The following is a 54953-nucleotide window of genomic DNA, read 5'->3' on the forward strand; positions in this document are numbered from 1 at the left end:
TTTCCCTGATGCTAATAGCTCAAGCTGGCGCTTTTGGTTTCTTAACCCTTCCGAAATGCCAAAATCTACAGGTGAGAGTTTCAATGCTTTTCTCATCACATCAACAAGATCCTTATGCACGCCTTTAAGATTTTTTTCAGTGGTTTTACTGAATTCATGATTTATCATTACTTTCTCCAGAGATTTTTTTCCAATAATAATTAAGGGCAACAACGCCCATTGCGCCGGATATACCGCTAATTGCAAGTGAAGTATGAAATACAGTTCCAAGGCTTTGCGACATCAATCCAGCAAGTACACCGGTAAATCCTGATACTATGATTTGTGCTACAGCCGAAAATATATTTCTTCCCGACTTGCCAGACTTAACGTCAAGAAGATATCTAACGACACCTCCCCACGCGCCGAATAATAGTATGTAAATCCAGCTAAAAAATGCATTTGATGATGGGTCTTTCCATGGCAAAACAATTACCTCCGAAGCTCGTTTAGGTGGATATATTTAATTGCACAATGAGATTAATTTTACGTATTAATATTAAATAGTTCGCTATGGAGTGAATAATAAACGTTGAGCGACCCAATTTTGTGACGAATGTCACACGAAAGGTATTTAATAGCTTTTATCGATCGATTTTTTATGAATGATAGTTTTGTGTTATTGATTTCGATTATTATATTTAGCAGTAGAATGCATAAGAGGGACAAGCAGGAGAAAGGGGAACCAGTGACGCGGCGGCTACTGGGAAAGGCAATAGGTGACACACCAGACGCGTAAACTGCCCGGATTGATAGAAGGAGACTGAATAGGGACGTCGGTCAATTTAAGAGTGAGTGGTTTGAGGCTGAGTCGTACGGATTTTGCTGGCAGTATTGACTGGAATGACCTTAATGAGGTCGTCAATATATCCCGATGCGGGGAAATAAACCAAACGCTTGTTGCGAGGGATTTCTATGCTGGCTCTTTGTATCAATACAGCTGAAACGCATAGAAACAAGAAGTTGGCTCCTCTGACTGGACTCGAACCAGTGACATACGGATTAACAGTCCGCCGTTCTACCGACTGAACTACAGAGGAATCGTGTGAACGAGGCGCATGTTAATGGCCCCGTTAATGTGTGTCAACACTAAAATTAAGCTGCTGATTCAAATGATTAATTTTGCCGCAAACTGCCGTTTTAGTGTACTTGAGCGGATGAATTAACGTCAGGGCCGCCATGTTGACGTAAACGATGAAGCGGGTCCTGCTGGTAAAAGTGGCAGAAACGCTGCCACAGCGCCGGGAAGCGCGGCGCAAACAGCTCGGGCGCGCTAAAGAAATATTCTGACAGCACGGCAAAACATTCGGCCGGATCGGTGGCGGCGTAGGCGTCAATGCTTGCGGCGCTTTCGCCAACCAGGTCGATCTCATCCTGAATATTGTCCATCGCCGCGTGCAGGTCGTGCTCCCAGCCCGCCACGTCGCGAAGCGGGATGAAGGGAACGCCGCTGGCGCGATCGCCGTTGCGGGTGTCCAGCTTGTGCGCCACTTCATGAATAATCAGGTTAAAGCCGGAGGCATCGAACGAATCCTGAATATCGAGCCAGTTCAGGACGATCGGTCCCTGCTGCCAGCTCTGCCCCGATTGCACCACGCGCTGGCTGTGGACCAGGCCAATATCATCTTCCCACTCGTCGTCAACCACGAACGGCGCAGGATAAATTAGCACCTCGTGGAATCCGTCCAGCCACTCAATGCCAAGCTCCAGAACGGGCAAACAGAAGAGGAGGGCGATGCGCGCGCTTTTCAGCGGGTCTGGCTCAAAACCCTGCAGCGGAACCAGACGTTTTTGCTGCAAAAAGCGGTCGGCCAGCTGAATCAGCTTAAGCCGTTCATGCGGCTCAAGGTTCGCCAGTACGGGAATAGCCAGCGCCTCATCCCATGGCAACGCCATATCCGGGCGGGTTTCATTCGATTTCCAGGGCCACTTAATCATCGCTTTGCTCGCAAACTCGCTACCAGAACAAAAATGAAAGATCGGGATTGGTTAACATGCCAAACAACCCGCCCTGATGGCAACCATCAAAACGGCTAGATGCCGGAGGAGGACCAGCACCGCTGCAACGTTATCACTTAGGTCGAAGGGTGAATAGTGCTTTGCAAGCCGGTCCTTCATTTTGTGAGCTTAGTCGTTAATTTTCGCGTAATCAGCTTCTTACGTGCAAATCAACGCGACGGCCATTGCGTTCTCCCAGGGCCGGAGTCGCTCGCGCCATCACGGTGCGTGCACAACGCGTCGTTGCTGATAAGAAAAATCCGTATCAAAGGATTAATGATTAACCCATTTAACCCTAAATAAGTACGCAATATCTTCTCTTTATTACGTCTTTATATTTATTTGTCGTAAAAATCCTGGTTTGACGAATAAACCGTGTCCTAATTCATTTCGTTAACGTACACTCAGGTTGAGGATAAGTTATTATTAAGGAGTGTTATTAAGATGAAAAAATTGACAATGCTTTGTGCGCTTTCCCTGATGGCTACATCATTTGCTACCATCGCCAGCGATTCACTCACCGGGTGCGCCGCCAAAAAACAGAGCGTTCAGCAGCAAATAGACCAGGCGAAAAAGTACGGTAATACGCACCGCGTTGCCGGGCTGGAAAAAGCCTATTCAGAAATAGCGGAAAACTGCACTGACGCGTCGTTAGAAAAAGCGCGAGTAGCGAAGGTCAGCGAGAAAGAGCAAAAAGTGGCTGAAAGAGAGCAGGAGCTGCGCGAAGCGAAAGCCTTAGGCCGCAGCGACAAGATTGCCAAAAAAGAGAAAAAGCTGAATGAAGCGCGTGAAGAACTACGCGAGGCGCAGGCCGAGCTGGCAAAATAAACGCATCTGATTAACGATTTATAAAGGGGCTTGCAAATACGCAGCCCCTTTTTTATTAATTGCCGACAAATCTGCGCGCTTATTTCCTTATTGAAGGGGTGGGGCGATGGCTATTTTACTGTTATTGTTTACGGGTCGGCAAAGATTGTGTTGATAACCGTTTTTTCTACCTGTTTATTCAAGGCGCTAATGCGCTACGTATCGTTATTGGAGACGTTATGCCATTCAGAAAAATCGCTTTCGCTGCTGTTCCTTTATTGCTTTCTACCTATACCTGGGCAGACGCCGGTTCGCTTTGCTGTCCCTTCAGCGATGAGCGTCTCAAAGAAAACATTAAGCCCTTAGATCGCTCGCTGGAAAATATTCTAAAACTGAAAGGGGTCTCCTACACCTGGAAAGAGAATAAAACGGCCGACGTGGGGCTGATCGCCCAGGATGTCGAAAAAGTTTATCCTGAGCTGGTCAAAACGAAAGACGACGTTAAGCAGGTTGATTATCAAAAGCTGGTTGCGCCACTTATTGAAGCCGTACGCGAGCAGCAGGAGCAGATAAACGCGCTCAAAGCGGATGTCGCTAAATGTGCATTAAAAAAATAAGCTCGCCGACTATTTTCTAAGCGTAAGCCTGCGGCACAATGCCCGCAGGCTCGTTAGCTTATTGAAAATCACCGTTATTGTGTCATGCTGGCACCCTTTTCGCTTTGCAATTTTACATTGGGGGAGCCTTGATGAATAAAGAAACAAATGATGGAATTAAAGTGTATACGCCCCTGGCGCTAAAGCTGTATGACTGGTGGGTGCTGCGTATTTCGAATCGCTATGCCTGGCAGTGCCAAACCCATCGCCACCTTGTCCCTCACTTCAGAAATAATATGAAAAGCAATCATCTGGACGTGGGCGTAGGAACCGGCTTTTACCTGACGTACGCGCCGGATATCTGCAGCGTGTCGCTGATGGATTTGAATGCGTCAAGCCTGGATGCGGCGACCGCGCGCGTGGGCAAAGGCCGGATCAAGGCGTCCGTTCTGCACGACGTTTTCAACCCCTATCCCGCGCACCTGCACAATCAGTTTGACTCTATTTCAATGTTCTACCTGCTCCACTGTCTGCCCGGCACGATGAAAGAGAAGGCCCCCGTCATCCACCGTGCTGCCGAGGCGTTAACCCGCGATGGCGTGCTGTTTGGCGCGACCATTTTGGGCGATGAGGCCAACCATAATGCCTTTGGGCGCAAGCTGATGGCGGTTTATAACAAAAAGGGCATCTTCTCAAACCGGGCGGACGGCGTTGAGGATCTGCGGACTATTCTCTCAGCCGCCTTTGACCGCGTGGACATTAAGGTAGAAGGGAAGGTCGCGCTATTTAAGGCCGAAAGAAAGAAGGGCTAAATAACGCCCCGCACAACGTTCATCCCTTATAAAGGCGTTACCCGTAAACGGTAACGCCTTTTTTCATCATGGGGAGGTATACGTGACCGTCAGCACATTGCTTAGCACGGTGACGGGCGAGCTGAATATCCCGCCCCTGGCGGTGGCGTATTCAAACCGAAACGGCCCGCCGGGGGACATATCTGTCGGGAGGGCGATCTCACCCGCCATGCCGGGCAGCATCAGGCAGCGGGCGGCGCTGCACAGCCGGATGCGCATCCCGACCGGCGTGGGGCCGCTGGTGGTAATTTTCCAGTACGCGCGGGAGGCCATCGCGCCGGAGGCGAGCGGAGAGGGGCTTTGCACCGGTCTGCTTTTCACCACCTGACCTCCCCGCGTCATCGTGCCGCCAAAGCTCTGGCTGCTCCAGGAGCCGTCGGCGGCCAGCGCCAGGGGCGAGGCCAGCATCAGCCCCGCCAGCGCGCGCGTCATCATGCTTTGCCTCCGATCAGATAGGTCATGCGCACGTTGCGCTGGGTATTGAGCTCCTGGCTGGACAGTACCGCCAGCTGCGGGAAGATGCGGCGCAAATAGCGCGACAGCATCAGTCGCAGGGCAGGGTTTACCAGCAGCACCGGCGGCGCGCCCAGCCCTTCCTGGTGCAGCAGCGCTTTTTCCGTCTCCTTCATCAGGTTCTCCGCAATGCCCGGCTCAATGGCGCTGCCGCTCTGGGTGGCTTGCACCAGCAGCTGCTCAAGAGACAGATCGAGGCCAATCAGCTGAATGTCGTCCTCGCCCGGGAACCACTGCTGGGTAATGGCGCGGGACAGGCGGGCGCGCACGCGTGCGGTCAGCTCGTCGGCGTCGCTCTGGGCGGTGGCAAATTCGGCCAGCGTATCGATGATAGTGCGCATATCGCGGATCGGCACGCGCTCGGAAAGCAGGTTTTGCAGCACCTTGTGCAGCGTGGTCAGGCTGATAACCGCCGGGATCAGGTCCTCAATCAGCTTCGGCGACTGTTTGGCAATCTGGTCGAGCAACTGCTGCGCTTCCTGACGGCCGAACAGCTCGTCCGTGTGGGTGCTAATCAGATGATTAAGGTGGGTTGCCACCACGGAGCTTGGATCAACCACCGTATAGCCCAGCGTCTGCGCCAGCTCGCGGTGAACTTCATCAATCCACAGCGCCGGAAGGCCAAAGGTCGGCTCCGTACACGGCGTGCCGGGCACTTCACCCTCCGCGCAGCCGGGGTTGATCGCCATCCAGCGATCGGGCTGAACCTCGCCCTGGCCCACCGTTACCCCTTTGAGCAAGATGCGGTAGTGCGTCGGCGCCAGGTCGAGGTTATCGCGAATGTGCACGGCAGGGGGCAGGAAGCCCATCTGCTGGGCAAATTTCTTGCGGATGCCGCGCACGCGCGTCAGGAGCTGGCCCTGCTGCTCATGGTCCACCATGGGGATCAGGCGGTAGCCCACTTCCAGGCCCAGCGTATCCTCCATCTGCACGTCGGACCACGTGGCTTCGTGAACCTGCGCCACCTCGGCGTCGGCTGCGTCGGCATCGGCGTGAACCGCACCCGGCTTCTTCGTTTCCCCTTCGCGCCCGCGCAGCCACCAGGCGGTGCCCAGCAGCGCGGCGGTGAACAGCAGAAACACAAAGTTTGGCATTCCGGGGATCAGGCCCAGCAGGCCGATCACGCCCGCGGCCAGCACCACCACGCGCGGGGAGGTGAACAGCTGGCCCACCATCTGCTCGCCCACGTCCTGGTCGTTCGCCACGCGGGTGACCACCACGCCCGCCGCGGTCGAAATCACCAGCCCCGGGATCTGCGCCACCAGGCCATCGCCGATGGTCAGCAGGGTATAGGTCTCACCGGCCATGCTGGCGGTCATGTCGTGCTGCATCACGCCGATGACCAGGCCGCCGATAATATTGATGGCCATGATCAGCAGCCCGGCAATGGCATCGCCGCGCACGAACTTGCTGGCACCGTCCATCGAGCCGTAGAAATCGGCCTCCTGGGTCACCTCTTTACGACGACGCTTCGCCTCTTCTTCACCGATTAAGCCGGCGTTCAGGTCGGCGTCGATCGCCATCTGCTTGCCCGGCATCCCGTCGAGCGAGAAGCGCGCGCCCACCTCTGCGATACGCCCCGCGCCCTTGGTGATCACCATAAAGTTAATGATGATCAGAATCACGAACACGATGATGCCGATGGCAAAGTTGCCGCCTACCAGGAAGTGGCCAAAGGCCTCAACCACCCGGCCCGCCGCTTCCGGGCCGGTATGGCCGTTCAACAGGATCACGCGCGTGGAAGCAACGTTAAGCGCCAGGCGCAGCAGCGTCGAGAACAGCAGCACCGTCGGAAACGCCGAAAACTCCAGCGTGTTCTGGGTGAACATGGCGACCAGCAAAATCATGATCGACAGGACGATATTGAAGGTAAACAGCAAATCCAGCACAAACGCAGGCAGCGGCAGGATCATCATCGCAAGGATGGTCATGATCAGCACCGGGCCGGCCAGCACCTGCCACTGGGTTTCCTTCATGTTGGGTAAACGTAATCGGGTGGCGATATTGGCCATCACTCTCTACTCTCTTGTGCAAAATCCATCCCCGCCGGAACGGGGAGATCTTTAGGTGTCAGCGGACGCGAGCCGTAGCCTTTGCGCCAGCGCTTCAGGCCATAAACCCAGGCCAGCACTTCCGCGACCGCGCTATACAGCTCGGCGGGAACCGGTGCGCCGGGTTCACAATGGCGATACAGGGCGCGCGCCAGCGGCGGCGCCTCAAGCATAGGGACCCGGTGCTCTTCGGCCAGCTCGCGGATGCGCAGCGCGATCGGACCGCTGCCGCGTGCCACCACGAGCGGCGCGCCCATCGCGCCTTCCTGGTACTTCAGGGCCACCGAAAAGTGGGTCGGGTTATTCACCACCACGTCGGCGGTGGGGACGTCGGTCATCATTCTCTGCTGCGCCATCTGGCGCTGCAGCTGGCGGATACGCCCTTTGATCTGCGGGTCGCCTTCCTGGTTTTTAAATTCGTCTTTGATTTCCTTCATGCTCATGCGCATCTTCTTGACGTTGCTCCAGAGCTGGTAAACCACGTCGAAGGCCACCATCGGGATCAGCGATAAAATAATGACCAGCATGCAGCCGAGGAGCAGGGCGCTAATGTCGACCAGCGCCATCCCCAGCGGCTCAAACATCAGGCTGATAAAACGGCTCTTGTTGAGCCACAAAAACAGCCCGCCGCCCGTGACCGCCAGCAACACCTTCAAAATGCTTTTCACCATCTCGGAAACCATTTGCGCGGAAAGCAGGCGCTTGATGCCCTTCAGGGGGTTTAGCTTTTTAAGGTCAAACTTGATGGCCCTGGCGGTCATGTTCAGGCCGCCAATGATTGACGGCGTTACCACGGCGGTCAGAAACAGCCCGCCCACGAACGGCAGGATCGCCAGAAAGGCCATGCCCAGCAGCGAGCCCGCGTGGTGCAGCATCTGCTGCGGGTCGCTGACCAGCAGCCTGTCGAACGTCAAACCGTTGTGCAGCAGCTGCTGCAGCTTGTTCGCCAGATAGCTCCCGCCGATCAGGAGCAGCCCCCAGCCCGCCAGCAGCATGGAAAGGCTGGTCAGCTCGCGCGAACGGGGAACCTGTCCCTCTTCTCGCGCCTTTTGCTTTCGGTGGGGCGTGGGGTCTTCCGTTTTTTCGCTGTCGTTTTCTTCTGACATGGCATTAGCCCGGCATGATTAAAAGCCGAGAGACTCCAGCAGGTCGTCCACCTGCTCCTGAGAGGCGACGATCCCCTTCACGCTGGCGTCAATTTGTGGCCCGTTTTTGAGGTGCGCGTCATCGTTCTGCGCGTCCACCGCGCGTTCGCCCATGTTCTCCACCAGCACGCTGATCAGCTCTTCTTCCACCGTGGCGATCACCTGCATCAGGCTTTGCAGCACCTGGCCGGTCAAATCCTGAAAATCCTGCGCCATCATGATTTCGGTCAGCTGGCGGTTGGTTTGCTGGGTCATTTCAGGCACTTCGTGCAGAAAGCTGCGGGTGTCCTTAACCAGCGCTTTTGCATCCTCCAGAGGCTGCGGGTTTTCGAACCAGGCGTCCCAGCGCTCGGTCAGCTGCGTGGCGTTCTCGCTCAGGCTCTCCTGCAGCGGGCGTGCCGCTTCTACGCTGGTCAAGGCGCGATCGGCGGCCTGCGACGTTTTGCCAACCACGTAGTTCAGGCGGTCGCGGGTGTTGGGAAACGCATCGGCCACTTCCTTCAGCGCCTGCTCCAGCCCAAGGTTGGCCATGCTGTCGCGCAGCAGGCGGGTAAGGTGACCGATGCGGGAGAAGATCTCTTTGGCGTTATCCGCCTGCAGGTTTAACGGCGTGCTCATGATTATTGCCCGAGTTTTTCAAAGATTTTGCCGAGCTTTTCTTCCAGCGTCGCGGCGGTGAAAGGCTTGACGATGTAGCCGTTAGCGCCCGCCTGCGCGGCGGCGATGATGTTCTCTTTCTTCGCTTCGGCGGTAACCATCAGCACCGGCAATTTTGCCATTGCCGCATCGGTGCGGATGGTTTTGAGCAGCTCCAGGCCGTCGACGTTCGGCATATTCCAGTCGCTGACCACGAAGTCAAAATCGCTGCCGCGCAGCTTGTTCAGCGCGTCCTGGCCGTCTTCCGCTTCGTCAACGTTCTTGTAGCCCAGATCGTTCAGCAGGTTTCGTACGATGCGCCGCATGGTGGCGAAATCATCCACCACCAGAAAACGCATATTTTTATCCGACATGGGTAAATCTCCTTAACGTCGTGAGTCGGTTTTAGGGGAACTTTTATAAGCAAAACTGTCCAGCAGGCACTGGCTGATATCGCCAAGATCGACGACCTTTTTCGCCGCGCCGAGCGCAATCGCCTCGCGGGGCATGCCGAAGACCACGCAGGTGGCCTCGCTCTGCGCGAGCGTGAACGCCCCGGTCTGACGAAGATGCAGCAGGCCGCGCGCGCCGTCGCCGCCCATTCCGGTCAGGATCGCCGCGCTGGCGTGCCGGCTGGCCTGGCGGGCCACCGAGTCGAACAGCACATCGACGGAGGGGCGGTGGCGGTTAACCGCAGGCGCATCGCTGAGCCTGATCCGGTAGCCGCTGTCCTGGCCGATGATCTCCATATGGCGATCGCCGGGCGCGATCAGGGCAGTCCCCGGCAGCACCGGCTCGCCGTCCTGCGCTTCGCGCACGGCAATCTGGCACAGCGAGTCAAGCCGCTGGGCGAAGGAGTAGGTAAACCCGGCGGGCATGTGCTGGGCGATCACGATCCCCGGCGTGCTGACCGGAAGCGGCATCAGGACCTGGCGCAGCGCCTCCGTTCCGCCCGTGGACGAACCAATGGCGATAATGCTTTGCTGACGCACCCTAATCCCGGCGAGCAGCGGCCTGGCGGTTGGCGCAGGCGGCGTTAGCCTGGCGCGCGCGGCGATGCGGATTTTCTCAATCACCAGCTGGCTCCAGCGCGCGATATTGTCCTCCTCGCGGTGCTCCGGCTTCGGCACAAAGTCCACCGCGCCGTGCTCCAGCGCCCGCAGGGTCGCCGCGGAGCCGCGGGTGGTCAGGGAGGAGATCATCACTACCGGCATCGGGCGCAGGCGCATCAGCCGGGAAAGAAACTCCAGCCCGTCCATGCGCGGCATGTCGATATCCAGCGTCAGGACGTCCGGGTTAAGCTGTTTGATCAGCTCGCGTGCGATAAACGCGTCCGGCGCGGTTCCCACCATTTCCATATCGGGCTGCTGATTCACCACCGCGCTCAGCATGTTGCGCATCAGGGCTGAATCATCTACCGCCAGCACGCGAATCGGGCTCACCGTGTTGTCTCCGTCAGTTCATAAACCGACTGGCCGCGCAGGCGCAGCGGAATATGTGAATGGTTAAAATGTTCCGAATGGCCGACAAACAGCAAGCCTCCGGGCTTAAGCAGGCGGGCAAAACGCTGCAGCAGGCGCTGCTGCGTAGGCGCATCGAAATAAATCATCACGTTGCGGCAGAAAATGGCGTCGAACGGGCCGGGAACGGACCACTTCTCATCCAGCAGATTGAGCTGCTGATAGTGAATGGCGGAGAGCAGCTCGCGCTTCGCCTTGACCATCTCGCTGTTATCCCCCGCGCCGCGCAGAAACCAGGCCCGCTTTTGCGCCAGCGTCAGCGCGTCCAGATCGCTCAGGCGGTAGACGCCCGCTTCCGCTTTGGTCAGCACCTCGGTGTCGATATCCGAGGCCCAGACGCGCGGCCCCGAAAGGGACGGGCCCAGCGCCTCGTCCAGCGTCATGGCAATCGAGCACGGCTCTTCACCCGTCGACGCGGCGGTACACCAGACGCGATAGCCGCTGCCGCGCGGGCGGGCGTGCTGGGCGAGGATCGGAAAGTGGTACGACTCGCGGAAAAACGAGGTCAGGTTCGTCGTCAGCGCGTTGATGAAGTTTTGCCATTCCGGGTGCTCTGAGTGCGATTCAAGCAGGGCGATATAGTCGCTGAAGCTGGTATGTGCCAGGGCGCGCACGCGGCGCGAGAGGCGATTAAAAATCATCTCCCGCTTCTGGGCGTTGACGACAATTCCCGCGCGCTTATATATTAATTTCCCGATGCGCTGTAATTCGCCGTCAGACAAAGAAAGCGTATTAAGGGATAAACGTGCAGGAATGCTGTTAATTTCACTCATAGAAGCGAATTGGCCTTAAACCGGAGTATTCATTATTTCCTGATAGGCGCCGATCATTTTATTACGCGCCTGCATGCCAAAGCTGAATGAAATAGACGATTTCTGCATCGCCAGCATCACGTCATTAAGCCCAATATCGCTGCTGCCGGACATCCATTCCTGCGTTTTTGTTTTCGCTTCTAGCTGCGTTTTATTTATTTCGTTAATGCTGTTAAATAAAGCATCAGAAAACGAGGGCATGTCGCCGCGCGCTGCCTGCAGGCGGTGAGACGGGCCGCTGACCTGCTGTGCCTGGGTCTGAATTTGATCGAGTACGCCACGCATTAATGTTGCTGACATTTTTCAGTTCCTGATAAATAAGATTGAAAACGATGTTTATTGCGCATCTTTTAAACGTCGACAGCTTACCACGTGAATAAAAACCCCAGAAAATCCAATAAGCCGACAGAACTTTGAGCTTATTTATCCTTAAAAAAAATACCTTTCAGACGATAATGCCCGCCTGAAAAATTCTTCTGCTTTTTGAAATCGTCGACAACACTCTCGCGAATTTCGTGAGCTGACGTGCATCCGTGATGCGCGCTATTTCATACAGGAATACGGCATGAGTGCCACACTAAATGATGTAACGAATAATCCAGCCGATCGCATTAAGTCGATGCTGCTTTCGCTGCGCGGCAGCCCGAAGCTCCTGCTGGTGATTTGCGGCGCGGCGGCGCTTTCCGTTCTGATTGCGCTCATGTTCTGGGCAAAGGAGCCGGACTACCGGGTGCTGTTCAGCAACATCAGCGATGAAGAGGGCGGCGCGATTGTCGCGCAGCTCACCCAGCTCAACATTCCCTACCGCATCGACGCGCCGGGCGGCATGATTATGGTGCCGGGATCGCAGGTGCACGAAGTGCGCATGAAGCTGGCGCAGCAGGGGCTGCCGAAAGGCGGTTCGGTCGGCTTTGAGCTGCTGGACCAGGAAAAGTTTGGCATCAGCCAGTTTACCGAGCAGGTGAACTACCAGCGCGCGCTGGAGGGCGAGCTGGCCCGCACGATTGAAAACCTGGGGCCTATTCAGAGCGCGCGCGTGCATCTGGCCACGCCAAAGCCGTCGATGTTCGTGCGCGAGCAAAAAAAGCCGACCGCCTCGGTCACCGTGAACCTTATTCAGGGGCGCGTGCTGGACGATGCGCAGGTGGTGGCGATTACCCATCTTATCTCCAGCGCGGTGACCGGGCTGTCTGCCGACAGCGTCACGATTGTCGATCAGCGCGGCAACCTGCTGACCCAAAGCGGCGTGCGCGGCCTGCAAACGGCGCATCTGAAATATACCAATGAAATTGAAAGCGATTACCAGCAGCGCATTCAGCGCATTCTGGCTCCGCTGGTGGGCGACGGAAACATCCGCGCGCAGGTGACGGCGCAGATTGACTTCACCGAGCAGGAGCAGACGCAGGAGCAGTATCAGCCAAACGCCGATCCGCAAAAAATGGCGATCCGCAGCCGTCAGGCGAGCCTCGCGGAGCAGGGCAACCGCCGCGGCGCCGGCGGCGTGCCGGGTGCGCTAAGCAATACGCCCGCACCGCCTGCAACCTCGGAAATCACCCAGCCGCTGGGTACGCCAGCCGACGATAAAAAAGAAAAAACCACCGGTACCCGCAGCGCCAGCGACGGCGCGCAGCCCTACAACAACCGCAGCGACGAAACCACCAACTTTGAGGTGGACCGCACGCTTACCCATACCAAATCTAACGCCGGGCGCATCCAGCGCCTCTCCGTGGCGGTGGTGATCAACCACCTGCCGCAGGGCGAAGAGGGCAAGCCGGGCCCGATTAGCGAGGCCGAACTCGCCCGCATCAACGCGCTGGTGAAAGAGGCGATCGGCTACAACGCCGCGCGCGGGGACAGCGTCAATATTCTTAACTCGGCGTTTAACGGCGTCGTGGATGAGCCTGTGCCGCCGTTCTGGAAGCAGGATCGCTTTTACGCGCTGCTGATGTCCATTGCCCGCTACCTGGTGATTGCGATTATCGCCTGGGTGATGTGGCGCAAGCTGGTGCAGCCCGCGTGGGCCCGCCATCAGGAGACCACGCTGCGTCGTCTTGAGATGGAAAAAGAGGCGCGAGAAGAAGAGCTTGCCGCGAAGAAACGCGCGGCTGAAAAAGGCGTGCGCGACCGCGCGCAGCAGAAAGTGGATACCGAAATGCACAGCCAGCAGCTGCGCGAGCTGGCGGAGCAGGAGCCTCGCGTTATCGCCCTGGTGATCCGTCAGTGGATGAGTAAGGAGCCGAAATAATGAATGCTTCAGATAAAAGCGCCATCGTCATGCTGACGCTGGGGGATGTCCTGGCCGCAGAGGTGTTTAAGCACCTCAACGCCCACGAGGTGAAGCAGATTAGCGCATCGATGGTCAATATGGCGGGCTTCACCCACGACCAGATGGCCATGGTGCTGGAAGAGTTCAGGAAAGACTCCAGCGAATATGCCGCGCTCAGCCTCAACACCAACGATTACCTGCGCAGCGTGCTGGTCAAGGCGCTGGGCGAAGAGCGCGCCTCGTCGCTGCTGGAGGACCTGCTGGATACCCACCAGGGCACCAACGGCATCGAGACGCTCAACTTTATGGACCCGCAGGCGGTGTTCGACCTTATCCGCGAAGAGCATCCGCAGATCATCGCCACCATCCTGGTGCACCTCAAGCGCAACCAGGCGGCGGATGTGCTGGGCAAATTTGAGGATCGCGAGCGTAACGACATCATGCTGCGTATCGCCACCTTCGGCGGCGTGCAGCCTGCCGCGCTGCAGGAGCTGACGGAAGTGCTGAACAACCTGCTTCACGGCCAGAACCTCAAGCGCAGCAAGATGGGCGGCGTACGTCCGGCGGCCGAAATTCTCAACCTGATGAAGTCTCACCAGGAGGAGGCGGCGATCGAGGCGGTGCGCGAGTTCGACGGCGAGCTGGCGCAGAAAATTGTCGACGAGATGTTCCTGTTCGAAAACCTGGTGGACGTGGAAGACCGCAGCATCCAGCGCCTGCTGCAGGAAATCGAGAGCGAAACGCTGATCATCGCGCTGAAGGGGGCCGACGAGCCGCTGCGCATGAAGTTCTTCCGCAATATGTCCCGCCGTCAGGCGGAGCTGATGACCGACGATCTGGCCTCTCGCGGCCCGGTGCGTCTGTCGCAGGTCGAAGCCGAGCAGAAGACAATCCTCAACGTGGTGCGTCGCCTGGCCGAATCCGGCGAGATCCTGATTGGAGGCAGCGACGATGCCTATGTTTGATGATAAAACCCCGCGCGAATGGCGCAGCTGGCAGCCGGAGAACCTGCTGGGTGAAACCGTAGACGTGCCGCTGCCGACGCTGGATAACGCCCAGTCGGAGGCCCAGCTGAAGGCCGAACTGGCGCGCCTGCGCAAGCAGGCGGAGCAGCAGGGCTTTGCCCAGGGGCAGCAGCAGGGCGAGGAAGAGGGGCGCAGGCAGGGCTTCGAGCAGGGCGTCAAAGAGGGCCGCGAGGCCGGGTTTGCGCAGGGCCTGGAGCAGGCGCGCGCTGAGCAGCAGGCGCTGCTGCGCCAGGCCGAACAGTGGGTGAACAACCTCAAGCTGGCGCTGGAAAACCTCGACAGCCTGGTGCCTGCCCGCCTGGTGCAGCTCTCGCTGGAAGCGGTGCAGCAATTATACGGTTCGTCCACCGTGGCGGATCACCACGCCCTGATCGTCCAGATCCGCAAGCTGATGAAGCAGGACCCGCTCCTGCACGGCACCTTCCAGCTGTACGTCAACCCGGCGGAGTTCGCCGCGGTTGAGGAGGCGCTCGGTGAAACGCTGCGCGCAATGGGCTGGACGCTGCACCGCGACGCGCAGCTGGCCGCGGGCGGCTGTCGGGTGGTTTCGCCGGACGTTGAGGTGGATGCCAGCCTGGAGACGCGCTGGCAGGCCATCTGCCAGCTGGCGCGCGAGGAGCTCACGCAATGAGCCAGCAGCAGCTAAAGGCGTGGCTTTCGGCAATCGATCGGGTGGAGGAAAAGCTGGCGCAGGTGCCGGATTTTCGCCAGTACGGCAAGCTCACGCGCGCCACGGGGCTGGTGATGGAGGCCGTGGGGCTGAAGCTTCCCATCGGCGCGCTGTGCATCGTTGAGCGCCAGACCGACGCGGGCATTGTGCCGGTCGAAAGCGAAGTGGTGGGCTTCAGCGGCCAGACCCTGTACCTGATGCCGCTTGAGCACGTTGACGGTATTCTGCCGGGGGCGCGTATTTACGCCCTGCAGGGCGACAGCCACAGCGGCAAGCAGCTGCCCGTCGGCCCGCACCTGCTGGGCCGCGTGCTGGACGCGCAGGGGCGCCCGCTGGATGGACGTCCCGCGCCGGGTAAACCCTCTGCCGGCCTCTTTACTCCCACGCTTAACCCGCTGCACCGCGACCCGATAAAAAGCGTGCTCGACGTCGGCGTGCGGGCGATTAACGGCCTGCTGACGGTGGGACGCGGCCAGCGCATGGGCCTCTTCGCCGGGTCGGGCGTGGGGAAAAGCGTCCTGCTCGGCATGATGGCGCGCTTCACGACCGCCGACGTCATCGTGGTGGGGCTTATCGGCGAGCGCGGGCGCGAGGTCAAAGATTTTATCGAGAACATCCTCGGCGACGAAGGGCTGTCGCGCGCGGTGGTGGTGGCGGCACCGGCGGACGTGTCGCCGATCCTGCGCATGCAGGGCGCGGTGTACGCCACCCGCATCGCCGAAGATTTTCGCGAGCGCGGCCTGAACGTGCTGCTGATCATGGATTCCCTGACGCGATACGCCATGGCGCAGCGCGAGGTGGCGCTGGCGATTGGCGAACCTCCGGCCACCAAAGGTTATCCGCCGTCGGTCTTCGCCCGCCTGCCCGCGCTGGTGGAGCGCACCGGCAACGGCGTGAAGGGCGGCGGGTCGATTACCGCGTTCTACACCGTGCTGACGGAAGGGGACGACCAGCAGGACCCGATTGCCGACTCGGCGCGCGCGATCCTCGACGGCCACATCGTGCTGTCGCGCCGCCTCGCGGAGGCGGGCCACTATCCGGCTATCGACGTGGAAGCCTCGATCAGCCGCGCCATGACGGAGCTTATCCCGCACGCACAGTACCGCAAGGTGCAGCGCTTTAAGCAGCTGCTTTCGGCGTATCAGCGCAACCGCGATCTGGTGAGCGTGGGGGCGTACGTGAAGGGCAGCGACGCGCTGCTGGACCAGGCAATCGACAAATATCCGGCTCTGGAGGCGTTCCTCCACCAGGCGATCCACGAGCGCAGCGGCTATGACGACGCCGTTCGCGCGCTCTCCGGGCTGTTCCCGGACATCACGGGGTAAAACGGTGACGCAATGAAGGTGAATAACCCGATGAACCTGCTGCGGGACATGGCAGAAGAGACGCTGACCGAAACCACCCGCGCGCTGGGCGGCGCCCGGCAGCAGCTGCAGCAGGCGGTCACGCAGCACCGGCAGCTGCAATGCTACGAGAACGAGTACCAGCAGTCCCTGCGTCAGGGAATGATGGGCAGCGGCATGTCGGTGGCGGATCTGGTGAATCACCAGTCGTTTATTGTGGCGCTAAGGCAGGTGGTTAAGCAGCAGGAAGGCCACGTTAACGCCTGTGAGAAAGAGGTGGATCGGGTTAAGCAGAACTGGGTGCAAAACAAACAGCGCCTGAACGCGTTTGAAACGCTGATTGCGCGACGCGCCTCGGCGCAGGCGCAGACGCAAAGCCGCCACGAACAGAAGCTGATGGATGAATTTGCCCAGCGTGCCGGACAGAAGAGAGAAAGGCTATGAACATCGATATGGCCACCCTGCTACTGGGTGGAACGCAGGAAAAACCAAAGGCGGGAGCGCTTTCTGACAAGGGGTTTAGCCTCGAGCTGGACGACAGGCTGGCTTCCCTGGCGCAGCTTTTTCCGGGCATTGAGCCGCAGATGCTGGTGGCCGCGCTGCCCGCCGGGCTGCTGGCGCAGGAGGTGGCCGACATGCCAGACCTTGAGGCCGAGCTGATGACCGGACAACGGGAGCGGGCAGAAACCCTGACGGGCGTGACGCTCGACGACGGCGAAGGCGGGGAGAGCCCGCAGTGGCAGCTCCAGCAGCTGGTTGCCCGCAGCGTGAACGGGGCCGACGCCGCCGCACGCCCCGCCGCGGGGAAACCCGTAGAGCACGCGATGAGCGAGAGCGCGGACGATCGCGGCGTCAGGGCGGGTGAGCCGCGCGGCAGGCTGGCGGTCCCGCTGGCCGTGGCCGATAGGCCCGCGCCGGTCAACCCGCTTTCGGCGGCGTCATCCGCAGCCGTACAGGCTTCTGCGGTGGTTCCTTCCAGCGAGGCCGCTGCGACCGACGCCGTTAACATGACGACGACAACGCCGTCGGGGAGCGCCGTCGCGATGCCCGCCGCCGTGCGCACCAGCGTCACCCACGCGCCGCAGCAGGTGGTGACCGTGAGCCATCCGCCGGAAACGCCGGAGTGGAAGCAGTCGGTCAGCCAGCACATCGCCATCTTCAGCCGGAACGGCCTGCACAACGCCGAGATCCGCCTGAACCCGGAGGAGCTGGGCTCGCTGCATATTTCGCTGCGCATGCAGCAGGATCAGGCGCAAATCCACATCGTGAGCGAGCACGGACACGTTCGTCAGATGATGGAGCAGGCCATGCCGCAGCTGCGCGCGGCGATGGCGGAGTCGGGGATCCAGCTCGGCCAGGCCAACGTCAGCGCGGAGGGCCAGCAGGCCGCCGCGAACGGACAAGAGGGCAACGCCCGTGGAGAGCCGCAGTTGCAGGGGGAAGGTGAAGAAAATGACGCTGAGGGCGACGTGGTGCCAACGCTATTAACCACCACGCCGGGAAATATATACGGAATTAATACCTTCGCGTGAAGTGCTGAATTACGTTCAGTAATGAAATTTTATCGCCTGATTATCAGGGTGACGATCTGGACTACAATATCCGCCATATTGACTCGAGGGTAATGTCATTCCCTCACTTATTTATCAGGTGTACGTTCAATGAGTAATAAAAATAAAAAGGTCGCCAGCGGCGGAGGCTCTCGCTCGCTTCTGATGACGTTCATGTTTTTGACTGCCGTTGCCGCGTGCGGTTTTTCTGGCTACCTGTTCTGGGAAATGAAGTTCGCCAGGCCCGCGGCGGCGGCTGAAACTGAAATAGCCGCAAAGCCAGCGCCGGCCCCTGTGCCAGCCGAGCCGCTGTACGCCTCGATGAATACCTTTACCGTTAGCCTGAAGCCGACGGCCAATGAGTCGGATCGCGTTCTGTATCTGGGCCTGTCGATTCGGGTGGCGGAACAAGCGTCGCTGACCGCGCTGCAAAAATATTTACCGGAATATCGCAGCCGCTTATTTATGCTGCTGACGCAGCAGACCTATGAAGATTTAGCCACGGATGAAGGAAAACGCCGTCTGATTAATAACATCAAGGCCGAGCTGGATAAACCTCTGGCATTTAACCAGTCAATTCGCGTCACTGACGTCCTTATTAATGAATTTATTCTGCGGTAATTATTATGGCTGACAGCTTTTTATCTCAGGATGAGATCGACCGGTTGCTGAATGCGGATGCAGACAGCAGCCGCGATCCGAACAGCAGCAGGGCCGACGCGGGGATAAAACCCTACGATCCGCACACGCAGCGCCGGGTGATCCGCGAGCGTCTGCACTCGCTGGAAATTATCAACGAGCGTTTTGCCAGACAGTTCCGCATGGGGTTGTTTAACCTGCTGCGCCGCAGCCCGGACATCACGGCGGGAAATATCCAGATCCAGCCGTATCACGAGTTTGCGCGCAACCTGCCGGTGCCGACAAACCTCAACCTGCTGCACCTTAACCCGCTGCGCGGGACCTCGCTGATGGCGTTCTCGCCGGGGCTGGTGTTTATGGCCGTGGACAACCTCTTCGGTGGCGACGGGCGTTTTCCGACCAAAGCGGACGGGCGCGAATTTACCCCGACCGAGCAGCGCGTGATCCACCGCATGCTGTCGATGGCGCGCGAGGCCTACGAGTTTGCCTGGAGCTCGATTTACAAAATCAAGACGGAATATATCCGTTCTGAAATTCAGGTGAAGTTTACCAACATCACCTCCTCGCCGAACGATGTGGTGGTCACCACGCCGTTTTCGGTGGAGATCGGCTCGCACCGCGGGGAGTTCAACATCTGTATCCCGTTCAGCACCATTGAGCCGCTGCGCGAGCTGCTGAGCAACCCGCCGATGGACAACTCGCGGCATGAGGACACCGAGTGGCGCGGCATGCTGGCGAGCCAGATGCGCGAAACCGAGCTGGAGCTGACGGCGCGCTTTGCCGACATCGGCACCCGGCTGTCCAACGTGATGCAGCTGAAAAAAGGCGACGTGATCGCTCTGGACAAGCAGGAATTTATCGAAGCCAGCGTGGGCGGCGTGCCGGTCTTTACCGCCAGATACGGTGCCGTTAACAACCAATATGCCCTGAAGGTCGAGCAGATGATTCAGCCTTCGTTACTATCATTCAACAAGGAGTAATTTCCCCATGAGCGACATGAACACCTCATCGGGCCCTGACGGTCAGTCCATTGATAATCTGTGGGGTGACGCCATGACCGAACAACACGCTGCGGGAATTACCGACACGATGGCTGCGCCAGCATTTTCGGACGAAATGAACCTGATCCTCGATATTCCGGTAAAAATGACCGTCGAGCTGGGGCGCACCAAAATGACCATCAAGGAGCTGCTGCGCTTAAGCCAGGGCTCGGTGGTGTCTCTGGACGGGCTGGCGGGCGAACCGCTGGATATCCTGATCAACGGCTATCTGATTGCGCAGGGGGAAGTGGTGGTGGTGTCCGACAAGTTCGGCATCCGCATCACCGACATTATTACCCCGTCCGAGCGCATGCACCGCCTGAGCCGCTAATGAACGCAACGACCTCCCTTCCGGCCACGGGCTCGGTGCTGATGACCGTAACCGGCGCGCTGGCGCTGATCGTCCTGCTGATGGCGGCGCTGGCCTGGGCCGCCCGCCGCAGCGGGCTGTCGCGCCGTCTCAATGACGCCAACGGCACCATGACCCTGGTGGCGACGCAGTCGCTGGGCCCGCGCGAGCGCCTGGTGCTGGTGGACGTGGGCGAGCAGCGTCTGGTGCTTGGCGTGACCGCCACGCAGATTACCTGCCTTACCGCACAGCCGCGCCCGGAAAGCGTGCCTCAGGCCGCCGCGCCTGTGGCGGCATTTCCACAGATCCTGGAAAAGCTGCGCCAGAAGTACCGTCCGGGAGGCGAGCGGTGAAACGTTACGCGCTGAACGTGCTGCTGGCGATCGGCCTGCTGCTGCCCGCGGCCTGCGCAACGGCGGCCAACGCTGACATCACCCTCGGCCAGCCGACGGGCGAGGGCGGCTGGACGCTGCCGGTGCAAACCCTGCTGCTGCTGAGCGGCTTTACCTTTATTCCCGCCGTGCTGCTGATGATGACCGGCTTTACCCGCATCATCATCGTGCTGGGCCTGATGCGTAACGCCCTCGGCACGCCGACCGCGCCGCCAAACCAGGTGCTGGTCGGGCTGTCGCTGTTTTTGACCTTCTTCGTGATGTCGCCGGTGTTCAGCCAGATTTACGAGAAGGCCTGGCAGCCGCTGCAGGAAAATAAAATCACCATGGAAGCGGCGCTGGCCGAAGGCGTTAAGCCACTGCGGGCCTTTATGCTCGACCAGACCCGCGAAAGCGATCTGGCGATGCTGGCCCAGATTGCCAAAACGCCGGACGTCGCCTCGCCGGAAGACGTCCCGCTCAGCATCCTGGTGCCCGCGTTTATTATCAGCGAGCTGAAGACCGCGTTTCAGATTGGCTTCACCATCTTCATTCCGTTCCTGATTATCGATCTGGTGGTCGCCAGCATTCTGATGGCGCTCGGGATGATGATGGTCCCGCCAACGACCATCGCCCTGCCGTTCAAGCTGATGCTGTTCGTGCTGGTGGACGGCTGGCAGCTGCTGGTGGGCTCGCTTGCCCAGAGCTTTTACAGTTAGGAGACGAAGATGACCCCTGAAAGCGTAATGGTGGTGGGCATGCAGGCGATTAAGGTCGGGCTGATGGTCTCCGGCCCGCTGCTGGTGGCCGCGCTGGTCACCGGCCTGATTATCAGCATTCTGCAGGCCGCGACCCAGGTTAACGAAATGACCATGACCTTCATCCCCAAAATCCTGACGATCGTCGGGATTGCGGTGGCGCTCGGCCCGTGGATGATGAAAATCTTTATCGAATATACCCGCGCGGTGTTTGCCAGCATTCCCTACGCGATCGGCTGATGGCCTTCGGACTCCCTCTCGATCAGCTCTACGGGCTGATTAGCCACTACGTTTTCATCATGGTGCGCGTTGGCGCGCTGCTGCACGTTGCGCCGATTTTCAGCGAGAAAGCGGTGAGCAAGCGGCTGCGCGCGGGCCTCTCCCTCTTGATCGCCATTCTGATCGGCGGCGCGCTGCCGGACGCCGGGGTAGGGCTCTATTCGTGGGAAGGCGCGTGGGTCATCGGCAAACAGGTCATCATTGGCGCGGCAATGGGGTTGACGCTCCAGCTGCTGTTCGCCGCCGTGCGCATGGCGGGCGAAATCATCGGCATGCAGATGGGCCTGTCGTTTGCCACCTTCTTCGATCCCGGTGCCGGGAACAGCCCGGTGATCTCCCGGTTTCTCAACCTGCTGGTGACCCTGCTGTTTCTGGCGCTTAACGGCCATCTCTGGCTGCTGGCGCTGCTGGCGGAAACCTTTCACACGCTGCCGATTGACGCCGCGCCGCTGCACGCGGGCGGCTTCCTGTACCTGGTCACGCACGCCGGGCTGATCTTCAGCCAGGGGCTGATGCTCGGGCTGCCAATTATCTCCCTGCTGCTGTGCATCAACTTCGTGCTCGGGCTGCTGAACCGCCTGACGCCGCAGCTCTCGGTGTTTGTGATCGGCTTCCCGCTGACGCTGAGCTTCGGCATGCTGGCGCTTTTCCTGCTGGCGCAAACCCTGGCGCCGTTCTTTGAACGCCTGATGGCGACGGGGTTTGACCATCTGGCGCAGCTTATCCAGGCGCTGGCGTAGCGGCGCTAGTTGGTGCAGACGATGCGGGCCACCGATTCGGTGCCGGAGGCCAGAACCTTATTGTCCAGCAGATAAAGGGTGCTGGTGCCCACTTCCCCCTTGCCGATCTGCGGGTAAATATAATCCTTCACCTCCTGATCGGTGCTCTGGTCGCCCAGCTTGCGATGCTGGCTGGTCACCGTCAGATGAATGCGCTTGCCTTCTACCTCCGTGTCAAAACGTACCTCGCGGTGTATCGGCGTTGGGCGTCCCGCCAGCCGGCCGTCCACAAAGCGGCTCAGGCTGCCGATGTAGGTCGTATGGCCGCTGAACAGGTCGTCGCGGTACGAGCGGTAGATGCCGCGCGCCAGCGTCGCGTTGTCCTTATCCTCAATGGTGTAATAGGAGGTCGGTGCGACGCACGCCGACTTATACGGCAGATGATAAAAGGTGTAGAACACCATCCCGCCGAACCCGGCCAACAGGCTGAAGAAGAACAGCAGCCCGAGCCTGAATTTAGTAGAGGCGAAAAAAGAACGATTCGCAGTCATTTCCCGAGTCCTTTAAGCGTTGTTGGCAGGCGATGAGCCCCTGAAACGTGCTCATCTTTTCTGAGCCTGTCGTGACGTACAGCACCAGCGCGGGCTTCTCCCCGGCCCGTTTATCCAGCACGTGCTGCATATAGGTTTGCAGCGTGGCCTCAATGAGCGCCTGTTTGTTCTCTTCGCTCGCCTGCACCAGCACTTCGGCCCCGGGCGGCACTCCCGGCCCGGACCAGGGCACAAAGTGGACCGGCACCGGGGTAAAGAAAAAGAGGCTACGCATCAGCACGGATAACCCTACGCCGACCAGCAGACCGGCGACAGCCACGCCTGCGGCCCGCAGAAGGCCTTTACGGGCGCGGGGCAGAACGTGAGAAACGGCCGGAGGAGGGGCGTCCGGCGCAGGCGCCAGCGCGGGAGCGTCCGCGGCGGGCTCGGGCTGCCCGGCGCTATTTTCCCGGACAATCAGCCGGTAGCCGCTGCGCGTCACGGCGACGAGAGTAATGGTTTCATGCACGCCAAGCTGGATAAACGCGCGGCGGAGCTTGGTGATCATCACCCGCACGCTGTTGTCGGTCACTTCCACGCCGGCGCTGCGCCAGCCGATATCCATAAGCTGTTCCTGAGACAGCACTTCGCCCGGCGCATTTACCATAGCGGCGAGACACAGGCACGCGCTTTGCGGAAGCGTAACGCTCTCTTCACCGTCCGTGCGGGAGAGGGTGCGCGTGTGAACATCCAGCGTTACGCCCGTTCCAATCGCAATGTTATTGAGCATAGTTATTTGATTCTTCTGATGTCATGGGTAACGCTTCCGGCTGTTGTAATTAATAGTAATGAAAACACGTTCTTGCTAGCCAGCGGCCCGAAAGCGACATGCTTTTTATGCCTTACGTCTTTTTTTTGCAACCATTAAGTCATAACGGCCCTGGTAACTTTAAGGTTATTAACGGCGCGCTCATTAACCTTATTAAAAATGCGCCATTGGCGGTTTTGCTTTAATTGTATTAAAACCAATCGGTTAGTTTTATTATTGAAATAGTAGGCCTTTTCTGGCGTTGAGAACGATACGCAACGCTCATTTAGCGTTAATAAAAATTAATGGACAATAAATTATTAATTGTAGGGAGAAGGGCGGGTGAACGGTTGCGAACGCGATGCGGGAATTTATACTGGGGTGAAACACATGTTATTGAATTTATTACGTAGAACTTAATTACAAGGATGGCTTATGTTAACGCTCAAACGCTGTTTACACACTTCCGATGCCCCGTCGATGTTTCCCGTCTTTATTTGCCGCCTGGTGCTCGGCGTATTTTTCTTTACTACCGGATTCAATAAATTATTTGTTCCCGATAACCAGCTCCTGATGCTGGACACCATGCACGATGCGGGTATTCCTTTTCCCGCGGCGATGGCGGTTGTGGTTTCATTTCTGGAGTGTGCGATGGGCTTCCTGCTGATGCTTGGGCTGCTCAGCCGCCTGAGCGCCCTGACGCTGTTTACCATTAGCGGCGTGGCGCTGGTGACGATTGGTATTTACACCATTCCACAGGGGCTTAATGCAATTGCCTGGCTGAGCTGGCTGTTTTATTTGCCGGAGACCCTTTATATGGTGCTGAGCCTGCTCATCATCGCCTGGGGAGGAACCTATTACAGCCTCGACGGCTGGCTGGTGAAGCGCGGGCAGAGCGGGCGCAAAGTTGTTTTTGTTGAGGGATAACAGGAATGCGCTGTTATTAACGGTTTGACGAGCATATTTCCCGATCCCCGCATAATAAAATAGCCCTGAAGAAAAGGCAGCGTCCTGCTGCCGTTTAACGTACAGGCGCTAAGCACATGGTTTTAACAGTCATACTGGTCATTATCTTTATTACGTTACTTATTCTGGTGCAGACCGGGGTGATCCCGTGGTTTATCCGCACCGAAGGGGATCGCCTGCGCTCGCAGGTTGATACCCTGGCAACGCAGCTCAGGGAGCAGCTCGACCGCGTGGAGGCGCAGCAGCGCTCGGTGACCGAGAGCGTGGTGACGCTTAAAAGCTTCGCGCTGGACAAAAGCGCCCCCGGCGAGCCGGACGGCACCGAAGAGGCGGGCAGCAGCCGCCCGTTCTACGGGGCGCTGGTGAAGGAGATGGGCGAACGCCTGGGCGGGCGCGCGTGGATTGTCGAAGACACCGGGCGCATCATTGGCGATGCCGCAGGCGCGCCCAACGTGCAGTCGCTTAACGATACCGATCTGCCGATGGCGGTGCCGCTGCGCTCGCTGCTGGCGCAGTCGGGCGAGGGCCTGCGGCACACCAGCTTTCGCAGCGCCAGCGGCGAGCACACGCTGATTGTTATGCCGGTGGCCGAGACCCCGTGGCTGCTGGCGATTGACGTTCCTACCCGCCGGATGGGCGAACGCGCGGGCATTCTCCTTCGCAAGCCCTGGCCGCTGGCGGCGCTGCTGCTGGTCTCCACCCTCACGCTGCTGCGCAGCCTGAACCTGCACCTTTCCCGCCTGAACGAAGAGCTTCCTTCCCAGCTTAGAAGCGAACAGGGGGAGCACCTCCCGCCGCTGATGCAGGAGGTAGGCGAGCAGGTGAACGCCGTGGCCCGCGCTGCCGTCACCATTGCCCAGGAGAACGAACGCCTGCTGCGCGTGCCGGAACCCAACCCTAACGTATTAGCGACCCTCAGCGAAAGCGCAACCAGCGTGGTCCGGGCAATGGGCACGCTGAACGAGGCCGCGCTCGCGATTGCCGACAGCAGCGGGGCGCTGGTCCAGCTCGCCAGCCGCGCCTACAGCTACTCCCTGCATAACGAAGAGAGCGTGTTTGCCGTCGAGTCGCGCAACCTCGCCAGCCGCTGCGCGCGCTCCTCGAAAGAGCTGCGGGCGCTGCTTGAAGACGCGATGATGCAGGCGCAGAGCGGCGTGCCTTCCGTGGCGCACAACAACAGCGTGCTGATTGAAGAAGTTTATACGGTGGCGAACGCGCTGACGCAGAGGGTAAAAGGGTAGCCGTTGGCCTCTCCCTCTCCCTGGAAGAGTTACAGCCTGGCACATAATCCCCCCCTCCCTTGAGGAACTCCAGCCTGGCACATTCTACCCCCTCTCCCTTGAGGGAGAGGGCTGGGGTGAGGGGGAAAACACAGCCTCAGACTTCATGCCTTTCCCCGCTTTTCTGAAGCCGCCTCGCAAGTTTCAATTTCTCCCTGATGACTCTCTGTTAATCCCTTATTGCCGGGCGTATTGTGCACGCACGTCAGCCACAGCTGGCGTCGGGATTGACCTCCTGAATGAACTCACTGTCGGCACGTGTTATAGTGCCGTACGCTTTGTCACACCTCAATGGTGGGCCAGGCGGGGGCGCTGTAAAGCGCGCCGGTATCAGTGAGCCGGTAAGGTCAACCCTGTCTGGTTCCGCCACCCGCAAGATTGACCTCTTCAGTGGCGGATTTTTGAAATTCACTGGAGTTTGCATTATGTCCTTACATCATCTCTTCACCACCCCGTTCGACCACTATACCGATTTCACCGAGCTCGCCGACCACTGCGAGCGCTTTTGCGAAGTGCTGGTTGAAGAAAGCGATCCTCTCGTAATAGCAGCGCTATGCGGCCGCCTGAACGCCTGTTTGACCCTACTTAAGCCGACGTTAACCGATCCGGTTCCACCTCACCTGGTGGGCTATTTGACCGTGGACAGTGAACCGGTAACGTACCCGGAATTTAACCCAGAAACCGATCAGCTTTGCCGCTACTGCGAAGTGATTACTCAGCAGCTGCTGGGAGGAGGGCTTTCAGAAAGCAGCGCGCGAGTAATGACGGATTTACTGTACGACCTGACGGGCTACTTTGCCGAAAGGCTGAAATTCCCTCGCTGGATACGCACGCAGGAAGGCGTGGCGTTTATAGAATAAAAAAAGCCCTCCACCAGGGAGGGCAACCGCGCACGGAGGAGATGCGCGTAAGTGTTTGAGGCGGTTAAGCAGATTAACGCAGCAGGGACAGCACGTTCTGCGGAACCTGGTTAGCCTGGGCCAGTACGGACACGCCTGCCTGCTGCAGGATGTTCGCGCGGCTCATGGCGGACACTTCTACGGAGAAGTCGGCGTCCTGAATACGAGAGCGCGCTTCGGTGGTGTTGATGATGTTGGTGTTCAGGTTCGCGATGATGGAACTGAAGCGGTTCTGAACGGCACCCAGATCGGCGCGGAAGTCAGACACAACGGTCATTGCTTTATCGGTATTTTCCAGCAGCTTGTCGGCAGCCAGCTGGCCTGCGCCCTGCTGGATAGCCTCTGCGTCGCCGAAGCGGGCTTTAGCGCTGCCAGCGACCGCGCCAACAGCGTCCAGCGTGAAGGTGTGAACCTCGCCGTCTTTGTTCATTGCATAGTAGGTGCCAGCAGGCGCTGAACTATCTGCGGAGAAGATTTTCATTTTGGAGGTTGCCATGTCGGCCCCGCCGAACAGGCTCGCGGAGATATCTTCCATCATATCTTCGGTAAGGGTCATATCGGTCGTGGCACCGGTGACGGTAGCACCCACGTCGAGCCGCTTCATGTTGGCCACGGTGCTCTTACCGTTCAGAAGCATATCTTTATCGGCACCCGTTACCTCGGTATAGGCAGTGGCTGCGACTTTACTAATTTCTGCATGCGTTGCAGGAGGACCACCAACAGCTTTAAAGGTAATTTGGTCAGTGTCTATCTGGAAGAGTTTATCGTTCGCTTTGCTATAGGCGAAGACTTCACCGGTTTTGTCATTGACATGGAATTCAACATCGGCAGCATCTACCGCGCCAATTGCCTTAAATACTACAGCTCCGTCAGTAGCCTGGTTAACTTTCCAGTTGAGCGCTTTACCACTCACTGTAGCTTCAATGCCAGTGTCCACACCGTCACCTTTTACCGCTGCAGCCTCTTCATACTTGCTGGTGCTGCCCACTTTAATGCCGATGGAAGCAAAGTCATCCATGAAGGTATCCAGGCCCAGGGTTTCCAGGTCCAGCTTATTAAGCTTGATGTTGATGGTGTCGGAATCTTTATCACCGATCTGGATGGTGATTTCTTCACGGGAGCCGTCAAACACGTTTACGCCGTTGAAGTTAGTCACTTCCGCAACGCGGCTGATCTCTTCCAGGCGGGTACCGATCTCTTTCTTGATGGAGTCCAGGTCGCTGGTGGAGTTGGTGCCGTTCTTCGCCTGTACGGTCAGCTCGCGGATACGCTGCATGTTTTCGGTTACTTCTTCCAGCGCGCCTTCGGTGGTCTGTGCCAGGGAGATACCGTCGTTGGCGTTACGCGCCGCCTGGGTCATGCCGCGGATAGAGGAGGTGAAGCGGTTAGAAATGGCCAGGCCCGCCGCGTCGTCTTTTGCGCTGTTGATACGCAGACCGGAAGAGAGGCGCTGAATCGCGGTACCCAGAGAGGTCTGGGATTTGTTCAGGTTGTTCTGAGCCATCAGGCTCAGTGCGTTGGTATTAATGACCTGTGCCATTGTTATATCCTTCTAAGTAATAACGACTGTATGTGATATGCGTTCGTTGATGCGCATACTGAATTCATCGGGGGAAATAAAAATGACTAAATTATTTTTTCAGCTTTTTTATAAACCAAGGAAATGTGCGAATATGTGACGTCAATTTTGCAAATCAATTAACGCAATAGCGTAATAAGCCCGCAGTTCTGTTTTCGTGAAGGGTAATGATTGTTGGCCTATAAATGAAAAATTAAACTTACTTCTCTATTACCCGATAGGAATAGTGTCAGGCTAACCTATTTCAACAGGACTATTCATTATGGCTTCAACCAATTTCTTAGGCGTCGGCTCCGGGCTGCCGTTTGACCAGTGGCTGGCGGACGAGCGCAAGGGCATTACCCAAAAGCTGAACCCTTATCTGCAAAAGCAGAGCACCTATAAAGGGCAGATTTCCGCGTGGGGCTCTATATCCAGCGCGCTGAGCACCATGAAGGACAATCTCGGCAAGCTTGAGGACGAAGGATTCAACGGCGTCAGCGTCAGCGATAACAAAACCTTTAAGGCCACGGCGGGCAGCGGGGCGATCCCTAACAGCTATTCCATTGCGGTGAAGCAGCTGGCGACAGCGCATCAGCTGAACGTCAGCCATGGGTCACGAGACAGGCAGATAGCAACGAGCGCCAGAGATACCACGGTAAAGATTTCGATGGAAGGCAGCGATAAGCCGCTTGAAGTCACCCTGAAGCCGGATGAAACCTCCCTCGACCAGATCGCGAAAAAGATCAACGCGCAGAAAGGTGACGTGGTGGCGGAAGTCATCACGGTCAGTGATACCGAGCATAAGCTGGTGCTGACGTCCAAGAAAACCGGTGAAAAGGGCAAGATGACGATGGAGGTGTCCGGGGATGGGGCAGTGGAGAGCGCACTACGCAGTGCCGTCTCGGACGAGCCGAAAAATGCCGAGATATTTCTGAATGGTAAACCGATTACGCGCAGCTCGAACACCATTAGCGATCTTATCGGCGGGGTGACGCTGGAGCTGCGGGAAGTCTCCGAGCTGAATGACCCTGCTCTCGACGAGGACGATCCGTTGAGGTACAAAACCGAATCCCTCACCATCACCGAAGACACCTCAAAGGTGAAAACGCTGATTGAGGAGTTCGTCAAGAACTACAACAGCTACCTCAGCACCGTCGCCAGCGCGACCAAATATACCGCGCCGGATCGCGAAAGCCAGTCAACGACGCCCGATTCTACCAACGGCGCGCTCTTCAGCGACGGCTCGCTGCGCCGCCTTACCACCCAGCTTAAATCGACCGTTGGCGGGAACTACCCGGATGCCGACGCCGTTATTCAGTCGCTCGGCAGCATCGGTATTACCGTGAAGTTCGACGGCAAGGTTGGCGACGAACGCGGCGGCGTGCTGGGCGAGCTGTCGATTGATAGCAAAAAGCTGGATGCGGCGCTGAAGGACAACCCGAAAGCGGTGGAAGCGCTGTTTCTGGGCAAAGACGGCGAAGAGGGGATAAAAGACCGCATGGAGGGGATATTCAATACCTACCTCGGCGATAAATCCTCCGTGACGAAAAAAGAGGGGGTGATCGAAACCGCGCTCGAAACCCTGCGCGAACAGGAAAAGCGCATCGGCAAGCAGATTACCGCCGTTGAGGCGCGCATCGAAGAGACCATGCTGCGCCGTGAAAAAGAGTTCCAGCGTCTGGATAAGGCGATTAGCGACATGAACAACATGCAGTCTCAGCTTCAGGGCTCGCTGGCCGGGCTGATTTAATCTTCACCACTATCCGGGCAGCGCGCTGCCCGGCAGGATCTGACGATGTACACGAAGAAAGGCTTTGACGCCTATACCGCCGTCTCGCTCGACGGCCAGATTGCCGGCGCCACGCCGCATCAGCTGATCGTTCTGCTGTATGACGGCGCGATTAACGCCATGCGCCGGGCGGAGATCTACTTCCAGTCCGGCAATATTGCCCGCCGCGGGGAGATGATCTCCCGCGCGATTAACATTATCGACAACGGCCTGCGCGCCGGGCTGGACCACGAGAAGGGCGGGCAGATCGCCGCCGAGCTGGAGAGCCTGTACGAGTACATTTCGCGCACGCTGCTGGAGGCGAACCTCAGCAAGAGCGGCGAAAAGCTGCCGCACCTGATTTCGCTGATGACCGGGATGTCCGAAACCTGGCAGGCCATCGGCCCGCAGGGCAAGCAGGTGAAGCATGGATAAGACCGTCATTGAGCTTATTGGCCAGCTCATGGCGAGCAACGCCACGCTCCAACGGCAGGCCGAAGCCGGCGAGTGGGACGCCTTTTTAGACGAAACGGCGGCGTACACGCTGGGGATGCGCACGCTGTGCGACATCGATCTGACCCAGCTGGCGCAGCACAACAGGCCGCAGGTGGCGGCCCGGCTGGCGCAGCTGCTGGAAAATGACGCGCAGCTCACCCGCGCCATGCAGGGCCGCCTGACCGAGATTGGCACCGAACTCTCCGCCATGCGTAAATCTAGCGCGTCGGCAAAAGCGTATACCGCGGTTTAGACTTAACCCCCTCACCCTAACCCTCTCCCCACAGGGGAGAGGGGACAGTCACGTGCGGTTTTTTCCCTCTCCCCGATGGCTGAGGGCTCCCCACTAATTACAGTCTGGCACCGAATACCCCCTCTCCCTGGAGGGAGAGGGCCGGGGTGAGGGGTATGCATCCACTAGACAAAAAAAAGCCCGCCAGAGGCGAGCAAAAGAGGACAACGCAGACAAGAAGAGTTAGATGCTGATGTTGTATTTACGCCCGGTCGAGACCTGGCTGGATTCGCCCGCCGGGCCGTAGAGGGCGCTGGCGCGGCCAACGTGGTCAATCGCTTTCTGGATGTGCTGGTTCTTTTTCATATGGTTTTGCAGCAGCGATTCCACCTGTTGATTAAGCGCCTTCGAGCTGCGCACTTTCTCCGTCACCTGTTGCCAGCTTGAAAACAGCCTGCCGTTGCCGGAGTAGGGTGCCTGTGTGGCGCTCTGCTGCTCCTGCTGGCGGCGCATGTCGTCGTAGTATTGAATGGTCGACAGCAGCTGATTTTTATTATCAGCCAACACCTGCAGAGAAACCGGGTTGATCTGCGAGCGGTTGAGCTGATTAACCTCTTCAATCATGATCGCCTCCAGTTCATCCAGAGACGTTTTCATTTGCGTGAGTATTGGGTAAAGCTTGTCCATAACGGTCCTGCTTGCGGTTAAAACTGAAAAATATCCTGCACCATGGCCTGGGCGATTTTCTCAGGCTCAATGCGCAGCGTGCCTGTCGCCAGCGCGGTGCGGATCGCCTCAACGTGCGCATAGTTGATATCGCGGCTGTCGTCGGTCTGGATCTTTTTCGTCAGCGCGCTGAGGGTGACGTCGGTTTTATCATTTTTCTGCGGCTGCGCCACGCTAACCGGGGCGTCGTTGTCCTGAGGGTGGATGCGGGCGCGCAGATCCTGAGCGGGGGAGATGCCCGCAATCGGCGCGGCGTTCTGGCTGCTGGTGATGCTCATAATTGTCCTCACAGATAATCATTTATGTGACTGATACTTCATTCATCGGTGATTCAAAAAAAACCTAAAATTTATTGTTGTGAAAAAATGATGACCTGGCCCGCCGGGTCTACCTTTCCGCTCACGGTGCGCCCGCCCGCGGTTTTGACCCTAAGCGTTTCATCCACCGCCGCGTTGTTCAGCGCCTTTCCCTGGCTGCGGATGCGAAAGCCGTCTCCTGCCGTCACCAGGTCCACCGTCTGCCCGGCGCGCAGCCGCCACTGCTGGCGCAGCTGGTTTTCCAGCAGCGGCTTGCCCGCCGCCACGGCGCGCGTCAGGCGCTGGCCGACGATGGCGTCTGGGTTGAAAATCAGCCCGTTCGGCTGGTGGTCAAGCGCGCCCGTGACCGGCTCGATGTCGCTGCGCTGTACGATCGCACCGCCCGGCAGGCTCTGGCTGGCAACCCACCACGTGCCCTGAGCGCTGATGCGCACGGGCAGGAAGTGCCGGCGCGCCCCGCACTGCGCCAGCACGGTACGCTTGCCGGTCAGGCGGCTGTCGCGCCCGACCAGGCTCAGCGCCGGGCTATCGCATACCGCGGCCAGCTGCGCGGGCGTGGCGAGCAAAGACACCGTGCGGACCACCTCGGCGTCCCGTTCAGGCTGCTGGATTAAGGCATCGAGCTTGAGCATCAGCCGCTGCTTTGCCGTTTGGTCCGACGGTACGCTGGCGCTCGCCGATGCCGTGCAAAGTAAAACGGCCAGCGCCGTGCTGAATAATCGATGCGTCATCTGATTGCCTTTATCGTGCGGAATGAATAAATAATAAGTGGATAAATTATATACGTTCTGACGGCGCTTTTATTGAATTAAATGGTGGCACTTTTGTCGGCAATTAAATTCATCGGCGTTTTAACTTTTCGCTATTAATTTCTATTTCGCTAAATGCGCTTATTTGTGTTGAGTCTTTGCAGTGTGATATTTCACCCGCGGTGACTACACTATCGCAGTTTAAATAATGCGAAGCAGGAACTCTATCGTTATGAATAAACTCGATGATGCCTTTCGCTTTCAGCAGCAGGCGTTAGGTTTGCTTTCGCGCCGTCAGGATATTCTGGCGTCGAATATTGCGAATGCAGATACGCCGGGCTACCAGGCGCGCGATATTGATTTTACCGGCCAGCTAAAACAGGCGATGGAAAACGCGCCAATGGCGAAAACACCCGTCTCGCTGGCGTTAACGTCGAACCGACATATTGAAGCCAAAGCGCAGCCGTTTGACGACGGCCAGCTGCTTTATCGCGTACCGGATCAGCCGAGCGCCGACGGGAATACCGTAGATATGGACCGCGAGCGCGTTAATTTCGCGGATAACGCCGTGAAATATCAGTCGGGGCTGACGTTCCTCGGTGCGGATATTAAGAAAATGATGACTGTATTAAGTCAGGGGTAATTAACGATGTCGCTCTTTAGCGTATTTGATATTTCGGGCTCGGCAATGGCCGCCCAGTCACGCCGCCTGAACGTCAGCGCCAGTAATATGGCCAACGCCGACAGCGTGGCGGGGCCGGACGGCCAGCCGTACCGCGCCCGTCAGGTGGTGTTCAAGGTGGACAGCGCCGCCGGCCAGGAGATTGGTGGCGTAAAGGTGGATGAGGTAACGGAGAGCACCGCGCCGGACCGCCTGGTCTACGAGCCGGGCAACCCGCTCGCCGACGAGCAGGGCTACGTGCGCATGCCGAACGTCAACGTCATGAACGAGATGGTCAATACCATTTCGGCCTCCCGCAGCTACCAGGCCAACGTGGAAGTGATGAACTCCGCCAAAAGCCTGATGCTGAAAACACTCACTCTTGGGCAGTAAGGACGCGTATGGCGGTCTCTTCGATTAACAACAACAGCGGTGCCGATAACGGCGGCACCGGCAGCAGCGCGGCGGATCTGTCGAATCAGTTTATGACCCTGCTGGTGGCGCAGATGCAAAACCAGGACCCGACCAACCCGATGGACAACAACCAGCTCACCTCGCAGCTGGCGCAGTTCAACATGGCAGCGGGCGTAGAAAAGCTCAACGCCTCGATGACCACCATGCAGGCGATGATGGTTCAGCTCGGCAGCATGAGCGCCTCGTCCTGGGTGGGGCGCAGCGTGCTGATTGAGGGGGAAGCGAAGGTCTCCTTCGGCGACGCGCCGATCGGCATTATGCAGGAAGGCGTCGAGCTGCCGAGCAACTCCGACGATCTTCACTTCGCGCTGGGCGCGGATGCCGAGACGGTGACCGTGACGCTGCACGACGGTGACCAGGCCTATACCGCCGAGCTGAAAAAGGTGAAGCAGGGGATGAACACGTTCAACCTGGACGATCTGAAGGACTTCAAGCCGAGCCAGCCTCCGCGCGACAGGGAGTACACGGTGTCGTATGAAGCCTCCAACGCGGAAGGCGAAAAGCCTGAGGTGACTGGCCTGGTTCAGGAGCAGGTGCAGGGCGTCACGATGAGTGAGTACGGGCCGATCTTACATCTGCTGAATAACGATCCCATCACGATGGACAAAGTGTTCGTCATTCAAAAATAAACTTACTTCTGGAAATTTATCATGGGTTTTTCACAAGGTCTTAGCGGTCTTAGCGCCGCGGCAAAAGCGCTGGACGTGGTGGGTAACAACATTGCCAACTCGCAAACGGTCGGCTTTAAGGCGGGCTCCGTCTCCTTCGCCGATATCTTCGCCGGTTCGAACGGCATGGGGGTGCAGGTAGCCAGCGTCGATCAGAACTTCGGCAACGGCATCCTGGCGGGAGGCAGCTCCCCGCTCGATATGGGAATTAACGGTAAAGGGTTCTTCCGCATGGTGGACGCCGCCGGGAGCGTGTTCTACGGGCGTAACGGCCAGTTTAAGGAAGACGAGAACGGCTACATCGTCAACCGAACCAACGGCCTGTTTTTAACTGGCTATCAGGCGACGGACGGGGTCATCAACCCCGGCGCGCCGGTAGGGCCTATCCGCATACCGAAAGAAGATGCCCCGCCTGAGGCCACCACGAAAGGCGCCATGAGCGGGAACCTTAAGTCAGGTCATGACCCCCTCGATCCTGCTAAATTCGATCCGGAAAACGGCGATACTTACAGCTACTTCAGCGAAATGAGGGCCACCGACAGCCTGGGCAATGAGCACACGATTAAGGTCTATTTCGTCAAGACCGGTGACAACCAGTGGACGGCTTTCGCGCAGGACGGCACCGCCCCTGAAATGGACGGAGCAGACCCGAAATTTACCGAGATCCCCCTGACGTTCAGCGATGACGGCAAACTCACGACTTCCGGCATCGGCACCGTGAAAGGGGTTTCATGGAACGGCGGCGCGCCCATCGAGATGGAGCTGGATCTGAGCAAAATGACCCAGTATGCGTCGGACGACGTCGCAAAATCCGAGGTAAACGGCCAGAAGCTGGGCAAGTTCAATGGCTACGAGGTCAGCGACAGCGGTGAAATTACCGCGATCTACAATAACGGCCAGCGTAAGGTCGTCGCGCAGGTGGTGCTGGCGGACTTCGCCAACGCGGGCGGACTGGAGCAGCAGGGCAACAACCTGTGGGCAGAGAGCGTACAGTCCGGCACGCCGTTTATCGGCACCTCCGGCAGCGGCAGCTTCGGCGCCATCTCAGGCGGCATGGTCGAGCAGTCTAACGTCGAGCTGGGCGACGAGATGGTCAACATGATCGTCTACCAGCGCAACTACCAGTCCAACTCGCAAACCATCAAAACCCAGTCTGAAGTGCTTCAGACGCTGGTTAACCTGCGCTAGGGCTGAAAAATGGATCGCGCTATCTATACCGCCATGAGCGCCGCCAACGCGGCGCTTAACCGCCAGGCGGTCACCTCAAACAATCTGGCGAACAGCTCGACGGCGGGCTTCCGCGCCCAGCTCGCCGCCTTTCGTGCCGTGCCTGTTGAAGGCGAAACCCTGCGCACCCGCGCGCTGGTGGCGGAATCCACGCCGTTTCACGATGCCACCATGGGGCCAATCACCCACACCGGGCGCAGCCTGGACGTGGCGCTGCCGCAAAACGGCTGGCTGGCGGTGGCAATGGGCGACGGCAGCGAAGGCTATACCCGCAACGGGGCGATTGAGGTCAATCAGGCAGGGGCGCTGAGCGTCAACGGGCGTCCGCTGATCGGCGACGGCGGCCCGCTGGAAGTGCCGCCGCAGTCCCACGTCACCATCGGTACGGACGGCACCGTTTCCGCGCTCGGCATGGGCGATGACCCGACGGCGCTGGTCCCGGTTGGGCGCATCAAGCTGGTCAACGCGGAGATGGGCGACCTGCGGCACGGCGACGACGGCCTGTTTCGCCCGGCGGCGGGCAACCTGCTGGCGCAGGATGAAACCCTGCGCCTGACGCCGGAAGCCCTCGAGGGCAGCAACGTCAGCCCGGTCCACGCCATGACCCAGATGATCGCCAACTCCCGCGGGTTTGACATGAACATGAAGGTCATCCGCACCGCCGACGAAAACGCCCAGAAGGCTAACCAGCTATTGAGCGTGAGCTAAGCTCGCGCAAGGAGTCTCAACATGATTCGCTCTTTATGGATCGCTAAAACCGGGCTGGAAGCACAGCAGCTCAACATGGACGTCATCTCCAACAACCTGGCGAACGTCAACACCAACGGCTTCAAGCGCCAGCGCGCGGTTTTTCAGGACCTGCTGTACCAGAACATGCGCCAGCCCGGCGCGCAGGCGACGGAGCAGAATACCCTGCCAGCCGGCTTACAGCTCGGTACCGGCGTGCGCCCGGTCTCGACCCAGCGCGTGCATACCCAGGGCGGGCTGAACCAGACCGGCGACGAGTTTGACGTTGCCATTGAAGGGGAAGGCTTCTTCCAGGTGCAGATGCCGGACGGCAGCACCGCCTACACCCGCGACGGCCACTTCTCCAAAAGCCCGGACGGGCAGCTGGTGAACGCCGAAGGCTATCCAATCCAGCCCGGCATCGTGATCCCGCAGGACGCCAAAGGTCTGACTATCGGCAGCGACGGCATGGTGAGCGTGAAGATCCCCGGCCAGGCGGAAGAGCAGCAGATCGGCCAGCTGACCCTGACCACCTTCGTCAACAACGCGGGCCTCGAAAGCGTGGGCGGCAACCTCTACAGGGAGACGCAGGCCTCCGGCGCCCCGAACGAGCTGAACCCCGGCATGGAGAGCGCGGGCACGCTGAAGCAGAGCTACGTCGAAATCTCCAACGTCAACGTGGCGGAAGAGCTGGTGACGATGATTCAGGTGCAGCGCGCCTACGAAATCAACAGCAAGGCGGTTTCGGCATCGGACCAGATGCTGCAGCGTCTTTCCCAGCTGTAATGTCCTCTCTCTGGCCGCGCGAGCGGCCAGATATTTTATCGACACTGACATGAAAACACTCTCAATGAATCCTCCTGCCGTGGCGCGTTTTGCGCTGGCGGCAAGCGTGCTGCTGCTGAGCGGCTGCGCGCACATTATGCAAAGCAAGCTCGTTGAAGGCCCGACGACGGCAACACCATTACCGATGGCACCGGCAGCGACCGGCGGCTCGCTGTTCCAGGCGGGGCAGGGGATGAACTACGGCTACCAGCCGATGTTCGAAGACCGCCGCCCGCGTAACGTCGGCGATACGCTGACGATCCTGCTGCAGGAGAACGTGAGCGCCAGCAAAAGCTCTTCCGCCAGTGCCAACCGTAATGGATCGGCCGGGATGGGGCTGATCGCGGTGCCGACCAAACTTAACGGCTGGCTGGGCGACGGCAAGGCGGATTTTGAAGCCGAAGGCAAAAATGATTTTTCCGGCAAGGGCGGCGCGGCGGCGCGCAACACCTTTACCGGCACCATCACCGTGACCGTCAACGAGCTTCTGCCCAACGGCAACCTGCGCGTGGTGGGCGAAAAGCAGATCGCCATTAACCAGGGCACGGAGTTTATCCGCTTTTCCGGCGTAGTGAACCCGCGCTTTATCAGCGGCGGCAACACCGTGCCCTCCACCCAGGTGGCGGACGCGCGGATCGAGTACGTCGGCAACGGCTACATCAACGAAGCGCAGAACATGGGCTGGCTGCAGCGCCTGTTCCTGAACCTTTCTCCTTTCTGATATGACCATGAAAAAAGAATCTATCCTGTTTTTCTTAAGTATCCTGCTCTACGGCATGATGCTGAGCGTGCCTAAGCTCGCCAACGCGGAGCGCATTCGCGATCTGGCGACGGTGCAGGGCGTGCGCTCGAACGCCCTGATGGGCTACGGCCTGATCGTCGGCCTGGACGGCACGGGCGACCAGACCATGCAGGCGCCGTTTACCGGACAAAGCCTGAACAACATGCTCTCCCAGCTTGGCATCACCGTGCCGGCGGGCACCAACATGCAGCTGAAAAACATTGCGGCGGTGATGGTGACCGCCGAGCTGCCGCCGTTCGCCCGCCCCGGCGATAAGCTCGATATCGTGGTGTCTTCCGTCGGTAACGCCAAAAGCCTGCGCGGCGGGACGCTGCTGATGACGCCGCTCAAGGGCGCGGACAACCAGATCTACGCGATTGCCCAGGGCAATATCCTGATTTCCGGCGCAGGCGCGCAGGCGGGCGGCAGCCGCGTGCAGGTCAACCAGCTTAACGGCGGGCGCATCAGCGGCGGCGCGACCGTCGAGCGCGAGGTGCCGAATGATTTCGCCACGCAGAATATCGTCCGCCTGCAGCTCAACGAGAGCGATTTCTCGCTGGCGCAGCAGATCAGCGACGCCATCAACCAGCGCTACAGCGGCGGGGCGGCCATCCCGGAGGATGCGCGCACCGTGCGCCTGTTTGCGCCGCCGGACGGGCCGTCCCGCGTGCGGTTCCTCGCCAATATTCAGGACATCCCGCTGCGGGTGAACGTGCAGGACGCGAAGGTGATCGTCAACTCCCGCACCGGATCGGTGGTGATGAACCGCCACGTCTCGCTGGATTCCTGCGCGGTAGCGCACGGCTCGCTGACCGTTGAGGTGATGCAGAACAACGTGGTCAGCCAGCCGGATACGCCGTTCGGCGGCGGCGAAACGGTGGTGGTTCCGCAGACGGACATCTCCGTGCGCGACAGCGGCGGCTCGCTGCAGCACGTGCGCAGCAGCACCGATCTCAACGCGGTGATCCGCGCGCTGAACGGCCTCGGCGCTACGCCGAACGAGCTGATGTCCGTGCTTCAGGCGATGAAAAACGCCGGCTGCCTGCGCGCGAAGCTGGAGGTGAACTGATGAACGCCTTTGATAAATTCGACCAGCCCGCCTTTGACGTCCGTTCGCTGGACACCCTGAAGCGGGAGGCCGGGCGGCAATCGCCCGGCGCACTGAAGGCGGCAGCGAAGCAGATGGAGGGCATTTTCGTGCAGATGATGATGAAAAGCATGCGCGATGCCACCTTTAAGGACGATTTGCTGAGCAGTCAGTCGTCAGAGATGTACACCGCCATGCACGATCAGCAGGTTGCGCAGAATATAGCCGGGAGCGGTCAGCTCGGCTTTGCCGATCTTATCGTCCGACAGCTGGGCGGCGAAAGCGATACGCCAGCGGTGACCGCGCCGGCGCGCGATTTCTCCCGTCCCGGCCTGTCGCCCGTTCCCGCCACCGGGCCGCTGCGCCTGCCCGCGCCGGTCTCGTTCGAAAAGCCCGCCGAAGGGGCGCATCCGTTTATCGCCCGCCTGCTGCGTCCGGCGCAGGAGGCCGCGAGGGAAAGCGGGCTGCATCCGCACCTGATCCTGGCGCAGGCGGCGCTGGAGTCCGGCTGGGGCAAGCGCGAAATCCCCGCTGCAGACGGCTCGCCGAGCCACAACCTGTTCGGCATTAAGGCCACCGGCGACTGGCGCGGCAAAACCACCGAAATTACCACCACCGAATACATCAACGGCGTGAAGCAGAAGGTGAAAGCGGCATTCCGCGTCTATGACTCCTACGCGCACGCGCTCACCGACTACGCCAGGCTGCTGACCAAAAATCCGCGCTACCGCGGCGTGATGCAGTCTGGCTCCGCGGAGCAGGGGGCGAAAGCGCTGCAGACGGGCGGCTACGCGACGGACCCGGCCTACGCCAAAAAGCTCATCACCATTATTCAGAAGGTGAAGGGCGATCTTCAGCAGGGCGTGAACGCCTATAAAAACGATCTCGATAAAATTTTTTAGAGATTTTTTTTATCACCGATGAAATAAGCAGAACCATGAACATTCAGGCCCGGAGATAGGCAGCGGGTCTGCGAACGGAGGCTATCCAGACCCTATGAATAATTTATATAACCTGGCCCGAGGCGGCTTGAGCGTTGCGCAGGCGGCGCTCCGGGTGACCGGTGATAACCTGACTAACGGGATGTCGCACGGCTACAGCCGCCGCAACATGATCATCGGCGAGCTGGGCGGCATGTCGACGCAGCAGGGCTTTTACGGCTTTGGCGCGCGGGTGAACGGCGTTGAGCGCGCCTACGATGAGTTTGCCAACAACCAGCTTCGCGGCGCCATCTCTCAGTACTCCTTCCTCAACGGGCGCATGGAGCAGCTGGCGGATATCGACAACATGCTGGCGGACGAGTCGGATAACGTTTCGGTGTCGCTCGGTAACCTGTTCAAGGCGATGTCGACGCTGAGCACCACTCCGGAAGACGCGGCGGCGCGTTCGGCGGTGTATAACTCCTTAGGCTCGCTTGCCAGCCGCTACAACGCCAGCGGCAAGCGCCTTAGCGGGCTGGAAAAAAGCACCAATACCCAGATTGAGCAGAGCGTTAAGGATCTCAACAGCTACACCAAACAGCTGGCGGAGATCAACAAGCAGCTCGAGCGCGCCCAGGGCGCCGGCACGCCGCCTGCGGATCTGCTGGACCGCCGCGACGTGCTGCTGGAAGAGATCAGCAACCATATCGGGATTGAGGTGTCGGAGAACGCCCAGAGCGGGCGCGTTGACGTCGCTCTGTCTGACGGGCGTCCGCTGGTCTCCGGCGACAAAGCCTTTGCGCTGAAAACCTCGATGTCTGACAACGATCCGAACAAAACCATCGTCTCCTACGTGGATGGCAACGGCACCGAGACGCCGCTCGACGAAGACCGCATTACCAAAGGCCGCCTGGCGGGGCTGTTTAAATTCCGCAACGAGGATCTGGCGCTGGCGCGCGAGGAGCTGGACAAGATGGCGTTCGTCATGGCCAGCCGGATGAACGAGCAGAACCGGGCCGGTTTCTTGCCGGACGGCTCCGCGGGTGGCGATCTCTTTTCCCTTCCGGATATCACCGCGCGCGCGAACGGCAACAATCAGGGGACGGGCAAGCTCGGAAAAATTGAGGTGACTTCCTTTCGCAGCGTGAACGCCGAAGAGTACACCATCAGCTACGACGATGCCGCGGGCAGCTGGCGGGTGACGGGCGCGGACGGTCGGGACATCCCGTATGCGACCGGGCCTGATGGGATCCAGTTCGACGGTCTCAAGGTGCAGCTTCCCGATCCGGCAACGGTAAGAGATGGCGACAGCTTCACCTTTAACCCGATGTCCGGTGCGGCAGAGGGCCTGAGCCGTAAGATTACCGACGCCCAGGGCTTTGCGGCCTCTGACTCAGATAATCCCGAAGATAAAGGCAACAACAATAACCTGCTGGCGATGCTGAAGATCCAGGACGAAAAGCTCATTGGCAACAGCACGCTGGCAGAGGCCTACGCCAGCCTGGTCGGCACCATTGGGGATAACGCGCGCAGCGTCAAATCCAACCTCGAGAGCGCGAAAACGGATATGCAGACCAAGTTTGATGCCCAGCAGGCGCTCTCCGGCGTGAGCATGGACGAAGAGAAGATCAACCTCGACATGTTTATGCAGTACTACCGCGCCAACGCGCAGCTTCTGCAGACCGCCAACAACATGTTTGATTCGCTACTGGCGATCCGATAAAGGAATAAAAAATGCGATTAAGTACCCTTTATATGTACCAGCAGAGCGCGCAAAGCATGTCGGCGCGCATGAGCCAGAGCAATGAAACCTACCTGCGGATGTCGGCAGGCAAAACGCTGCTCAAAGCCTCGGACGATCCGGCGGCGGCCACCGACGCGGTGAAGTATAAGGATGCGCTGGCAAAGCTTGAGCTGTACAGCGACGTCCGATCCAGAACGCGCGGCGCGCTGGAGCACGAGGACAACATCCTGAGCGGGGTAGGGAACCTGCTGACCACCTCGCTGAAGGAGAAGCTCGTCGCGGCGGGGTCGGACGCCTATTCTGACCCCGACCGCAATGCCCTGGGTAAAGAGATCGAGGGCATTCGCCAGAATATGCTGGATCTCGCCAACAGCCGCGACGGCAGCGGCCGCTATATTTTTGGCGGTTTTCAGACGGGTAAGCCCGCGTTTCTTGAAGACGGCACCTATGACGGCGGTGACGAAGCGCGCAGGCAAACCGTTGCCGACGGCACGGAAATGCAGGTAGGCCATCTGGGAAGCGAAATCTTTGACGATATCTTTGGCATTCTTCAGACCGCCATCGATGAGCTTTCTAAAGAGGAAATTGATCCCGTCGCGATGAGGGCCGCGCTGGAAGCTGCGAGCCAGGCCGTTGATTCCGGCATTGACCGTTTAGGCAAAGCTCAGGCCGAGCTGGGCACCCAGCTGCAGCAGCTGGACGCGCTGGATATGTCCGGTGACGTGATGATCATCGACATGAAGGTCAAGGTGGATACCGCCATCGGCGCCGATACGGGCGTGCTGGTGTCGCTGATGGCGGACTCGCAGATGTCCGAGCTGGCGCTGAACGCCTCGATGTACGTCTACAAAAACATGCAGAAGATGAACCTGTTCAGCAGCTAATTTATTTCGCAACCCAACCTCAACTTGTGCCGCCGCGTACGGCTTAGCCGCGCGCGGCAGGTGAGACGCTATGTTAAAGAAACTTAAAATTTATACCGCGGTAAGCCTGATTATCGGGCTTTTCGCCGCCTTGCTGTTCGGTACTACGGCCTATTCGGTCTACGACGCCGTAAATAACAATAATAACTTCAAGCGCATGGCGCTGGCCGCTGAAAATAACGACCAGATGCGCGACGCGGCCTACAACATCAGCGCCGTAATGGCGAATACCAACGGCCTGATGCTGCAGGCCGCGCTGGGCAATCCGGTATCGGAGAACGTCACTAAGCATACCCATAACGTGGTGAAAATCGCCCGCCGCAACATGGACGAATTTATGGCATCGCCGTTCAACACGCCGGAAGAGAGCCGCCTGGCGGCAGAGGTAAACGCGGCGTTCAACGAGGTCTATAAGGCCGCACAAGCGAAGCTGGGCTACCTGAACAACCCGGCGGGATATACCGGCTCGATCGAGCACGATATGGACATGCGCACCACGCTGCGCAATAAGGTTGAGCAGTATACTGATGAAAGCGCGCGCCTGAGCGAGAGCTATATTCGCGAGTCCGAGCGCGGCTACCAGATTATGCTGGGCGTCGGGATTGCGGTGCTGATCGCCGCTGCGGTAATGCTGCTCGCCGTGCGCTACTGGCTGCGCGAAACGCTGGTGCGCCGGATGGAAAGCACCGTGGCATCGCTTCGCAGCGTGGCGGCGGGCGATCTGAGCCAGGCCATTGAGAGCGGCAGCCAGAACGAAATTGGCAGCATGCTGACCGAGCTGGAAACCATGCGCACCTCCCTGACCGGCACCATCCTGGGGATCCGCGAAAGCGTGCAGCGCATTCACAGCAACGCCCAGGAAATCGCCCACGGCAATAACGATCTCTCCTCCCGTACCGAAGAGCAGGCGGCGGCGCTGCAGGAGACGGCGGCCAGCATGGAGCAGATCAAAACCACCGTGCGTCAGAATGCGGACAACGCCCACGCGGCGCGCGAGCTGGCGGAAGGGGCGAGCGCGAACGCCCACAGCGGCGGGGAGGTGATGCAAAGCCTGGAGCAGATTATGGCGCAGATCACCACCAGCTCCCGTCAGATCGCCGACATTAACGGCGTGATTGACAGCATTGCGAATCAAACCAACATTCTGGCGCTCAACGCGGCGGTGGAAGCGGCGCGCGCCGGCGAGCAGGGCCGCGGATTTGCGGTCGTGGCGGAAGAGGTGCGTAACCTGGCGAAGCGCAGCGCCGACGCGGCGAAAGAGATTAACCAGCTGATTAACACCAGCGTGAGCACCATCGATCGTGGCTCGCGCCAGGTCGGACAGGCCAGCACGGTGATGCAGGATATTGTCACCTCCGTGGCGCAGGTGACCCAGATCATGGGCGAAATCACCTCCGCGTCGGACGAGCAGAGCGCGGGCATTAACCAGATTTCCCAGGCAGTTAACGAAATGGATCTGGTGACGCAGCAGAACGCGGCGATGGTAGAAGAGGCGGCCCTGGCGGCAAGCGAGCTGGAATCCCAGTCAGACGCGCTGGAAACCCTGGTGGCGCAGTTCAGGCTGGATAACGCCCGGGCACAGGAGAAGGTTTCCAATGAGCAGCGCAAGCCGCTGCGCCAGCAGGATGATGCGCTAGCCCAGTGGGAAACGTTTTAATTCTGATAAATACCGCCAGCCTTCACGCCTAATATAGCAGTAAAGATTAGCGCGAAATAAAGTAACAGAATGCGCATTTTTATAAAGGCTTATCGCACTATTTGAATGCGCCGTTTCCCCGGATAATTCTCAAAGAGAATAGCGGGTGGAATACAATCGTGGATGGTATTTATACGGCCGAAGGGCTGGAAGATAAATCGGTAGTCTGGTCAAAGTATCACTATCTTGTCCGGCAGGAAGCGCTGCGCTTGCATAAGCGGCTTCCTGCCAGCGTCGAGCTGGATGATCTAATTCAGGCCGGATCGATAGGTTTTTTAAATGCGGTAGAGACGTTTGATCCGAAAAAAGGCGTTGCCCTCAGCGCGTGGATTACGCAGCGCGTGAAGTGGGCATTATTAGACGAGCTGAGAGAAAGCGACTGGGTGCCGCGCCGGGTCAGAACGCATTCGCGGGAAATTGTCGCGATAATACAGCAGATAGAGCAGGAAAAAGGCGGTGAAGCCACCGAAGCGGATATTGCAGAGCGCATGGGCGTGACGCTGAAAGAATTTCAGCAGATGCTGGCGGATAATAACAGCAGCCAGATGTATTCCGTCGACGAGCTGCAGGAAAACTACGCCGACAGCTGGGAATCCTGTGACGATGAGAATGAATCGCTTAATCCGGTGCATGATGCGGTAAAGCAAAACCTGATAGAAAAAATTACACAGCATATTCAGTTTATTCCCGAAAGAGAGCAGGTGCTGCTGCAGCTTTATTATCTTCAGGATATGAACATGAAAGAAATTGGGCTGGTGTTCGATATTACCGAAACGCGGGTCAGCCAGCTCCACAGCCTCGCGCTAAAAAGGTTAAGAAGCCGGATGGAGTCCTCTTCTCAGTAAGCATTGCGCGTTAACTTTCACGCGGTTAAAAGGTGGAAAGAGGCGGATTAATGATTAATAGTGAGGTTTAATAACGTTTAACAACGATGTTAATGTCATTTAAATCAAGTGGTTAACATCAATTCTTTGATTTGTGGCGATTACTGACGCTTGTTCAGAAAATTCTTAATGTTTATGATTTTTGCAGTTTTGAGATGTAGCCTCCTTTGGCATTGAATGACGTTAAATCATTTATTGAAGAAGAATGACTTACTTCAGTGAATATCAATACCAAAAGACCCTCTGCATCAGTTAAGTTGTTTTAATCCTTTGAACTGATATGCCAATTTTTGGCCTGAACAACATTGGGAGCTTTCGCCTGTGTCCAACTTCGACGAATACCTGCAAAATATTCATGACATTAATCTGTCCTATTTACTGCTGGCCCAGCAGCTGATTCGACAGGATAAATTTGCGGCCGGTTTTCGCCTCGGCTTATCCGAGGGAACCATTGACAACCTCAAAGAACTTTCGCTGCCGCAGCTCATGAAGCTGGCGACGACAAATCAGCTTATTTGTCGTCTGCGCGTAGATGATGAAGTGGTAATTGAAAATCTGACCAAGGATTCTCGTATTGAGGCGCTCCAGCAGATCCACACCGGTATTATTCTGTCAACGCATCTGCTGAACGCATTAAGCGATGAAGATACCGTTGCGGCACAGGAGGCATAATATGTGTGATGAAAAAAGCCTGCTGCAGGAAATTCATGAAGTGAACATCGCCATGGGGTTAATTTCCCTCGGCGCGCGGATGCAGGTACTGGAATCTGAAACCTCATTAAGCCGTCGTCGCCTCCTGCGCTTATATAAAGAATTACGCGGATGTCCGCCGCCAAAAGGCATGCTGCCTTTTTCCGAGGACTGGTTTATGTCGTGGGAACAAAATATTCACTCTTCGATGTTCTACAACATTTACCTGTATCTGAAAAAGACCGAGCAGGGGCGTCCGATTGAAATGCTGATGAAGACCTATCGTCTTTATCTGGAGCAGTGTAGCACCTGCTCCGATGAAAAGCCGGTGCTGGGCTTAACCCGCGCCTGGACATTATTGCGTTTTATCGACTGCGGCATTATTTCGCGTAAGGCCTGCAGCGTGTGCGGCGGCGGTTTTATCGTCACCACGGAATTTATTAAAAACCCATTTACCTGCAGTTTGTGCAGCCCGCCGTCGCGCGCGCTGAAGAAGTCCCAGGTGAGCCCGGCCGGGCTGCTGGGTAACTTCGCCGCGCCGGAAATGATGACGGCATAACCCTCACGGCGGCAGGGCGCAAGATGGCGTTTACCTGATGCCGGGAAGCCGGCATCGGTCAAAAAAGTAAAAGGAGAGAGTGTGTTAGTTATTGTTGGCTATCTTGTTGTCATACTGACCGTTTTTGGTGGTTTTATTCTGTCCGGCGGTAATCTTATGGCGCTGTTCCAGCCGCTGGAGCTGCTGATTATCGGCGGGGCCGGTGTGGGGGCGTTTATCGTTGGCAACAACGTGAAATCCCTCAAGGCGACCGGCAGAGCGCTGGTTAAGCTGTTTGTCGGCAAGCGCTACAGCAAAGCGGTTTATATGGACCTGATGGCGCTGATGTTCCTGCTGCTGTCGCAAAGCCGCGTTCACGGGCTGATGTCGCTGGAAAAGGACATCGAAGACCCGCAGAACAGCGATATTTTTAGCGCCTATCCCCGCCTGATGAGCGACCCGATGCTCAGCAACTTCATCCTCGACTACTTCCGCCTGATGATCGGCGGCAGCATGAACTCGCACGAAATCGAAGCCCTGATGGATGAAGAGATCGAGACCTGCGAAGAGGAGCTGGAAGTGCCTGCGCACAGCCTGAATACCGTCGGCGACGCGTTTCCGGCGTTTGGCATCGTGGCGGCGGTGATGGGCGTGGTCAACGCGCTCGGCTCCGCCGACCGCCCGGCCGCGGAGCTTGGCATGCTGATTGGTCACGCGCTGGTGGGCACCTTCCTCGGCATACTTATCGCCTACGGCTTCGTTCTGCCGCTGGCGACGCTGCTGCGCCAGAAAAGCTCGGACCAGGTCAAGATTTTGCAGTGCATTAAGGTCACGCTGCTCTCCAGCCTCAATGGGTACGCGCCGCAGATCGCCGTTGAGTTTGGCCGTAAGACCATATTCACCAGCGAGCGCCCGTCGTTTGAAGAGCTGGAAGAACACGTTCGCGAAGTAAAATCCAGCGCCACGCTGAAAACCAAATCGGCGGATAGCGCAGCATGAAAAACGTCACGCCTGTCATCATTTCGCGCAAGCGTAAAAGGAAAAAGCACGCGCACCACGGCGGGACGTGGAAGATTGCCTATGCCGACTTTATGACCGCCATGATGGCGTTCTTCCTCGTGATGTGGCTGCTCTCGCAGTCCACGGAGATGGAAAGAGAGCTCATTGCCGACTACTTCCGCATGCCGCTGAAGCCGTCAATGGCGAACGGCAACAAAACCAGCCTGAGCGACAGCGTCATTCCCGGCGGCGGGGATGACATTCTCAAGCAGCAGGGCGAGGTGTTCAAAAGCCAGATCAACGGCATCGACAGGCACAAGCGCATCGAAAGCCTGAAGCAGGCGAAGGAAAAGCTGCAAAAAATGATCGAAACGGACCCGCGGCTGAACAACTTCAAATCCAACATCCTTTTGAACCTGACCAACGACGGGCTGCTGATCCAGATCACCGACTCCCAGGACAGGCCGATGTTCCGCGTGGGCAGCGAGCTGCCGGAAAGCTACATGAACGGCATTCTCCAGGCGCTGGTGCCGCTGCTTCAGGAGCTGCCGAACGCGCTGAGCCTGACGGGGCACACTGATTCGCTGCCCTATGCGGGCGGCGGGGCGGGCTACAGCAACTGGGAGCTTTCCGCCGGGCGCGCCAACGCCGCGCGGCGGGTGCTGGTGCGGGCCGGGCTTGACGACGCGCGTTTCCTGCGCGTGATTGGCACCGCCAGCCGAATGCCGCTGGAAAATACCTCGCCCGACAGCGCGGTAAACCGCCGCATCAGCATTCTGGTGCTCAGCCGCTCGAAAGAGCAGGAGATCCGCCTGGAAGATACGCAGGCGCAGCGCGCGGAGAGCGTGCTCGGCGACGTGGAACTGCAAAACGTGCAGGGTTATACCGATGGACATTAATGATTTTTCGCAGATTTTTTTCACCGAGGCCGAAGAGCTGCTGGCTGAAATGGAGCAGCTGCTGCTCCAGCTTGACGTCGATGCCCCAGAGCAAGAGCAGCTGAACGCCATTTTTCGCGCCGCGCACTCGCTGAAGGGCGGCGCGGGCACGTTTGGCTTCACCGCGTTACAGGAGACCACGCACCTGCTGGAGAACCTGCTTGACCAGGCGCGGGCAGGGGAGCGAACGCTGAACCGGACAATCATTAACCTTTTTCTGGAATGTAAAGACATTATGCAAGCGCAACTGGAAGCCTATCAGACTTCTCAGGAGCCGGATGAGGCTAGCTTCCGCTATATCTGTGAAGCCCTGAGGCAGATCGCCCTTGACGGCGAGGCGCCGCAGGCGGCTCCTGCCCCTGAATCGACGCCAGAGCCGGCTGATGAGGCATCGAATGATGAAATCACGCTCAGCATCGGCCTGAGCAACATCGACGCGCGCGAGCAGGCGATGCTGCGCGAAGAGCTGGTCAACATGGGGGAGCTCCTGGCGATCGAGACGACCGCAAACGGCCTGCACGCCACCCTGCTGACCAGCGCGACGGCGGACGATATCACCGCCGTGCTCTGCTTCGTGCTGGACGCCAGCCAGATTGAGGTCAAGCCCATTGCGGACGCGGCTGCGCCGGCCGCCGTGAAGCCGGCAGCGGCAAAGCCTGCATCAGCGCCTGCGCCCGCCGCACCGAAAGCGCCGTCGCCCGCGCGCGCGGTCAACCAGGAATCGGGAAGCATTCGCGTGGCGGTCAGCAAGGTTGACCAGATCATTAACCAGGTGGGCGAGCTGATCATCACCCAGGCGATGCTGTCGCAGCTGTCGCGCACGCTGGATCCGGCCAGCTACGATCTGCTTTCCGGCTGCGTGGCGCAGATGGAGCGTAACACCCGCGAGCTGCAGGAGTCGGTGATGTCCATCCGCATGATGCCGATGGACTACGTCTTCAGCCGCTTCCCGCGCCTGGTGCACGACCTCGGCAGCCGCCTCAACAAGCAGGTGGAGCTGACGCTGAAGGGCGGGTCGGCGGAGCTGGATAAGAGCCTGATTGAACGCATTATCGATCCGCTGACCCACCTGGTGCGCAACAGCCTTGACCACGGCATCGAAGAGAAAGAGGTGCGCGTGGCGAAGGGCAAGTCCGCGGTCGGCAATCTGACGCTCTCTGCCGAGCATCACGGCGGCAATATCGTGATTGAGGTCAGCGACGACGGCGCGGGGCTGAACCGCGAGAAGATCCTCGCCAGGGCGCGCGCTCAGGGCATGACGCTCAGCGACTCCATGAGCGACGACGACGTGTGGATGCTGATCTTCGCCGCCGGTTTCTCAACCGCCGAAAGCGTGACGGACGTCTCCGGGCGCGGCGTCGGCATGGACGTGGTGCGACGCAACATCCTGGCGATGGGCGGCCACGTCGACGTGCTCTCCACGCCGGGCGCGGGCACCACCATCCGCATTATCCTGCCGCTGACGCTGGCGATCCTCGACGGCATGCTGGTGAAGGTCAGCAATGAAATTTACGTGCTGCCGCTCGGCGCGGTGATGGAATCCCTGCGTCCTGCCGAGGAGATGCTGTGCCGCTTTGTCGGCGAGGAGCGCCTGCTGCAGGTGCGCGGGGAATATCTTCCGCTGGTGCTGCTGCGCCAGCGGCTCTCCGTGGCGGGCGAGGCGTCGGCCGATGAGGGCATTGTCGTTATCGTGCAGAGCGCGGGCTGCCGCTACGCGCTGTGGGTCGATCAGCTGATTGGCCAGCAGCAGGTGGTGGTTAAAAACCTCGAACAGAACTACCGCAAAGTACCGGGCGTCTCTGCTGCCACCATTCTTGGCGACGGCAGCGTGGCGCTAATCCTTGACGTGGTTGAGCTTTCCACGCTCAACGTTTCACAGCCCCACAGGGAGGGGAGAAAAGCATGACTGTAGCAACCGCCGCGAAGCCCGCCAGCGCCGACGCGATCGCCCAGGAGTATCTGGTCTTTCGCCTGGGGAATGAAGAGTACGGCATCGATATTCTGAAAGTGCAGGAGATCCGCGGCTGCGATCGCCTGACCCGTATTCCCAACTCGCCGCCGTTCATCAGCGGCGTGACCAACCTGCGCGGCGTGATTGTGCCGATCGTCGATTTGCGCGTGCGCTTTAATTTGCCCAACCCGTCGCAGGACGACAGCACGGTGGTGATTGTCCTCAACCTCAACGAGCGGGTGGTTGGCATCGTGGTTGACGGCGTCGCCGACGTGCTGTCGGTCGCGGCGGAGCAAATTAAACCGACGCCGGACGTGGCCTCGGTGCTCTCCGGGCGCTACCTGCTGGGCCTTGGCGTGCTCGAGACCCGAATGATTATTCTGGTCAACATTGAGATGCTGCTGAGCCGGGAAGAGATGGCGCTGGTGGATGCCGTCGCCGACGCGTGCGGCGAGCCGGAGAAGTGTTAAGGGTCTGTTAAAATCGGCTCAAACCCGTCATGATGGTCATCCCGATAACGGAAAACCGCGACGCCATGCCCGTAAATTTTGACCTTAACGATCTTTACGCCTTCAGAGCCCTGGTGGAATACGGCAACTTTCGGGTTGCCGCTGAGTCCATCTGCCTGTCCCCGTCGGCGCTGAGCCGCAGGATTGAAAAGCTGGAGGCCGCGCTCGGCGCAAAGCTTTTTGACAGAACCACCCGCCGGGTAACCTTGACCCTCTACGGGCAGAATTTTGCCGAAAGGTCGGCGCAGCTCCTCGATAACGTCGAATCCATGCTGGCGGATATCGACAAGGTTAGCGAGGAGCGCACGGGGCTGGTCACCGTTGCCGCCGTGCCTTCGGCGGCCTACTACTTTATGCCGGACGTGATCCGCCGCTTTCAGGCGCGCTACCCGCGCGTGCGCATCAAGCTCATCGACAGCAGCGCCGGAAACGTGATTGAGGCGGTCACCGGCGGGCAGGCGGATTTTGGCATCTGCTTTGCGGGCAACCTCCCTCCCGGCGTCGAGTTTGTGCCGCTGGTGGAGGATGTCTACGTTGCCGCCTGCCGGCGCGATAGCCCGCTGGCGAAACGAAAAAGCCTGACCTGGGAAGCGTTCTACCAGCAGGACTACATCGGGCTGGATAAAACGTCGGGCAACCGCAACCTGCTGGACCAGCTGCTCGGGCATATCCATCCCGCGCGGCCCAGCCTGTGCGAAACCCGGCACGTGACGACCATGCTCGGCATGGTGGAGGCGGGCGTGGGCATTGCGGCGGTGCCCGCGATGTCGATGCCGCGCGCCGAACACTCGCTTCTGGCCCACATTCCCCTGACGGAGCCGGTCGTGAAGCGCACCGTTGGCCTGATCCGCCAGAGCGGGCGGATCCAGTCCTATATTGCGGTCGAGCTGGAAAAGCTCATCACCGAGCGGTATCAGCTGCCTAAGGACGCTGAGCCCTGACCGGCTGCAGGCCGGTGCTGATAATCACCGCCTGCGCCTGCGCGGACGAAAGGTACGCCAGCAGGGCTTTCGCCCGCGCGGGATGGTCCGCCCGCTGGGTAACCGCCCCCGCGAAGCGGGTGATGTACTGAAGGTTGTCCGGCAGCCTGCCGACGAAGGTCACGCCCGGCACGGGCAGCAGCTCGCTGACCTGCTGAAAGCCCAGCGCGTATTTCCCTTTTGCCACCTCTTCAGCGACCGGAATACGCTCGACCTTCTGCGCCTTCGCGCCTGCCTGCTGCACAATGCCCAGCTTTTTGAACAGCTGCGTTTCAACGTACCTGCCGCTCGCGCTGTCGGAATAGGCAATCGTGCTCGCGGCCAGCAGCGTTTGCCGCAGCTCGGCGTCCGTGCCGATTGACGGCACCGGCGCGCCTTTTTTCACCACCACGCCAATTGGCGAATCCGCCAGCTCGACGCGCGAACCCGCCGCGACGAGGCGGTCGCGCTCGAGCTGCTCAAGCGCGCTGCCGACCATGATCGTGACGTCGGCGTGCTCGCCGCGCGCCAGCCGGTTCGGAATGGCCTGCGGCGTTTTGCCCATCGACGGGCCGGAAACCAGCACGATGCGATCGCCGCTTTGGGCCTCATACGCCGGGGCCAGCTTCTCCAGCGCGGCCCTAAAGCCGCCGGAAATCATCACCGTCACGTCCTGGGCGACGGCGGCGGTGCTGGCGGATAACGCGATCAGCGCGGCAATGCAGGAACGATAAAATGTCATCATGAACGACTCCTCAGCGGGCGGTTTGCAGGGCCAGCGCGCGGCGGCGATAAAGGTAGAGCGTGGCGAGCAGGGCGCAGACGGCCGCGAAGCTCATCCAGTAGCCGGGCGCGGCCTTATCGCCGGTATACTCAATCAGCGCCGTGGAGATAACCGGGGTAAAGCCGCCAAAGACGGCGGTCGCCAGGCTGTAGGCCAGCGAGAAGCCCGCCACGCGCACGTTGGCGGGCATGATCTCGGTCAGCGCCGGGATCATCGCGCCGTTGTACAGGCCGTACAGGAACGAGAGCCACAGCAGCACGGCCAGCATCATGGAGAAGCTCGGCGCGTGCGCTAAGAACGTCAGCGCCGGATAGCTGGTGGCGAGCGCCAGCAGCGCCATGGTAATCAGCACCGGCCTGCGCCCGAAGCGGTCCGACAGCGCGCCGCCGATGGGCAGCCAGATGAAGTTGGAAACTGCGACCAGCAGCGTGACCAGCAGGCTGTCGGAGGCGCTGAGCATCAGCACCTTTTTGCCGAACGTCGGCGCGTAGACGGTGATCAGATAAAAGGCGGTGGTGGTCATTGCCACCATCAGCATGCCTGCGAGCACGACCTGCCAGTTGCCGAGCAGCGTGGTAAAGACCTGCCGCATCGCCAGATGCTGGCGGCGGGCGCTAAATTCTTCGGTTTCTTCGAGCCTGCGGCGCAGGAAAAAAATAAACGGCACGATGATGCAGCCGAACAGGAACGGCAGGCGCCAGCCCCACTCGCGAATGGCGCTCTCCTCCATCAGCGCGTTGAGCGCGAAGCCCATCGCGGCGGCCACCATAATTGCCACCTGCTGGCTGCCGGACTGCCAGCTGGTGTAAAAGCCTTTACGCCCCGGCGTGGCGATTTCCGCCAGATAGACCGAGACGCCGCCAAGCTCGGCGCCCGCCGAGAACCCCTGCAGCAGGCGGCCCGTCAGCACCAGCAGCGGCGCCCACAGCCCGATGCTCTGGTAGGAGGGGATCAGCACAATCAGGAACGTTCCCGCGGCCATGATCGTCAGGGTGACGATAAGCCCCTTTCGACGGCCTACCTTGTCGATATACGCGCCGAGCACGATGGCCCCAATCGGGCGCATCAAAAAGCCCGCGCCGAAGACCGCGAAGGTCATCATCAGCGAGGCAAATTCGCTGCTGGCGGGGAAGAAGGTGTGGGCAATATAGGTGGCGTAAAAGCCGAACAGGAAGAAATCGAATTGCTCAAGAAAGTTCCCGGAGGTGACGCGAAGGATCGCGCCCGCCTTGCTCCGGACGGTTGCAGGTGAGGTTGAGGGATACATGGTTATCTCCAGTTTTATCATTGACGTTTTTGCGCGTCTGTCTTTGAAAACTGGATCAGGAAGCGGAAAGAGATAAGCGCAATAAACGCATCGGCCGATGCGTTTTGCGCATTAATGACGTATCGTTGACGAAAAGTTACATAAGCAACAATAACCTAACAAATGGGCGCTTTTACACGCGTCATGTTTTGCTAAGTCATTGATTGTGCGTTTTTGTGACGTCACGCAGATGCAAAGCCGGGCCTCGCCCGGCTTCCCACGCTAGCGCAGCGCGTTGCCTATCGCGCTAAACATCAGCGAGGCCTCAAGCGGCTGGGCGCTGAACGACGGCTCGGCCTGCGGCCAGGTAGACCACTGCACGATCACCAGATTTTCCGCCTGGTTGACCATGATCATCTGACCGTAAATGCCTAACGCCCACAGGGAGTTCTTCAGCGAGTCTTTAGCCGCGGGCGTGACGTTTTCGGCATTGACGGGCACTTCGTTGTTCCACCACTGGTAGCCGTAGAGGCCGTTCGGGTGGGCGTCAGAAACCGAGCCTTTGGCCTGCGTCCAGCGCGAGGCGTCGGCTACCCAGCCGTCCGGCAGGATCTGCTGGCCGTTCGGCAGCGTGCCGTTGTGCAGGATAAATTCGCCGAAGCGCCCCCAGTCCTCCAGCGTGGCGTTAAAGCCGTGCGCGCCCACGTCATGCTCGCCCTTCGCGTAGGCGTGCCAGACGCCGTCGCTCGCCATGCCGTACGGCTGCCAGATGCTTTTCTCCAGATACGCTGCCAGCGTCATGCCGGTGGCGCGCTCCAGCACGTCGCCCAGCAGCCACGCGCCGCCGGAAGAGTAGGACCAGTTTTCTCCCGCCGGATGCGCGCGGTGCAGGCCGGAAACCAGCCTGCGCACGCAGTCGTAGGTGCCCGGCTTAGCCTCGCACTCGGTCAGCTGCGCGAAATCCGATGTCGGGTTGGTGTAGTCTTCGTTCCACGCCACGCCGGAGGTGTGGGTGATCAGCTGCCTCAGGGTCACGCCGTCCCACGCGGTGCCTTTTAGATCAGGCTCGTAGCGGGTGACGAGATCGTCCAGAGAGTGGATTTTCCCTTCCTTGAGGGCAATGCCGACCAGCGTCGAAACCACGGATTTGCCCACCGAGCGGGAGGTCCACAGCGTGGTGTCGGTATTGCCTTCGCCCAGGTATTTGTACGCGATTTTGCCGTCCTTCAGCACCAGCAGGCCGCTGACGTTCTGGCGCTGCAGGTAATCCTTCAGGCTATAGGTTTTACCGTTTACCTGATAATGCGCGTCGGCGAGCGGCTTATCGGCGGCGACGAGCGGGGTGGATTTGCCGTGGCGGAACACGTCGCCCGCGTAGTTGCGGTAGTCGTTGCGAAAGCCGACCACGCGGTCGG

At 59.0% G+C, this 54953-nt stretch carries 62 protein-coding genes and 1 tRNA gene (2 of these 63 running past the window's edge); 42 read left to right on the forward strand and 21 right to left on the reverse strand.

What is annotated here, in order from left to right:
* From DBY73_RS07265 to mtfA, 4 genes are all read right to left on the reverse strand, one after another.
* Window positions 1-168 carry the 5' portion of a M15 family metallopeptidase gene (locus tag DBY73_RS07265; RefSeq protein WP_112010506.1) on the reverse strand. The gene continues 219 nt to the left of window position 1, outside the view, so only the first 168 of its 387 coding nucleotides appear in the window; it begins with the start codon at window positions 166-168; its stop codon lies beyond the left edge, outside the window.
* Complete coding sequence (locus DBY73_RS07270; protein WP_258458389.1) at window positions 155-466, reverse strand: phage holin family protein; 312 nt, start codon at window positions 464-466, stop codon at window positions 155-157. The genes DBY73_RS07265 and DBY73_RS07270 overlap by 14 nt, the downstream gene beginning before the upstream one ends.
* A gap of 537 nt (window positions 467-1003) precedes the next feature.
* A tRNA-Asn gene (locus tag DBY73_RS07275) sits at window positions 1004-1079 on the reverse strand.
* Window positions 1080-1179: 100 nt separating this feature from the next.
* Entirely contained in the window at window positions 1180-1977 is a 798-nt protein-coding gene (mtfA, locus tag DBY73_RS07280) for a DgsA anti-repressor MtfA (protein WP_112010508.1), read from the reverse strand.
* Window positions 1978-2481: 504 nt separating this feature from the next.
* Between mtfA and DBY73_RS07285 the strand changes: the two genes are divergently transcribed.
* From DBY73_RS07285 to DBY73_RS07295, 3 genes are all read left to right on the forward strand, one after another.
* Window positions 2482-2865, forward strand: a complete 384-nt coding sequence (locus DBY73_RS07285) for a DUF1090 domain-containing protein (RefSeq protein ID WP_112010509.1) — start codon at window positions 2482-2484, stop codon at window positions 2863-2865.
* A gap of 59 nt (window positions 2866-2924) precedes the next feature.
* Window positions 2925-3461: a tail fiber domain-containing protein gene (locus DBY73_RS07290; protein ID WP_220092924.1), complete on the forward strand. Its 537-nt coding sequence runs from the start codon at window positions 2925-2927 to the stop codon at window positions 3459-3461.
* A gap of 131 nt (window positions 3462-3592) precedes the next feature.
* The gene (locus tag DBY73_RS07295) at window positions 3593-4252 is read left to right on the forward strand and encodes a class I SAM-dependent methyltransferase (protein ID WP_112010511.1); all 660 of its coding nucleotides are present in this window, start codon (window positions 3593-3595) and stop codon (window positions 4250-4252) included.
* Between the two features lie 66 nt (window positions 4253-4318).
* On the opposite strand, the gene DBY73_RS07300 is transcribed toward DBY73_RS07295, so the two are convergent.
* The 8 genes from DBY73_RS07300 to fliE are packed head-to-tail and all read right to left on the reverse strand — an operon-like array spanning window position 4319 to window position 11268.
* Window positions 4319-4726, reverse strand: a complete 408-nt coding sequence (locus DBY73_RS07300) for a flagellar protein FlhE (protein WP_258458390.1) — start codon at window positions 4724-4726, stop codon at window positions 4319-4321.
* Window positions 4723-6816: a flagellar biosynthesis protein FlhA gene (gene flhA, locus DBY73_RS07305; RefSeq protein WP_112010513.1), complete on the reverse strand. Its 2094-nt coding sequence runs from the start codon at window positions 6814-6816 to the stop codon at window positions 4723-4725. The genes DBY73_RS07300 and flhA overlap by 4 nt, the downstream gene beginning before the upstream one ends.
* Window positions 6816-7961: a flagellar biosynthesis protein FlhB gene (gene flhB / locus DBY73_RS07310; protein ID WP_112010514.1), complete on the reverse strand. Its 1146-nt coding sequence runs from the start codon at window positions 7959-7961 to the stop codon at window positions 6816-6818. Before flhB ends, flhA begins: the two co-directional genes overlap by 1 nt.
* Window positions 7962-7979: 18 nt before the next feature.
* A complete protein-coding gene (gene cheZ, locus DBY73_RS07315) occupies window positions 7980-8618 on the reverse strand; it encodes a protein phosphatase CheZ (RefSeq protein ID WP_112010515.1) in 639 nt (212 codons plus the stop codon).
* A gap of 2 nt (window positions 8619-8620) precedes the next feature.
* Window positions 8621-9010, reverse strand: coding sequence for a chemotaxis response regulator CheY (cheY, locus tag DBY73_RS07320; RefSeq protein ID WP_112010516.1), 390 nt, complete (start codon window positions 9008-9010; stop codon window positions 8621-8623).
* 12 nt (window positions 9011-9022) lie between these two features.
* Complete coding sequence (locus tag DBY73_RS07325) at window positions 9023-10078, reverse strand: chemotaxis response regulator protein-glutamate methylesterase (protein ID WP_112010517.1); 1056 nt, start codon at window positions 10076-10078, stop codon at window positions 9023-9025.
* On the reverse strand, window positions 10075-10929 hold the full coding sequence (locus DBY73_RS07330; RefSeq protein WP_112010518.1) for a CheR family methyltransferase: 855 nt from the start codon (window positions 10927-10929) through the stop codon (window positions 10075-10077). Before DBY73_RS07330 ends, DBY73_RS07325 begins: the two co-directional genes overlap by 4 nt.
* A 15-nt stretch (window positions 10930-10944) precedes the next feature.
* The gene (gene fliE, locus DBY73_RS07335; RefSeq protein WP_112010519.1) at window positions 10945-11268 is read right to left on the reverse strand and encodes a flagellar hook-basal body complex protein FliE; all 324 of its coding nucleotides are present in this window, start codon (window positions 11266-11268) and stop codon (window positions 10945-10947) included.
* 265 nt (window positions 11269-11533) lie between these two features.
* Here fliE and fliF point away from each other — a divergent pair, with 265 nt between their 5' ends.
* From fliF to fliR, 13 genes are all read left to right on the forward strand, one after another.
* Window positions 11534-13213, forward strand: coding sequence for a flagellar basal-body MS-ring/collar protein FliF (fliF, locus tag DBY73_RS07340; protein ID WP_112010520.1), 1680 nt, complete (start codon window positions 11534-11536; stop codon window positions 13211-13213).
* Window positions 13213-14199 carry a flagellar motor switch protein FliG gene (gene fliG, locus DBY73_RS07345; protein WP_112010521.1) on the forward strand — a complete coding sequence of 329 codons (987 nt, stop codon included), beginning with the start codon at window positions 13213-13215 and terminating at the stop codon, window positions 14197-14199. Before fliF ends, fliG begins: the two co-directional genes overlap by 1 nt.
* Complete coding sequence (locus DBY73_RS07350; RefSeq protein ID WP_112010522.1) at window positions 14186-14890, forward strand: flagellar assembly protein FliH; 705 nt, start codon at window positions 14186-14188, stop codon at window positions 14888-14890. The genes fliG and DBY73_RS07350 overlap by 14 nt, the downstream gene beginning before the upstream one ends.
* Entirely contained in the window at window positions 14887-16254 is a 1368-nt protein-coding gene (gene fliI, locus DBY73_RS07355; RefSeq protein ID WP_112010523.1) for a flagellar protein export ATPase FliI, read from the forward strand. Before DBY73_RS07350 ends, fliI begins: the two co-directional genes overlap by 4 nt.
* Before the next feature lie 12 nt (window positions 16255-16266).
* The gene (gene fliJ, locus DBY73_RS07360; RefSeq protein ID WP_112010524.1) at window positions 16267-16716 is read left to right on the forward strand and encodes a flagellar export protein FliJ; all 450 of its coding nucleotides are present in this window, start codon (window positions 16267-16269) and stop codon (window positions 16714-16716) included.
* Entirely contained in the window at window positions 16713-17804 is a 1092-nt protein-coding gene (locus DBY73_RS07365; RefSeq protein WP_112010525.1) for a flagellar hook-length control protein FliK, read from the forward strand. The genes fliJ and DBY73_RS07365 overlap by 4 nt, the downstream gene beginning before the upstream one ends.
* Window positions 17805-17933: 129 nt before the next feature.
* Entirely contained in the window at window positions 17934-18443 is a 510-nt protein-coding gene (locus DBY73_RS07370) for a flagellar basal body-associated FliL family protein (protein ID WP_112010526.1), read from the forward strand.
* A 5-nt stretch (window positions 18444-18448) separates the two neighbouring features.
* On the forward strand, window positions 18449-19441 hold the full coding sequence (fliM, locus tag DBY73_RS07375; RefSeq protein ID WP_112010527.1) for a flagellar motor switch protein FliM: 993 nt from the start codon (window positions 18449-18451) through the stop codon (window positions 19439-19441).
* A gap of 7 nt (window positions 19442-19448) precedes the next feature.
* Window positions 19449-19832, forward strand: coding sequence for a flagellar motor switch protein FliN (gene fliN / locus DBY73_RS07380; protein WP_112010528.1), 384 nt, complete (start codon window positions 19449-19451; stop codon window positions 19830-19832).
* The gene (gene fliO, locus DBY73_RS07385; RefSeq protein ID WP_112010529.1) at window positions 19832-20203 is read left to right on the forward strand and encodes a flagellar biosynthetic protein FliO; all 372 of its coding nucleotides are present in this window, start codon (window positions 19832-19834) and stop codon (window positions 20201-20203) included. The genes fliN and fliO overlap by 1 nt, the downstream gene beginning before the upstream one ends.
* 77 nt (window positions 20204-20280) lie before the next feature.
* Window positions 20281-20940, forward strand: coding sequence for a flagellar type III secretion system pore protein FliP (gene fliP / locus DBY73_RS07390; protein ID WP_258458411.1), 660 nt, complete (start codon window positions 20281-20283; stop codon window positions 20938-20940).
* Between the two features lie 9 nt (window positions 20941-20949).
* A complete protein-coding gene (gene fliQ / locus DBY73_RS07395) occupies window positions 20950-21219 on the forward strand; it encodes a flagellar biosynthesis protein FliQ (protein ID WP_112010530.1) in 270 nt (89 codons plus the stop codon).
* Window positions 21219-21998, forward strand: a complete 780-nt coding sequence (gene fliR / locus DBY73_RS07400) for a flagellar biosynthetic protein FliR (protein WP_112010531.1) — start codon at window positions 21219-21221, stop codon at window positions 21996-21998. The genes fliQ and fliR overlap by 1 nt, the downstream gene beginning before the upstream one ends.
* Window positions 21999-22003: 5 nt before the next feature.
* On the opposite strand, the gene DBY73_RS07405 is transcribed toward fliR, so the two are convergent.
* Together DBY73_RS07405 and DBY73_RS07410 are read right to left on the reverse strand one after the other, a co-directional pair.
* Window positions 22004-22528, reverse strand: a complete 525-nt coding sequence (locus DBY73_RS07405; RefSeq protein WP_112010532.1) for a hypothetical protein — start codon at window positions 22526-22528, stop codon at window positions 22004-22006.
* Window positions 22494-23297 carry a winged helix-turn-helix domain-containing protein gene (locus tag DBY73_RS07410; RefSeq protein WP_112010533.1) on the reverse strand — a complete coding sequence of 268 codons (804 nt, stop codon included), beginning with the start codon at window positions 23295-23297 and terminating at the stop codon, window positions 22494-22496. The genes DBY73_RS07405 and DBY73_RS07410 overlap by 35 nt, the downstream gene beginning before the upstream one ends.
* A gap of 453 nt (window positions 23298-23750) precedes the next feature.
* Between DBY73_RS07410 and DBY73_RS07415 the strand changes: the two genes are divergently transcribed.
* The 3 genes from DBY73_RS07415 (at window position 23751) to DBY73_RS07425 (ending at window position 26421) form a co-directional block, all read left to right on the forward strand.
* Complete coding sequence (locus DBY73_RS07415; protein ID WP_112010534.1) at window positions 23751-24242, forward strand: DoxX family protein; 492 nt, start codon at window positions 23751-23753, stop codon at window positions 24240-24242.
* A 116-nt stretch (window positions 24243-24358) separates the two neighbouring features.
* Window positions 24359-25522: a methyl-accepting chemotaxis protein gene (locus tag DBY73_RS07420; RefSeq protein WP_112010535.1), complete on the forward strand. Its 1164-nt coding sequence runs from the start codon at window positions 24359-24361 to the stop codon at window positions 25520-25522.
* A gap of 464 nt (window positions 25523-25986) precedes the next feature.
* Window positions 25987-26421 carry a hypothetical protein gene (locus DBY73_RS07425; RefSeq protein ID WP_112010536.1) on the forward strand — a complete coding sequence of 145 codons (435 nt, stop codon included), beginning with the start codon at window positions 25987-25989 and terminating at the stop codon, window positions 26419-26421.
* A gap of 73 nt (window positions 26422-26494) precedes the next feature.
* Here the strand turns inward: DBY73_RS07425 and DBY73_RS07430 are convergent, their stop codons facing one another.
* Window positions 26495-28000, reverse strand: coding sequence for a flagellin (locus tag DBY73_RS07430; RefSeq protein WP_112010537.1), 1506 nt, complete (start codon window positions 27998-28000; stop codon window positions 26495-26497).
* A gap of 301 nt (window positions 28001-28301) precedes the next feature.
* Between DBY73_RS07430 and fliD the strand changes: the two genes are divergently transcribed.
* From fliD to DBY73_RS07445, 3 genes are read left to right on the forward strand one after another with little or no spacing between them, the layout of a single operon-like run.
* Window positions 28302-29771, forward strand: a complete 1470-nt coding sequence (gene fliD, locus DBY73_RS07435) for a flagellar filament capping protein FliD (protein ID WP_112010538.1) — start codon at window positions 28302-28304, stop codon at window positions 29769-29771.
* A 45-nt stretch (window positions 29772-29816) separates the two neighbouring features.
* On the forward strand, window positions 29817-30224 hold the full coding sequence (gene fliS / locus DBY73_RS07440) for a flagellar export chaperone FliS (RefSeq protein ID WP_112010539.1): 408 nt from the start codon (window positions 29817-29819) through the stop codon (window positions 30222-30224).
* The gene (locus DBY73_RS07445; RefSeq protein WP_112010540.1) at window positions 30217-30537 is read left to right on the forward strand and encodes a flagellar protein FliT; all 321 of its coding nucleotides are present in this window, start codon (window positions 30217-30219) and stop codon (window positions 30535-30537) included. The genes fliS and DBY73_RS07445 overlap by 8 nt, the downstream gene beginning before the upstream one ends.
* A 222-nt stretch (window positions 30538-30759) precedes the next feature.
* On the opposite strand, the gene flgN is transcribed toward DBY73_RS07445, so the two are convergent.
* The 3 genes from flgN to flgA all read right to left on the reverse strand — a co-directional run bounded on the left by flgN (window position 30760) and on the right by flgA (window position 32290).
* Entirely contained in the window at window positions 30760-31203 is a 444-nt protein-coding gene (gene flgN, locus DBY73_RS07450) for a flagellar export chaperone FlgN (RefSeq protein WP_112010541.1), read from the reverse strand.
* Between the two features lie 17 nt (window positions 31204-31220).
* The gene (gene flgM / locus DBY73_RS07455) at window positions 31221-31520 is read right to left on the reverse strand and encodes a flagellar biosynthesis anti-sigma factor FlgM (RefSeq protein ID WP_112010542.1); all 300 of its coding nucleotides are present in this window, start codon (window positions 31518-31520) and stop codon (window positions 31221-31223) included.
* 71 nt (window positions 31521-31591) lie between these two features.
* A complete protein-coding gene (gene flgA / locus DBY73_RS07460) occupies window positions 31592-32290 on the reverse strand; it encodes a flagellar basal body P-ring formation chaperone FlgA (protein WP_112010543.1) in 699 nt (232 codons plus the stop codon).
* Between the two features lie 226 nt (window positions 32291-32516).
* Between flgA and flgB the strand changes: the two genes are divergently transcribed.
* The 20 genes from flgB (at window position 32517) to DBY73_RS07560 (ending at window position 51490) form a co-directional block, all read left to right on the forward strand.
* Window positions 32517-32951, forward strand: coding sequence for a flagellar basal body rod protein FlgB (gene flgB / locus DBY73_RS07465; protein ID WP_258458391.1), 435 nt, complete (start codon window positions 32517-32519; stop codon window positions 32949-32951).
* A 6-nt stretch (window positions 32952-32957) separates the two neighbouring features.
* The gene (flgC, locus tag DBY73_RS07470; protein ID WP_112010545.1) at window positions 32958-33362 is read left to right on the forward strand and encodes a flagellar basal body rod protein FlgC; all 405 of its coding nucleotides are present in this window, start codon (window positions 32958-32960) and stop codon (window positions 33360-33362) included.
* An 8-nt stretch (window positions 33363-33370) separates the two neighbouring features.
* Window positions 33371-34072, forward strand: coding sequence for a flagellar hook capping FlgD N-terminal domain-containing protein (locus DBY73_RS07475; protein ID WP_112010546.1), 702 nt, complete (start codon window positions 33371-33373; stop codon window positions 34070-34072).
* A 21-nt stretch (window positions 34073-34093) separates the two neighbouring features.
* Window positions 34094-35299: a flagellar hook protein FlgE gene (gene flgE / locus DBY73_RS07480; RefSeq protein WP_112010547.1), complete on the forward strand. Its 1206-nt coding sequence runs from the start codon at window positions 34094-34096 to the stop codon at window positions 35297-35299.
* Between the two features lie 9 nt (window positions 35300-35308).
* A complete protein-coding gene (locus DBY73_RS07485; RefSeq protein WP_112010548.1) occupies window positions 35309-36046 on the forward strand; it encodes a flagellar basal body rod protein FlgF in 738 nt (245 codons plus the stop codon).
* A gap of 21 nt (window positions 36047-36067) precedes the next feature.
* Window positions 36068-36850 carry a flagellar basal-body rod protein FlgG gene (gene flgG, locus DBY73_RS07490; RefSeq protein ID WP_112010549.1) on the forward strand — a complete coding sequence of 261 codons (783 nt, stop codon included), beginning with the start codon at window positions 36068-36070 and terminating at the stop codon, window positions 36848-36850.
* 49 nt (window positions 36851-36899) lie between these two features.
* On the forward strand, window positions 36900-37610 hold the full coding sequence (locus DBY73_RS07495) for a flagellar basal body L-ring protein FlgH (protein ID WP_112010550.1): 711 nt from the start codon (window positions 36900-36902) through the stop codon (window positions 37608-37610).
* Between the two features lies 1 nt (window position 37611).
* Complete coding sequence (locus tag DBY73_RS07500; RefSeq protein WP_112010551.1) at window positions 37612-38739, forward strand: flagellar basal body P-ring protein FlgI; 1128 nt, start codon at window positions 37612-37614, stop codon at window positions 38737-38739.
* Entirely contained in the window at window positions 38739-39659 is a 921-nt protein-coding gene (flgJ, locus tag DBY73_RS07505; protein ID WP_112010552.1) for a flagellar assembly peptidoglycan hydrolase FlgJ, read from the forward strand. Before DBY73_RS07500 ends, flgJ begins: the two co-directional genes overlap by 1 nt.
* 94 nt (window positions 39660-39753) lie before the next feature.
* Window positions 39754-41400, forward strand: coding sequence for a flagellar hook-associated protein FlgK (gene flgK, locus DBY73_RS07510; protein ID WP_112010553.1), 1647 nt, complete (start codon window positions 39754-39756; stop codon window positions 41398-41400).
* Window positions 41401-41411: 11 nt separating this feature from the next.
* On the forward strand, window positions 41412-42305 hold the full coding sequence (flgL, locus tag DBY73_RS07515; protein ID WP_112010554.1) for a flagellar hook-associated protein FlgL: 894 nt from the start codon (window positions 41412-41414) through the stop codon (window positions 42303-42305).
* A gap of 70 nt (window positions 42306-42375) precedes the next feature.
* Window positions 42376-44001: a methyl-accepting chemotaxis protein gene (locus DBY73_RS07520; RefSeq protein ID WP_112010555.1), complete on the forward strand. Its 1626-nt coding sequence runs from the start codon at window positions 42376-42378 to the stop codon at window positions 43999-44001.
* 158 nt (window positions 44002-44159) lie between these two features.
* A complete protein-coding gene (fliA, locus tag DBY73_RS07525; protein WP_112010556.1) occupies window positions 44160-44885 on the forward strand; it encodes an RNA polymerase sigma factor FliA in 726 nt (241 codons plus the stop codon).
* A 360-nt stretch (window positions 44886-45245) separates the two neighbouring features.
* The gene (gene flhD, locus DBY73_RS07530) at window positions 45246-45596 is read left to right on the forward strand and encodes a flagellar transcriptional regulator FlhD (protein ID WP_112010557.1); all 351 of its coding nucleotides are present in this window, start codon (window positions 45246-45248) and stop codon (window positions 45594-45596) included.
* Between the two features lies 1 nt (window position 45597).
* Window positions 45598-46173: a flagellar transcriptional regulator FlhC gene (flhC, locus tag DBY73_RS07535; protein ID WP_112010558.1), complete on the forward strand. Its 576-nt coding sequence runs from the start codon at window positions 45598-45600 to the stop codon at window positions 46171-46173.
* An 81-nt stretch (window positions 46174-46254) separates the two neighbouring features.
* The gene (gene motA, locus DBY73_RS07540; protein ID WP_112010559.1) at window positions 46255-47151 is read left to right on the forward strand and encodes a flagellar motor stator protein MotA; all 897 of its coding nucleotides are present in this window, start codon (window positions 46255-46257) and stop codon (window positions 47149-47151) included.
* Window positions 47148-48050, forward strand: a complete 903-nt coding sequence (gene motB, locus DBY73_RS07545; RefSeq protein ID WP_112010560.1) for a flagellar motor protein MotB — start codon at window positions 47148-47150, stop codon at window positions 48048-48050. Before motA ends, motB begins: the two co-directional genes overlap by 4 nt.
* The gene (cheA, locus tag DBY73_RS07550) at window positions 48040-49995 is read left to right on the forward strand and encodes a chemotaxis protein CheA (protein WP_112010561.1); all 1956 of its coding nucleotides are present in this window, start codon (window positions 48040-48042) and stop codon (window positions 49993-49995) included. The genes motB and cheA overlap by 11 nt, the downstream gene beginning before the upstream one ends.
* The gene (locus DBY73_RS07555) at window positions 49992-50510 is read left to right on the forward strand and encodes a chemotaxis protein CheW (protein WP_112010562.1); all 519 of its coding nucleotides are present in this window, start codon (window positions 49992-49994) and stop codon (window positions 50508-50510) included. Before cheA ends, DBY73_RS07555 begins: the two co-directional genes overlap by 4 nt.
* 65 nt (window positions 50511-50575) lie before the next feature.
* On the forward strand, window positions 50576-51490 hold the full coding sequence (locus DBY73_RS07560; protein ID WP_112010717.1) for a LysR family transcriptional regulator: 915 nt from the start codon (window positions 50576-50578) through the stop codon (window positions 51488-51490).
* On the opposite strand, the gene DBY73_RS07565 is transcribed toward DBY73_RS07560, so the two are convergent.
* The 3 genes from DBY73_RS07565 to DBY73_RS07575 form a co-directional block, all read right to left on the reverse strand.
* Entirely contained in the window at window positions 51471-52253 is a 783-nt protein-coding gene (locus DBY73_RS07565; protein ID WP_112010563.1) for a substrate-binding domain-containing protein, read from the reverse strand. The two genes, DBY73_RS07560 and DBY73_RS07565, sit on opposite strands and share 20 nt — an antisense overlap.
* A gap of 10 nt (window positions 52254-52263) precedes the next feature.
* Entirely contained in the window at window positions 52264-53559 is a 1296-nt protein-coding gene (locus tag DBY73_RS07570; RefSeq protein WP_112010564.1) for an MFS transporter, read from the reverse strand.
* Window positions 53560-53820: 261 nt separating this feature from the next.
* Window positions 53821-54953, reverse strand: partial view of a serine hydrolase gene (locus DBY73_RS07575; protein WP_112010565.1) — the 3' portion only. The gene runs 166 nt beyond the window's last position; the window shows 1133 of its 1299 coding nt (coding positions 167-1299); its start codon lies beyond the right edge, outside the window; it ends in the stop codon at window positions 53821-53823.

This window comes from Enterobacter sp. RIT418, assembly GCF_003057745.1.
Lineage (GTDB): Bacteria > Pseudomonadota > Gammaproteobacteria > Enterobacterales > Enterobacteriaceae > Enterobacter.

Bases quoted from the DNA above. Each gene is read 5' to 3' on its own strand.
- mtfA (WP_112010508.1), bottom strand. From the start codon at position 1,977: ATGATTAAGTGGCCCTGGAAATCGAATGAAACCCGCCCGGATATGGCG.
- DBY73_RS07285 (WP_112010509.1), top strand. From the start codon at position 2,482: ATGAAAAAATTGACAATGCTTTGTGCGCTTTCCCTGATGGCTACATCA.
- DBY73_RS07295 (WP_112010511.1), top strand. From the start codon at position 3,593: ATGAATAAAGAAACAAATGATGGAATTAAAGTGTATACGCCCCTGGCG.
- DBY73_RS07300 (WP_258458390.1), bottom strand. From the start codon at position 4,726: ATGATGACGCGCGCGCTGGCGGGGCTGATGCTGGCCTCGCCCCTGGCG.
- flhA (WP_112010513.1), bottom strand. From the start codon at position 6,816: ATGGCCAATATCGCCACCCGATTACGTTTACCCAACATGAAGGAAACC.
- flhB (WP_112010514.1), bottom strand. From the start codon at position 7,961: ATGTCAGAAGAAAACGACAGCGAAAAAACGGAAGACCCCACGCCCCAC.
- cheZ (WP_112010515.1), bottom strand. From the start codon at position 8,618: ATGAGCACGCCGTTAAACCTGCAGGCGGATAACGCCAAAGAGATCTTC.
- cheY (WP_112010516.1), bottom strand. From the start codon at position 9,010: ATGTCGGATAAAAATATGCGTTTTCTGGTGGTGGATGATTTCGCCACC.
- DBY73_RS07330 (WP_112010518.1), bottom strand. From the start codon at position 10,929: ATGAGTGAAATTAACAGCATTCCTGCACGTTTATCCCTTAATACGCTT.
- fliE (WP_112010519.1), bottom strand. From the start codon at position 11,268: ATGTCAGCAACATTAATGCGTGGCGTACTCGATCAAATTCAGACCCAG.
- fliF (WP_112010520.1), top strand. From the start codon at position 11,534: ATGAGTGCCACACTAAATGATGTAACGAATAATCCAGCCGATCGCATT.
- fliG (WP_112010521.1), top strand. From the start codon at position 13,213: ATGAATGCTTCAGATAAAAGCGCCATCGTCATGCTGACGCTGGGGGAT.
- DBY73_RS07350 (WP_112010522.1), top strand. From the start codon at position 14,186: ATGCCTATGTTTGATGATAAAACCCCGCGCGAATGGCGCAGCTGGCAG.
- fliI (WP_112010523.1), top strand. From the start codon at position 14,887: ATGAGCCAGCAGCAGCTAAAGGCGTGGCTTTCGGCAATCGATCGGGTG.
- fliJ (WP_112010524.1), top strand. From the start codon at position 16,267: ATGAAGGTGAATAACCCGATGAACCTGCTGCGGGACATGGCAGAAGAG.
- DBY73_RS07365 (WP_112010525.1), top strand. From the start codon at position 16,713: ATGAACATCGATATGGCCACCCTGCTACTGGGTGGAACGCAGGAAAAA.
- DBY73_RS07370 (WP_112010526.1), top strand. From the start codon at position 17,934: ATGAGTAATAAAAATAAAAAGGTCGCCAGCGGCGGAGGCTCTCGCTCG.
- fliM (WP_112010527.1), top strand. From the start codon at position 18,449: ATGGCTGACAGCTTTTTATCTCAGGATGAGATCGACCGGTTGCTGAAT.
- fliN (WP_112010528.1), top strand. From the start codon at position 19,449: ATGAGCGACATGAACACCTCATCGGGCCCTGACGGTCAGTCCATTGAT.
- fliO (WP_112010529.1), top strand. From the start codon at position 19,832: ATGAACGCAACGACCTCCCTTCCGGCCACGGGCTCGGTGCTGATGACC.
- fliQ (WP_112010530.1), top strand. From the start codon at position 20,950: ATGACCCCTGAAAGCGTAATGGTGGTGGGCATGCAGGCGATTAAGGTC.
- fliR (WP_112010531.1), top strand. From the start codon at position 21,219: ATGGCCTTCGGACTCCCTCTCGATCAGCTCTACGGGCTGATTAGCCAC.
- DBY73_RS07405 (WP_112010532.1), bottom strand. From the start codon at position 22,528: ATGACTGCGAATCGTTCTTTTTTCGCCTCTACTAAATTCAGGCTCGGG.
- DBY73_RS07410 (WP_112010533.1), bottom strand. From the start codon at position 23,297: ATGCTCAATAACATTGCGATTGGAACGGGCGTAACGCTGGATGTTCAC.
- DBY73_RS07415 (WP_112010534.1), top strand. From the start codon at position 23,751: ATGTTAACGCTCAAACGCTGTTTACACACTTCCGATGCCCCGTCGATG.
- DBY73_RS07420 (WP_112010535.1), top strand. From the start codon at position 24,359: ATGGTTTTAACAGTCATACTGGTCATTATCTTTATTACGTTACTTATT.
- DBY73_RS07425 (WP_112010536.1), top strand. From the start codon at position 25,987: ATGTCCTTACATCATCTCTTCACCACCCCGTTCGACCACTATACCGAT.
- DBY73_RS07430 (WP_112010537.1), bottom strand. From the start codon at position 28,000: ATGGCACAGGTCATTAATACCAACGCACTGAGCCTGATGGCTCAGAAC.
- fliD (WP_112010538.1), top strand. From the start codon at position 28,302: ATGGCTTCAACCAATTTCTTAGGCGTCGGCTCCGGGCTGCCGTTTGAC.
- fliS (WP_112010539.1), top strand. From the start codon at position 29,817: ATGTACACGAAGAAAGGCTTTGACGCCTATACCGCCGTCTCGCTCGAC.
- DBY73_RS07445 (WP_112010540.1), top strand. From the start codon at position 30,217: ATGGATAAGACCGTCATTGAGCTTATTGGCCAGCTCATGGCGAGCAAC.
- flgN (WP_112010541.1), bottom strand. From the start codon at position 31,203: ATGGACAAGCTTTACCCAATACTCACGCAAATGAAAACGTCTCTGGAT.
- flgM (WP_112010542.1), bottom strand. From the start codon at position 31,520: ATGAGCATCACCAGCAGCCAGAACGCCGCGCCGATTGCGGGCATCTCC.
- flgA (WP_112010543.1), bottom strand. From the start codon at position 32,290: ATGACGCATCGATTATTCAGCACGGCGCTGGCCGTTTTACTTTGCACG.
- flgB (WP_258458391.1), top strand. From the start codon at position 32,517: ATGCGAAGCAGGAACTCTATCGTTATGAATAAACTCGATGATGCCTTT.
- flgC (WP_112010545.1), top strand. From the start codon at position 32,958: ATGTCGCTCTTTAGCGTATTTGATATTTCGGGCTCGGCAATGGCCGCC.
- DBY73_RS07475 (WP_112010546.1), top strand. From the start codon at position 33,371: ATGGCGGTCTCTTCGATTAACAACAACAGCGGTGCCGATAACGGCGGC.
- flgE (WP_112010547.1), top strand. From the start codon at position 34,094: ATGGGTTTTTCACAAGGTCTTAGCGGTCTTAGCGCCGCGGCAAAAGCG.
- DBY73_RS07485 (WP_112010548.1), top strand. From the start codon at position 35,309: ATGGATCGCGCTATCTATACCGCCATGAGCGCCGCCAACGCGGCGCTT.
- flgG (WP_112010549.1), top strand. From the start codon at position 36,068: ATGATTCGCTCTTTATGGATCGCTAAAACCGGGCTGGAAGCACAGCAG.
- DBY73_RS07495 (WP_112010550.1), top strand. From the start codon at position 36,900: ATGAAAACACTCTCAATGAATCCTCCTGCCGTGGCGCGTTTTGCGCTG.
- DBY73_RS07500 (WP_112010551.1), top strand. From the start codon at position 37,612: ATGACCATGAAAAAAGAATCTATCCTGTTTTTCTTAAGTATCCTGCTC.
- flgJ (WP_112010552.1), top strand. From the start codon at position 38,739: ATGAACGCCTTTGATAAATTCGACCAGCCCGCCTTTGACGTCCGTTCG.
- flgK (WP_112010553.1), top strand. From the start codon at position 39,754: ATGAATAATTTATATAACCTGGCCCGAGGCGGCTTGAGCGTTGCGCAG.
- flgL (WP_112010554.1), top strand. From the start codon at position 41,412: ATGCGATTAAGTACCCTTTATATGTACCAGCAGAGCGCGCAAAGCATG.
- DBY73_RS07520 (WP_112010555.1), top strand. From the start codon at position 42,376: ATGTTAAAGAAACTTAAAATTTATACCGCGGTAAGCCTGATTATCGGG.
- flhC (WP_112010558.1), top strand. From the start codon at position 45,598: ATGTGTGATGAAAAAAGCCTGCTGCAGGAAATTCATGAAGTGAACATC.
- motB (WP_112010560.1), top strand. From the start codon at position 47,148: ATGAAAAACGTCACGCCTGTCATCATTTCGCGCAAGCGTAAAAGGAAA.
- cheA (WP_112010561.1), top strand. From the start codon at position 48,040: ATGGACATTAATGATTTTTCGCAGATTTTTTTCACCGAGGCCGAAGAG.
- DBY73_RS07555 (WP_112010562.1), top strand. From the start codon at position 49,992: ATGACTGTAGCAACCGCCGCGAAGCCCGCCAGCGCCGACGCGATCGCC.
- DBY73_RS07560 (WP_112010717.1), top strand. From the start codon at position 50,576: ATGCCCGTAAATTTTGACCTTAACGATCTTTACGCCTTCAGAGCCCTG.
- DBY73_RS07565 (WP_112010563.1), bottom strand. From the start codon at position 52,253: ATGATGACATTTTATCGTTCCTGCATTGCCGCGCTGATCGCGTTATCC.
- DBY73_RS07570 (WP_112010564.1), bottom strand. From the start codon at position 53,559: ATGTATCCCTCAACCTCACCTGCAACCGTCCGGAGCAAGGCGGGCGCG.